Raw genomic sequence first — 54,772 nt, forward strand, 5'->3', positions numbered from 1 at the left:
ACGACGATCTGCTCGCCCGCCTCGATGCGGTAGATCCGCTCGCGGTGGGAGTCGACCAGCGCGGCCTTCATGTAGTCGACGCCGGCGACGGCGCCGCCGTGCTCGCTCACGACCGCCATCTCCGCCCGCGCGCCGTCCAGCAGCTCGCTCACGAGCCCGTCCATTACGACCGAGCCCTCGAAGATGTCCGGGTACTCGAGCAGGTCCGTCTCGTACGCAAGGACCTGCTGCATGCGCAGCGCCCACTGCTGGTCCCACGGGCGGGGCAGGCCGAGCGCCTCGTTCCACGCCGGCAGCTGCACCGCGCGGGCCCTGGCGTTGCGGCCCATGGTGACGGCGAGCGCCTCGAGCACGATCCGCTGGACGTTGTTCTCCGGCTGGGACTCGGTCAGCCCCAGCGAGTTGACCTGCACGCCATAGCGGAACCGCAGCTGCTTGGCGTCCGTCACCCCGTAGCGCTCGCGGCCGAGCTCCTCCCAGAGGATGCCCATCGCGCGCAGCTTCGCGTGCTCCTCGACGAAGCGGACGCCGGCGTTGACGAAGAAGCTGATGCGGCTGAAGACCTTGCCCATCTGGTCCTCCTCGACCCGCTCGCGGACCGCGTCGAGGACGGCGATCGCGTTGGACATCGCGTAGGCGATCTCCTGGACGGGCGTCGCGCCGGCCTCCTGCAGGTGGTAGCTGCAGATGTTGATCGGGTTCCACTTGGGGACCTCGGTGACCGTGTAGGCGACCATGTCCGCGATCAGGCGCATCGACGGGCCGGGCGGGAACGCGTACGTCCCGCGGGCCAGGAACTCCTTGATGATGTCGTTCTGCGTCGTGCCCTGGAGGAGCTGCTGGTCGACGTCGGTCGCCTCGGCCGTGACGATGTACAGCGCCAGCAGCCAGGCCGCCGTCGCGTTGATCGTCATCGACGTGTTCATCTTGTCCAGCGGGATGCCGTCGAGCAGCTGCAGCATGTCGCCCTTGTGCGCGACCGGGACGCCGACCTTGCCGACCTCGCCGCGCGCCAGCTCGTGGTCCGCGTCGTAGCCGGTCTGCGTCGGCAGGTCGAACGCGATCGACAGGCCCGTCTGGCCCTTTGCGAGGTTCGACCGGTAGAGGGCGTTGGACTTCTTCGCCGTGGAGTGCCCGGCGTACGTCCGCATCATCCACGGACGGTCCTTCTCGGGCAGACGGTGGGGCGGGCGAGCCTCGGTGTCGGACATGCGCGGGATTCTACGGGACGACGGGCCCGGGCCACCCGTCGGTAGCGCGCTGCAACCGACGCGCGCCGGGCCGGGCTCGCAGCGCTCAGCCCGGCGGCGCGGCCCGTTACGGGATCGGGCTCGTCGGATCCGTCTCGGACGTCGTGGTCCCGGGCTCGTCGGGCGGTGGGGTGGTGGTCGTCGTCGGCGTCGTGACGGTCTCGGTGACCGTGGGCGGGGACGTCTCCGTGGTGGTCGTGACGGCCGGGGGCGTGGTGGTCGTCGTCGTGGTGGTCGGCGTGGTGGTGGTCGTGACCGTCTTGCCGGGCTCGACGACCGTCGTCGTGTCGGTGGTGGTCGTCACGACCCGCTTCTTCACGTGGGTGGTCCCGCCGCCGAAGTACGTCGTCCCGCCGCCCTTGATCAGCTGGGGCAGCGTGATGACGGCCGCGGCGAGGACGAAGCCCAGCAGTCCGGTGATGACCGCGACGCGCCAGTGCAGGCGGCGGCCGCCGGGCTCGGGGGTGGTGACGACAGGCGCGGTCACCGCGACGATCGCGGGCTCGCCGATGTCCGCGCCGGGAGCGGGCTCGACGGTCGTCGGCTCGTCCGGGCCGCTGGCCGGGCGCGGCCGAGGGTGGCGGCCCGGCAGCACCGGGGGCACGGCGGTCGTCACGACCTCGGTCGGCTTGCGCAGCAGCTCCTTGCCGATCGCGACGAGCACCGGGGTCGTCGCGGCCGACGCCAGCGTTCCGGGCTCCCAGACCTTCGAGCAGATGTACGCGGCCAGGGCCGACGCGATCGCCGTGATGATCAGGGTCGGCAGGTCGACCGCGCTGGCGGGAGCGGGGGCCGGGGGCGCAGCGGGAGGCTGCTGCTGGGTGGGAGCAGGAGATGACATACGGACCGCAGGGGCGCCCCGGGGGACACGGGACGCTCCCCTTGTTCTAGCGCAACCCGGGCGGCGGATGCTCCAGCGGGCTCCCGCCCGCGGCCGCGCATAGAGTCTGCGGGCATGAGCATCCAGGAGATCGATCTGCACCACTGCGGCGTGGAGCGGGCCATCTGCGCCTACGCCGACGCCGAGCAGGGCTGGATCGTGGACCCAGGCCCCGAGGTGACGGCGCAGACCCTCCGCGACGCCCTGCCGGACGGGTTCGCCGCGCGCAAGATCCTGCTCACGCACATCCACTTCGACCACGCCGGCGCGACCGGGCGGCTGCTGGAGTGGTGGCCCGAGGCCGAGGTGTGGGTCCACGAGCGCGGGGCGCCCCACATGATCGACCCGTCCCGCCTGGTGGCGAGCGCCACGCGGATCTACGGGGACGAGTTCGAGCGCCTCTGGGGCAAGGTGCTGCCGCTTCCCGCAGACCGCGTCCGCGTGCTGACCGGCGACGAGCCGCTGGACGGCTGGCAGGTCCGGTACACCCCAGGCCACGCGTCCCACCACGTGAGCTACCTGCACGAGTCGACCGGGACGGCGTTCGTCGGCGACGTGGCCGGCGTGCGCATCCAGGAGGGGCCGGTCTTCCCGCCGACGCCGCCGCCGGACATCGACCTGGGCCTCTGGCACGAGTCGATCGACCTCGTGCAGGCGTGGTCCCCGCAGCAGCTCGCGCTCACGCACTTCGGCCGGTGGGACGACGTGGACGAGCATCTGGGCCGGCTGCGCGAGCAGCTCGACACCTGGGGCGACGCGGCGCGGACGAGCACGCCCGAGGAATACGCGGACAAGGTCCAGGCGTTCATCGACGGTGCGACGACGGATCCCGTCACGCGGTCGGCCTACGGCCAGGCGAACCCGCCGTCGACCCTGTACGCCGGGATGGCGCGCTACTGGGCCAAGAAGGGCGAGCGGGACCACCGCTCGGCCGCCGCCGAGTAGCCGGGGCGTCCGCGCCATCGACATCGCCGGGCGCGCCGACTACGTTGCGCGTTCTGGCAGATCTCGAACAGAGGGCGAGGGTGGGCGATGGGCGTGTTCAGCAAGGACCGGCGGCGGGCCCGGAAGGCGCGGCGCAAGCAGAAGCGCAAGAGCAGGGACAACGACTGCTTCTTCCTCGAGCTCTTCGACGACTCGTGCTACGTGGCGACCGCGGCACACGGCGACCTCGACGCCCCGGAGGTCGTCGCGCTGCGGCGCTACCGCGACGAGCGGCTGCTCACGAATCCGGCTGGCCGGGCGTTCACGGCGGCCTATTACGCGGTCCTCGGACCGGCCGGCGCCGCGGTGCTGAACCGCTTCCCACGGCTCAAGGCCCCCGCCCGGCGAGCACTGGCCCCCGCGGTGCGGTGGGCGCGGCGGACGGTCAGGTAGTAGGTCCGGGCCGATCGGGGTCGATGAGCTCGCGGGCCAGGAGGTCCATCAGCAGGCCGTCGCCCCGGGCCCGGCCTGTCGTCACCCCTCCGCTGCAGGTGGGGCGTCAGGGTCGATGAGCTCGCGCGCCAGGAGGTCCATCAGCAGGCCGTCGCCCCAGTGTCCGTCCTCCCACCGCTCCTGCTCGCGGAGCACCCCCACCGGCTTGAAGCCGACGGCGGCGTAGCTGTTGATCGCCCGGACGTTGTCGACCGCGGGGTCGATGGTGAAGCGGTGGTGGCCGGCGGCGATGCAGTGCCGCAGCACCACCCGCATCGCCTCCTGGCCGTAGCCCGCGCCGTGCAGGCGCTCGCTGAGGGCGATGTCGAACGCGACGGACGGGTAGTCGGGCTCGTCCTCCTCGTGGACGAGCAGCCAGCCGACCACGGTCTCGCCGAGCAGGATGGTGAGCCCGACGTGCAGCTCCTGCCGCACGTCGTCGTGGTCGTTCTCGCGCCACCACCGCTTGACCGCGGGCTCGGCCAGGACGGCGACCAGCGCGTCGACATCCGGCTCGACCGACGGGCGCAGCGTCAGGCGGTCACCGTGGAGGACGAGGTCCGGGGGCAGAAGGGCCATGGCCGCATTCTCACCCGAGCGCGGCGACCAGCGGCGCGCGCGCCGCGGCGGGGCGCACGACGTCGCCGAGGACGACCGCCTCGCAGCCGACCCAGCCCGCCGCCTCGCGCAGCGCCGTCGCCATCGCGTCCACCGCCCCGGGCTCGACGCTGAGCGTCTTGGCGACGAGCGTCGTCCCGTCGCGGCCCGGGTCGACCCGGCCGACCAGCCGCCCGCCCGCGAGCAGCGGCATCGCGAAGTACCCGTGCACGCGCTTCGGCGCGGGGGTGTAGGCCTCGAGGCGATGGGTGAAGCCGAAGACCCGCTCGGTGCGCGGCCGGTCCCAGACCAGCGTGTCGAAGGGGGAGAGGAGGGTCGTGCGATGGCGGCCGCGGGGCGGGCCCGCGGCGAGCAGGTCCGGGTCCGCCCAGGCGGGCCTGCCCCAGCGCTCGACGTGGACCGGGACGAGGCCGGTCTCGTCGATCACGGCGGCGACGTCGACCTGCTTGATGCGGTGGAAGTCCGCCAGGTCGGCCTTCGTCGCCACGCCCAGCGCGCGGCCCGCTATCCGCACGAGCTCGCGGTGGCACTCGTGGTCGGAGAGCGCGTCGCCGCGGTCGACGACCGTCGCCGGCAGGACGCGCTCGGGCAGGTCGTACACGCGCTTCCACGACCGGCGCTCGCTGCAGATCACCGCGCCCGTGTCGAGCAGGTACTCGACCGCGACCTTCACGTCCGACCAGTCCCACCAGACCCCGCCCTTCTTCGCGCCGCCGAGGTCCGTCGACGTCATCGGCCCCTCGGTCCGCAGCCGCTGCAGGACGGTGTCGCACGTCGCCTCGTCGACGGCGTGCCAGCGCCAGCCGCGCTCGCGGAAGTGCCTTCGCCGGAAGGCGAACAGCGGCCACTGCCCGGCGGGGAGGATGCAGGCCGCGTGGGCCCAGTACTCGAACGCCGCAGCAGGCGGGGACGGGTCCCAGTACGCGTGCTCGACGGCGTCCCGGCCGACCGCGCCCAGGCGCGCGTAGGCGACCAGCTCGTGCGACCGGGCCAGCACGCTGATGGTGTCGAGCTGGACCGCGGCGAGGTCCCGCAGCAGTGCAGGCACACCGCCGCGACGATCCGGGGCGCCGAGCACGCCCTGCGCGCGCAGGCTCAGGCGGCGGGCCTCGTCGGCGGACAGCTCGAGCATGCGGTGACAGTACGTCACCGTCCGGCCCGAACCTCCGTTCGGGGCTTCCGATCGTCTGCCCTGGCGGGTATGGTCACGACCGTATGTCCCAAACCATCGAGCTTCCTCGGACGTCAGGTCCGGACGGTGCGCTCGGCGGGTCATGGCGCGTGATCGTCCGCAACGACGACCACAACACGTTCGACCATGTCGCGCTGACGCTTGCACGTCTCATCCCTGGCATCGACATCAATCGCGGCTACAAGGTCGCCGAGCAGATCCACCAGAGCGGTCTGGCGATCGTGTGGTCGGGCCACCAGGAGCTGGCCGAGCACTACTGGGAGCAGCTGCAGGACGCGGGCCTCACGATGGCCCCCCTCGAGAAGGGCTGACACCGCGGCCGGCCCGGCCGCGGGCGCTGGTATGTTCGGCGCGTGTCGGGGACCGCGGCCGGACGCACGAGCACCTTCCTCGACGCGCTCTCGAGCGCGGACCGCGAGACGCTGCGCTCCCGCGGGACCGTTCGCCGCTTCGCGCGCGGCGCCGCCATCGCCCACGCCGGCCAGCTGGGGGACCGCGTCCTCATCATCCTGGACGGCCACGTGCGCATCGCCCGGGTCACGGAGGACGGCCGGGACGTGCTGCTGGCGATCCGCGGTCCCGGCGACCTGGTCGGGGAGCAGTCGGCGCTGGACGGGCTGCCGCGGTCGGCGACGATCACCGCGCTCGGCCCGGTCGAGTCCCTCGCGCTCGGCAACGCGGACTTCCTGACCTTCGTCACGGCGACGCCCGCCGCCTCGCTGTACGTCATGCGCCTGCTCGCGGCCCGGCTGCGCGACGCGGACGCCAAGCGCGTCGGCTACACCGCGCAGGACGTCGTCGGGCGGCTCGCCGCGCGGCTGTGCGAGCTCAGCGAGCGCTTCGGCGAGGAATCCGCCGACGGGGTCCGCATCGACCTGCCGCTCACGCAGGAGGATCTCGCCGGCTGGGTCGGCGCGAGCCGCGAGGCGACGGCGCGCGCGCTGGGCCAGATGCGCGAGCTCGGGTGGGTGTCCACCGCACGCCGCGCCATCGTCTGCCACGACCTGGACGCGCTGCGCCGGCGCAGCACCGCGTGACCGGCTCCGGCCCGGATCCCGGGTGTGACGCAGATCACGCCCGGCGCGTGACCGACGCCGTCGGCGCCGTGGCCGGACTGCCGCAGGATCGGGGCATGCGCTCCACACCCGTCCCGACCACCCCGACCGGCGCCCCCGGAGGCGGCCGCCGCCGCGGGCCGCGCCCGGCGCACAGGACCCGCGTGCCCGTGCCGCCGCCGCGCCGCCGCGGCATCGCGATCCTCGCCGCGACCGCCGGCCTGGCCGTCGCCCTCGTCGCCGGCGCGGCAACCGCGGCGCCGGGCCCCGCCCACGCCGCCCAGGTCAAGGAGTTCGAGGTCATCGGCTCGAGCTTCGGCTCGCCGAAGGGCATCACGACCGGACCGGACGGCAACCTCTGGATCGCCATCGACATCGGCTACGGCATCGGTCGCCTCACGCCCGAGGGCGCGTTCTCCCGCTTCGACGTCGGCTTCGTGCAGAACGCGAGCCCGCAGTACATCGCCGTTGGCCCCGACCGGGCGCTCTGGGCGACCGACGCGTTCCTGCTCGGCGACCCCGCCCGCGAGTCGCTCGGCGTCGTGCACCGGATCACCACCCAGGGCGAGCGCAGCGACTTCCCGCTGCCGACGGCGGCCGGAAGCCACGGCATCACGACGGGCCCGGACGGCGCGCTCTGGTACACCCAGGCCGGCCCCGGCATCGTCGGCCGCCTGGCCACCGACGGCACGGTGCGGGAGTTCGCGATCCCGGGGCCGCCGCAGCGTCCGGGCCGGATCGCCGCCGGCCCCGACGGCGCGCTGTGGTTCACCCAGGACCAGACCGGGACGATCGGCCGGCTCACCCCCGACGGCAGCTACCGGTCGTTCACGCCGCCCACGCGCTCGACCGTCGCCGCCGCCGGCGTGCAGGGCGCGGTCGCCGCCGGCCCGGACGGCGCGATGTGGTTCACGCAGTACTCCGCGAATCGCATCGGCCGGATCGCACCGGACGGCACGGTCACCGAGATCCCGCTGCCGGCGGGCGTCGAGCAGCCGCACGACCTCATCGCCGGCCCCGACGGCGCCCTCTGGATCTCGGTCGGCTTCGGCGGCGACATCCTGCGGCTCACCGTCGACGGCCAGTTCACGCCGTACGACCTGCCGCACGGCGGGGGGAACAACCTGACCGTCGGCCCGGGCGGCATCTGGTACGCGAACTTCGGCGGCTACGTCGGCCGGCTCGACACGCTGGCGCCGCCGGTCGTCGGGAAGACCGTCGGCGCCGAGCCCGTCTCCGGCCGTGTGCTGGTCAGGCGCCGCGGCGCCGCGGCGTTCACCGCGCTGCCGAAGGACGGCAGCGTCGTGCCGGTCGGGACCGAGTTCGACACCACCGCGGGCCGCGTGCGGCTCACGGCGGCGGCCGGGACGGGGACGACGGTCACGAAGACGAGCGAGTTCTACGGCGGCCGCTTCCTCGTGTCGCAGGCTCCCGCCAAGGCGGCGGTCCTCGACCTGCGCCTGAGCGGCCCGTCGGCCTGCACCCGGCTCGGGGCGAACCTCCCGCCGAAGAAGCGCGGCACGGCGAAAGGCCGGGGCCGCCTCGTCTGGGGGGACGGCAAGGGGACGTTCCGCACCACGGGCCGGCGCAGCTCGGCGACCGTGCGCGGGACCCGCTGGCTCACGCAGGACCGCTGCGACGGCTCGACGCTCACCCGGGTCCTGCGCGGGGTCGTCAGCGTCAAGGACGTGGCGAAGGCGAGGCCGATCACGCTGACCGCCGGCCGCTCCTACGTCGCCCGGCCGCGGAAGCAGCGCTGAGCGACGCTGCCGGCCCGTCATCACCGGCCGCCGCGCGCCGTCGCCCTGGCCATCGCCGCGGCGGCGGCCGCGGCGCTGGCCGTCACGGCCGGCGCGACGGGGCTCACGGATGGCGCGGAGCGGGCGTCGGTGGACGCCCGCTTCGACCTGCGCGGCGACCGTACGGCGCCTGCCTCCGTCGCGGTCGTCGGGATCGACGCCGCGACGCTGGCCGGGCTCGGGACATTCCCCTTCCGGCGTGCGTTCCACGCGCGCCTCGTCCGGCGGCTCACGGCGATGGGTGTCCGGAGCGTCGCCTACGACGTCCAGTTCACGGAGGCGAGCGACCGGCCGGCGGACGACGACGCGCTGGTGGCCGCCTTCGCCGACGCGCCCGCCGCGGTCCTGTCCACGACCGAGGTGGACGCCGACGGCCGCACCGGCGTCCTCGGCGGGACCTCGGGCGAGGTCGACGTCCTGCGCGAGATCGGGGCCCGCGCGGGCAACACCGTCCTCGACAGCGATCCCGACGGCGCGGTGCGCAAGCTCGCGCGGCAGGTCGACGGCCTCGCCTCGTTCCCGGTCGCGGTCGTCGAGGCGGCGACCGGTCGGCCGGTCGACCGCACTGTCTTCGACGACGACGGCGAGGCGTACATCGACTTCCCCGGTCCCGCCGGCACGATCCGGGAGGTCTCGTTCGTCGACGTGCTGGACGGCCGGGTGCCGGCCGCGGCGCTGCGCGGGCGGATCGTCGTGGTCGGCGCCACCGCGCCGTCGCTGGGGGACACCCACACCACCTCGGTGTCCCGGCGGGACGACGCCATGTCCGGGCCCGAGCTGCAGGCCGCGGCCGTGGTCACGCTGCTCGGCGGCGCTGCGCTGCGTCCGGCCCCGGGCGCCGTCGGGGTGCTGCTGACGTTGCTGCTGGCCGGGGCGGGCCCGCTGGCGGCGCTGCGCCTCGGTCCGCTGCGGGCGCTGCTCGCGGCGGGCGCGGCCGGAAGTGCTGCGGCGGGCGGGGTGTACCTCGCCTTCCGGAGCGGCCATGTCGTCCCGGCGACGGCACCGGCGCTGGGGCTCGCGCTCGGCACCCTCGCAGGCATCGCCGTGGCGGCGGTCTACACGGCCCTCGAGCGCGAGCGCACCCGCACGCTCTTCACGCGCTTCGTCGCCGAGTCGGTGGTCGACGACGTCCTTGCGCGGTCCGGCGACGAGGGTCGCCTCGGCGGCGTGCAGGTCGACGCCACCGTCCTGTTCTGCGACCTGCGCGGGTCGACCGCGCTGCTGGAGCTCGCCCCCGAGGCCGGCATCGAGATCCTGAACCGCTTCCTCAGCGCCATGGCGGACGCGGTCCTCGCGCACGGCGGCACGCTGGTCGGCTTCCGCGGCGACGGCCTGATGGCGCTGTTCGGGCCGCCGCTGGACCTCCCCGACCACGCCGAGCGGGCGCTGGCGGCGGCGGAGGAGATGGCCGGCGCGCGGTTGACGGCGACGAACGCCTGGCTCGCCGCGCGGGACGACGGGCTCGCGCTGGCGCCGCTGCGCCTGGGCGTGGGGCTCGACTCGGGCGCGGTGATGGCCGGCACGGTCGGCTCGCAGGCCCGGATGGAGTACACGGCGATCGGCGACGCGGCGAACGTGGCCGCGCGCGTGGAGGCGCTGACGAAGACGGAGGACCGCGCGGTGCTGCTGACGGGGCGCACGCGGGAACGGCTGGGGACGACGTCGTCCGCCCGGCTCGAGGCGCTGGGCGAGCGACCGATCCGTGGCCGCTCGGCCCCGGTGCAGCTCTTTGCCCCGGGACCGGCGACCCCCGGTCAGCCTGCGCAGCGGTAGCACGGCACCTTCGTCACGTCCGCCTTCTTGATCGTCTGCGGCGTCGTGTTGCGCAGGGTCACCTTGCCGCGGCTCTCGACCTCGACCCACGGGTGCCCGGCGTCCTGGACGCTCTGCACCACCGCGAGCGAGAAGCTCTCGTCACGCTCGTAGACGTCGTCCTTCAGCGCCTGCACGGTCGCCTTGACCTTGCGGGTCTGGCCGCGCGTGAGGTCGACCTGGGTGACGCGGAACGGGTTGAAGTCGCCCTTGAGCGCCTTCGCGGTCCCGTCCCGCGGGCCGATCCAGTAGTCGCAGACGTCGAAGTCGCAGCGCAGCGTGAGCACCTGCGACTTGAGGCGGTCGTTCTCGAAGACGGTCATGTCCCTGACCGGGAGCGGGAGCAGGTTCGTGAACCCGCCGGCCGCAGGATCGCCGGCAAGGGCGGGGGCGGGCGGGATCGTCAACGCGGACGTGCCGAGGGCGGCGACGGCCAGGAAGGCGGGGACGGCGGTGCGGCGCAGGCGCATGGGGGAGTCCTCTCGAAGGTCCGGCGCCACTCCCGATGAGGGCGCCGTGCGGTAGGAGAAGGCTCCCGCGGGGACGGCCGCGGGTCGCTGCCGTCCGTCACGGCCGGGACGTGACCTGCGTCACGCCCGGCGAAGCTGACGGCGCGGCGGCCGGGTCAGGCCGGGACGTTCGGCGTGTCCGCCGCGAGGTCCTGCTCGACGACCGGGCGCATGTCGCCCTTCGTCACGAGGTCCTGCCAGGCGTAGACGACCGGCACCTGGTAGTAGCCCGAGTTGATCGTCCGGAAGCGGATGGCCTCCGGTCCGTTCCAGTAGGCCTCCCAGTCGGCCTTCTGGTCGAACTCGACGACCTGGAGGATCTTGTAGCGGTCGTCGCGACCGCGGAAGACCGAGTACGCGTTGGCGCCGTAGCGCAGCGACAGGGCCGCGAAGTCGGCGACGGCGGCTTCGAGCTTGTCGCCGCGGAAACCCGTCGCGTACCAGGGGATGTGGACCGAACCAGCCATGTCAGCCGACCTCTGCGTAGATGCCGCCGGGCCCGTCCGCCGTCTTGCCCTGCCCGGGGCCGTCGGCCCCGACCAGGATGGCGATCTTGCCCAGATGCTTGTTGTCGCGCATCAGCTGATGCGCCTCACCGACTCCGTCGAAGCCCAGGGTACGCCACAGCACCGGACGTACGGCGCCGCTTTCGATCAGCTCGTTCGCCTTCGTGCACTCGTAGGCGTTGGCGAAGTGCGAGCCGATGATCTCCTTCTGCTTCATCCACAGGTAGCGGACGTCGAAGTCGAGGTTGTAGCCGGTGGTGCCGGCGCAGATGACGACCTTGCCGAACGGCTTGACGGTGAAGACGCTCGTGGGGAAGGTGGCGGCGCCGACGTGCTCGAAGACGACGTCGGGCTTGGACCCGAGCGCGGCGATGACGCGCTTGTCGAACGCGCGCATGACCTTGAAGCGCGCGGCCTCCTCCTCGTCGGTCTCGCCGCCCTTGCGCATCATGCCGGCGAACTCGCTGCGGTCGATGTAGTCCACGCAGCCCAGCTGCTTGACCAGTTCGCCCTTCTCGGCGGAGTTCACCACGCCGACGCACTCGGCACCGGCGGCCTTGCAGATCTGCACGGCGAACACGCCGAGGCCGCCGGCGGCGCCCCAGATGAGGACCTTCTGGCCGGCCTGCAGGTTGCAGCGCGTCATGAGCATGCGCCAGGCGGTGAAGTAGACGAGGCCGTAGGACGCGGCCTCCTCCCAGGTGAGCGCCTTGGGCTTGGGCAGCAGCTGCTGCGCCTGGACCTTCGTGAACTGCGCGAACGAGCCCCACGTGGTCTCGTAGCCCCAGATCCGCTGCGACGGGGCCGCCATCGGGTCCAGGCCGTGGACCTCGGGATCCTCGTAGGACGCCTGGTTGCAGTGGACGACGACCTCGTCGCCGACCTTCCAGCGGGTCACGCCCTCGCCGACCTTCCAGACGACGCCGGACGCGTCGGAGCCGCCGATGTGGTGGCCGAACTCGGGGTGGTCGCCGTAGCGCCACACGCCGACGGGCTCGCCGAGGGCGGCCCAGACGTTGTTGAAGTTCACGCCGGCGGCCATCACGCGGACGATGACCTCGAAGGCCCCGGGCTCGGGTACCTCGATCTCCTCGAGCTTGAACGCGTCGATGGGCTCGCCCTGGGTCTCCTCGCGGATGACCCAAGCGGCCATCGTGGCCGGAAGCTCCCCGGGCTCGGTCGACACCTGTGCGATCTGGCTGACATCCACGGCCATGTGCGGTTGACCCTCTGTACTCGTGATCTCGACGGGCAGTCCCGGCCCAGGCTGGGCAGGGGGCCGGAAGATTACCCGTCGCGCCGCGGGGGCGGCAGCCTACGTCCGAACGGGCGCGTTCAGCGGCGGCGGGGAGCGTCGCCGGAGACCGAGATGGTCTCCATCGACGTGCGCGTGAACGTCCGCGACTTCTTGCTGAACTTGTAGCGCCGGCGCGTGAGCTTGGACGCGCAGCAGACGTCGTCGCCCGCGGAGTACTTCGGCTCGTCGATCTGGAGCCGGTTGCCGTCGGCCTCGGTGGTGACCGCGCGGTAGAGCGCTTGCGTGCGGAACAGCACGCGCAGGGCGCCCTTGGGGGCACCGTCGGTGGCGAACACGTAGACGGCGGTGACCCCGGCGGCGCCGGCGCTGTGCACGCGGACGATGGCGTCCTGCTTGCCGTCCCCGGTGAGGTCGGCGTACTGCGTGGCGGGGTCGACGATCGCCGCGCCGGATCGCAGCGCGGTCCGGATGTTGCTCACCGTCTTCGTGTCCTTGATCAGCGCGTCGAGGAAGAACTTCTGCCCGGGGTTCTCAGGCCCCGCCGGCGTGGTCGTCGACGTCGTCCCGGTCCCTGTGGTCGTCGTCCCGGTGGTCGTGGTCCCGGTCGTGCCGGTGCCCGTCGACGTGGTGCCGGACGGACCCGCGCCCCCCGACTGCGCGTCGGCGAGGGCCGCCGTGGCGAGCACGGCCGCACCGGCGGCGAGGAGTGTCGGGAGGACCCGCATCCATCGAGTATGCCCACGTTCCGCGCCCGTGCGCCAGTCCTGCAGCGTGCCCTGCGTGCGCGGCCGGACGCCGCGCGCCGCCTGCCTACGGCTGCAGCAGCTCGTTCTGCGCGGTCCGGCGCGCCGGACCGATCTTCAGCCGGGCGGGCTGGATGCCGTCGCCGTCCACGCGGACGACCGCCGCGCCGGGGGTGACGTCGACCTTGAGCTCGGCGTTCGCACCGGGGTTGATCGGGCCCGTCTCCTGCTTGAAGCCGGTGCCGTCGGCGGACGCGAACGTCACGCGCTGAGCCGAGTCCGACTGGTTCGAGATGATCAGGTTGACCGGTCCCGCCCCGAACGACGACGGGGAGACCGAGACGCGGGAGTCCGAGATCGAGGCGGGGACGACGATCAGCGACGGTGGCCGGTTCTCGTTCTTGTACTCGTCGTCGTCGCCACAGCCGCTGACGACGACCGCTGCAGCAGCCACCGCGAGGACCGCGGCACGTCGCATCTTGATGTACAGAAGGTGCTCCATCTCTCGTCCGCGTCGCCGGAAGGCGATACCCACGCGAACCCTAACCGAACGGCTGGTCTCCCCGTCAACGGCGACGAACCGAAAGTCGGCGTTTCACGGTGAGGCAGGAGCGGCGACCGGCCCGAGTTCGGCGAGCGCCTCCTGCAGGTGCTCCCACGCCGGGGGCTCCGCCGCCGCGTAGGCGACAGGTCCCAGCTCCCGCAGCGTGTCCGCGTAGTGCGCCCAGGCCTCGCGCTCGCGCGCGGCGCGTGCCGGGGGACCGGTGTGTTCGTCGGCGGCAAAGGTCGTCACGGTGGCTGCCTCCTTCTCGGTGAGCGAAGCGCACAGCCTAGAACCGGGCGCGGCGGCACCGGCTGCAACGGGCCCTGCAGGCCGTCCGCCCGGACACGTACAAGTGTTCGCATGTCAGCAGCCGCCACACCGGCCGTGCGGGCTCCGTTGGGTGCGTCGTCGCTGCGCACCGCGGAGTTCCTCGTCGTCGACACCGAGACCAACGGCCTGGCGGGTGACCGCTGCGAGCTGACCGAGGTCGGCGCGGTGCTCGTCGGCGGCGGCGAGCTGCACGACCGCTGGGAGGCCCTGGTGCAGGTGAGGGCGCCGCTCTCGCGGTCGATCCAGCGGTTCACCGGCATCACGCAGGCGATGGTCGACGAGGCCCCGGCCGCCGACGTGACGCTCCGCGAGCTGGCCGGACTGCTGCACGGCCGCGTCCTCGTCGCGCACAACGCCTCCTTCGACCGGCGCGTGCTCGAGCAGGCGTTCGGCCGGGCCGGCCTGGCGTGGCCGGCGCCGCCGACGCTCTGCACGGTCGCCCTCGCGCGGCGGCTCGCCCCGCTGGTGCGCCAGCGCAAGCTCGCCCTGCTCGCGGACGCGCTCGGCATCCCGGTCGAGGTGACGCACCGCGCCCTCGCGGACGCCGAGACCTGCGCCCGCATCTTCTGCGCGCTGCTGCCGCGCCTCGCGGCCACTGCGACCACGATCGACGAGGCGCTCGCGGTGCTCGGGCCTGCGCGACCGCGGCGTGGTCCGGCGGCCCGGGGGCGGACCGACGGCGGCGTGACGATGAAGGGCGTGCGGCGGCGCTCGCCCGACCTGCGCCGCTTCCCCGACGCGCCAGGGGCGTACGTCTTCCGCAACGACGCCGGCCAGCCGCTCTACGTGGGCAAGTCGGTCCGGCTGCGCTCGCGGGCCCGGTCGCACTTCGCGCCGTCGTCCCCCGACACCGGCTGGGTGACGCAGGTCGAGGTGGCGGAGTACGTCCAGACGCCCTCGGAGCTCGGCGCGCTGCTGGAGGAGCACCGGCTGATCAAGGCGCTGCGTCCCCCGGGCAACGCCCGCGGCAAGCACGACCGCGACAAGTACGTCTACCTGCGGTGCCGTCTGGACATCGCCTTCCCGGTCCTGGAGGTGTCGGCCGAGCCGGCCGACGGCCTTGCGATCAACGTCGGCCCGCTGCAGGGCGCGCACGCGGCGACCGAGCTCATGGAGCAGCTGAACTCGCTGTTCGGCCTGCGGCATTGCGGCCGGACGCTGAAGCGCCGGCCGTGGGCGTCGGCCTACGGGCAGATGGGCCGCTGCCTGTCGCCGTGCCTGGGCGACCTGGACCCGAACGCCTACCGCGGCCGCCTCGACGAGGCGCTCGGGCTGTTCGCCGCGGCAGGGCCGACCGGCGGCGGGCTGCTTGCGCACGTCGACGGCCTGGTCGCGGCGGCGGCCGCCGAGGAGGCCTACGAGCGGGCGGGCTGGCTGCGGCGCCGGCGGGAGCGGCTGGCGGTGCTGCTCGAACGCCTGGGCCGGTCGGTCGCGGCGACGCACGCGACGCCGCGGGTGGTCCTTGCGCCGTCGCTGCCGGCGGGGTCGGCCGACGCGGTCTGGACCGTCGCCGGGCGGATCGTCCGCTGGGAGGCGATCGGCTCGCTCGCCGAGCTGACGGCGGGGACGGACGCGGTCCTGGCCGCGGCCGGGCACGTGCGGCCCGGGGTCCCGCAGCACCTGACGGCCGACGACGTCGCGCGTGGCCGGATCGTCAGCACCTGGTGCGCGGCGCAGGACCCGCCGGCGCTGGATCTGCACCCGGCGCCGACGCGAGCGGCGCTGCGGCGGCTGGCGGTGCAGGCGGGGCTGGCGGTCTGAGGACGAGCTGGTTCCTGGCGAGTCCGTCGGGTGCCGTGCGTCGGCGGTCGGGGCCTCAGCGGTCGTCGGGGGTCGCTCGATGTGCCACCAGGTACCGATGTGGCGCCTGGCGGCCCATCGAGCACGTGGGCTCGCCGCTCAGAACGGCAGCTCGACGACCACGCCGGTCGTCGCGCCGACCGCCAAGGTGTCGCCGACCTCGGCCTCGCGGCGCACGAACGCCAGCGCGATCGGGCCGTGGACGGGGGAGACGCCGACGCTGGTGACACGGCCGAGCACCCGGCCGGGCTCCTCGCCGTCCGCGACGACCGCATGCAGCTCGGTCCCGGCCGGCGCCGGCGCGGCGAGCCGCAAACCGAGCAGCCGGCGGTTCGGCTTGCCCCGGTAGAACAGCCGCGCGACCGTCTCCTGCCCGACGTAGCAGCCCTTCGTGAACGACACGGCACGCTCGTTGAGGCCGGCCTCCTGGGGGATGACCGTGGCGTCCAGGTCGACGCCGTAGCGGGGGCGGCCGGACTCGATGCGGTGCAGCTCGACCGCGGCCTCGTCGACCGTGACCGCGCCGCGCTCCAGCAGCGACGCGGTGACGGCGTCCAGGTCCTCGGCGAGGCAGACGACGTCGACGCCGGCGTCGGTCGCGACGAGGAGCACCTCGTGGCCGTCGAGGGACGCGGCGGCGGACGCGTGCTCGGTGGCGCCGAGCCCAGCTTCGTCCGCCCCCGCGACGGTGCGCGCGGCCGGGCCGATCAGGCTGAGCAGTGCCCGCTGCAGGGTGCGCTTCTCGAGCTCCGCCTGCCAGCCGATGATCGTGCGGCGCAGCGCGTCGAAGAGTGCCTGCAGGGCGACGCGCTCGCAGACGAGCAGCAGCTCCGCGCCGTCCGGGGACCGCAGGACGCGCAGGTCGCCCAGCATCTTGCCCTTGTTGTCGAGCAGGGCCGCGTAGCACCCGGTCCCCGGCTCGAGCGCCTCGGTGTCGTTGCTCACCTGGCCGGCGAGAAACTCGCGGGCCTGCGGGCCGACGACGGCGAGCTTGCCGAGCTCGGAGCGGTCGAGCAGCGCGCAGCCCGTCCTGAGCACGTCGTACGAGGGATCGACGGGGGTCAGCGGGCCGGCCATCCCGGGCACGGTAGCGCTCGGCGGTCGCCACGCTGCTCGCCCGCAGGATGATCCGCCACGCCAACATGAGCGAACGCTGATTTAGTCATGCCACACTTTCGCTCGTGGATCAGGTGAAACCCAGCGAGCCGGCGGTCGCGCCGGCGGCGCTGGGCCCGAGCGAGCTGCAGCAGCTCCGCGCTCGCGGCCCCGTGCGCGGCATGCTGCCGATGCTCGGCCCGGCGTTCGTGGCGTGCATCGCGTACGTCGACCCGGGCAACTTCGCCACGAACATCGCCGGCGGCGCCGACTACGGGTACCTGCTGGTCTGGGTGATCATCGCCGCGAACCTGATGGCGATGCTGATCCAGAACCTCACGGCGAAGATCGGCATCGCGACGGGGAAGAACCTCGCCGAGCTCTGCCGCGAGCACTTCCCCAAGCGGGTCACCTTCGGGCTGTGGGTCCAGGCCGAGCTGATCGCGATGGCGACCGACCTCGCCGAGTTCATCGGGGCGGCGATCGCGCTGAACCTGCTGTTCGGCGTCCCGCTGTTCGCGTCCGGCCTCATCACGGCGGCCGTCGCCTTCGCGATCCTCGCACTGCAGTCGCGCGGCTACCGGCGGTTCGAGCAGGTGATCTTCGGGTTCCTCGCGGTCATCCTGCTCGGCTTCCTCTACGACACGCTCAAGATCGGGTTCGACGGCGGCGAGGCCGCAAAGGGCTTCATCCCGGGCTTCGAGGGGACCGACAGCGTCCTGCTGGCGACCGGCATCCTGGGCGCGACGGTCATGCCGCACGTGATCTACCTGCACTCGTCGCTCACGCAGAAGCGGATTCCGCTCCGGGACGACGCCGACCGCCGCCTGATGCTGCGGTTCAACCGCATCGACGTGACCATCGCGATGACGGTCGCCGGCCTCGTGAACCTCTCGATGCTGCTGATCGCCGCCTCGCTGTTCCACGACAGCGGCGTGGACGTCGACTCGATCGAGAGCGCCCACGAAGGCTTCAAGGACCTCGTCGGGCCGGGCGCCGCGCTCGCCTTCGCTCTTGCCCTGCTGGCGTCCGGCCTGGCGTCCTCGAGCGTCGGCACGCAGGCCGGCCAGGTCGTGATGGACGGCTTCCTGCAGCGCACGATCCCGCTCGTGCTGCGCCGCGGGATCACCATGGCACCGGCGCTGATCGTCCTGGCGGTCGGGCTGGACCCGTCGCGCTCGCTCGTCATCAGCCAGGTCGTCCTCAGCTTCGGCATCCCGTTCGCGCTCGTCCCGGTCGTCCTCCTGACGCGGCGGCGCGACATCATGGGCCCGCTGGTCAACCGGCCGGTCACGACCGTGGTGGCCGGGATCGTCGCGGCGGTGATCAGCCTGCTGAACGCGTTCCTGCTCTACCAGACCTTCTTCGGGTAGTCGCCCTCTCGTAGACTGCGGGCCATGCCGCTCGCCGAAACGTTCCGGACCGTCGTCGACTCGCTGCCGGACGACTGGACCGACCTCGAGCTCGACCTGCGGATCGACGACGAGCACCGCTACATCGACGCGGCGGTCTACCTCGTGACCTGCAACGCGCAGCCGTACTCCAAGCACGACTGGCACTGGCGCATCCTGTGCGCGCATCGCTTCGGCCATGCGGCGGCGGTCCCGGCGGTGCTGACGGCCTTCACGCTGCTCGACGAGGCGGGGATCGAGGGTGAGGTCGCCGTCCGCGAGGTCCGCTCCGGGCGGGTCGAGGTCACCCAGATGTGGGGCCGGCCCGAGTCGGTCCGCCAGGAGCAGCGCAAGCTCTACTCCCAGTAGGACCGGGCCCGGCGTCCCGGGCGCGGCTCAGCCGCTGTTCTGGGTCGCCTTCTCGGCCCCGACCGCGGCGAACCGCGGGACGAACATGTCGGCGACCTCGGGCGGGCGGTCGACGATGCCGAAGCGTGCCTCCCACGTCGCCCACGCCCGCAGGCTTGGCAGGTCGAGCGTGCCGATCCGGCCGCTGGTGGCCTGGAACAGAGGCTGGACGGCGTCGAGCTCCGCGGCGACGAGTCCCCGGTCGGTCCCCGGGACGGCGTCCACGAGCGCTGCCACGGCCGTCTCCGGGTCGATGAGCGCCTCGCGGTAGCCGCGCTGCAGCGCGGTGACCGTCGCCTGCACGAGCGCCGGGTCGTCCTGGATCGTGGTGCGCGGGGTGACCAGGACCAGCTCGGGGTAGGGCGGGGCGCCGAACTGGTCGACCTTGAAGACCTTCAGGCCCGGCCGCTCACGCTGGAGCGCGATGCCCTCGGCGTTCCAGAACGCGGTCGCCCCGGCCACCTTGCCGCCGAGGATCGCGGGGACCGCGTCGAAGCCGATGGTGGTGCGGCGGACCTTGGCCGGGTCGCCGCCGTCGCCGCGGACGAGCGAGTCGAGGACCGCGTCGTCGCTCGGCAGCCCGGTGACGCCGACCCGCTTGCCCTCGAGGTCCTTCGGGGACGCGACGTCGGCCTGGGCGATGACGGCCGCCAGGGGCCGCTGGACGATCGCCATGACGCCGACGAGGTCGCGGCCCTTGGCCCGTGCGATCGCGAGGTCGTGGATGTCGAGGATCGCGAAGCGGGCCTGCCCCGTGAGGAGGCTCTTCACTGCGTCGGTGCCGCTGGCGGGGAGCTGGATCGAGAGGGTCACGCCCTCGGCGCCGGTGTAGTCGCGGGCGACGGACTGGTAGATGCCGACGTGGACGGCGTTCGGCTGGAAGTCCAGCAGCAGGGTGGCGGCCTGGTCGGGGCGGGTGCTGTTGCCGGACGTCCCGCAGGCGGTGAGCAGGAGGGCGGCGCCGGCGGCCACGGTGGCGACCAGGCGGCGGACGGTGGGGCGGGACGCGGGTCGCAAGGCGCCGGACTCTATTCGGCGGCTCCGCCGGGCCGGTGCAGTGCCGGCCGGCGCCCGGCGCAGGGGAGAGCCCGGGCGCGCGCCATACACTGGCCCACATGCGCCGCCGCGTCACGTTCTCGCGCAACGTCACCCTTTCGCTCAGCCGGACCTGTCAGTGCTACTGCAAGTACTGCGCGTTCAAGACGCACCAGGCCCACCTGCATACGCCGGACGAGGTCCTCGCGCTGCTGGACAACGCGGCCAGGCGGCAGGTGAAGGAGCTGCTGGTCCTGACGGGCGAGCGGCCGGAGGTCAACGCGGGGGTGCGGGCGAAGCTTGCGGAGTACGGGCACCGGGACTTCACCGCGTACGTGGTGTGGGCGTGCGAGCGGGCGCTGGAGCGGGGTCTGCTGCCGCACACGAACCTCGGTGTCCTGTCCAAGGAGGACCTCGGCCGGCTGCGCGAGGTGACGGCGTCGCAAGGCCTGATGCTGGAGTCGATGCGGGACGACCTGGTCGCGCATCAGGGGTCGCCGACGAAGGATCCGGCGCGGCGTCTTGAGACGATCCGGTGGGCGGGCGAGCTGAAGATCCCGTTCACGTCGGGGATCCTGGTGGGGATCGGCGAGACGCCGGAGGACCGCGTGGCGGCGCTGGCGGCGCTGGCGGAGGTCCACGCCGAGCACGGTCATCTGCAGGAGGTCATCCTGCAGAACTTCGTCCCGCACGACTCCTACTACGGGCAGGAGCCCGGGGAGATCGCCGACGCGGCGGCGAAGAAGTACTGGGCGACGGGGATCGGCGAGCAGCCGCACAACAAGCTCCCGGACTGGGCGACGCCGGTGTCGATCCGGGAGATGGAGGACCTGATCGCCCACGCGCAGGAGCTGCTGCCCGGGGTGGGGATCCAGATCCCGCCGAACCTCGCCGACTGGTGGCCGCAGCTGGTCGACGCCGGCGCCACCGACCTCGGGGGCCTGTCCTCCAACGGGGACCACATCAGCCCCGAGCACCCGTTCCCTGGGCCGCACCAGGTCCGCAAGGTGCTCGCCCCGAAGGGCTACGCGCTGACCGAGCGGCTGTGCGTGTACCCGCAGTACATCAACCCGGAATGGGTCGACCAGGCCGTCCTGAACACGGTCGCGGCGAAGTTCTGGTCGTTCATCCCGCGGTCGGGGTCCGGCCGCACCGAGCCGCCGCGGCCGCTGCGCCCGGACCTGGCGGCAGGGGCGATCGAGAAGGGCCGCGACGGGATCGCCCTGTCCCCGGATGAGCTGACCGCGCTGTTCGCCGAGACCCGGCCGGAGGTCATCGACGACCTCAGGGTCGCCGCCGACGAGCTGCGCAGCGAACTTGCGGGGGACACGGTCACGTTCGTCGTCAACCGCAACATCAACGTGTCGAACGTCTGCATCGTCGGGTGCGCGTTCTGCGGGTTCGGGCAGGGCAAGCGGTCCCCCGACGCGTACGAGCACGAGCGGCCGGAGTTCGAGCAGCGGGTGCGGGACGCGATCGCGTTCGGCGCCACCGAGATCTGCATGCAGTCCGGCATCCACCCCGACTGGGACCTGAAGAACTACCTGCACTGGCTGCGCGTGATCAAGGAGACCGCCGCCGCCGAGGGCTCGGACCTCCACGTGCACGCGTACTCGCCGATGGAGATCGCGCACATGCAGGACATCTCCGGCCTGCCGCTGCCCGAGCTCTTCGCGCAGCTCCGCGACGCCGGACTTGACTCCACGCCCGGCACCGCCGCCGAGGTCCTGCACGACGGGGTCCGCGGCCGGATCTCCCCGAACAAGCTGCCGGCCGCCCGGTGGGTGGAGATCATCGAGGCCTCCCACAACGCCGGCCTGCGGTCCACGTCGACCGTGATGTTCGGGCACATCGAGGAGCCGTGGGAGCTCGCCGAGCACATGCGCGTCATCCGCACGCTGCAGGAGCGGACCGGCGGCATCACCGAGTTCGTCCCGCTGTCCTTCATCCCGTTCCACACGCTCCTCGGCCGCACCCACGGCGTCGAGGAGATCTCGATGGCCGAGAACCTCAAGCACACCGCCGTCTTCCGCCTCGCGCTCGGCCGCAGCGTCACCAACCTGCAGGCCTCCTGGGTGAAGATGGGCCTCGACGGCGCCACCGAGGCGCTGCGCTGGGGCGTGAACGACCTCGGCGGCACCCTGATGGAGGAGTCGATCAGCCGCATGGCCGGCTCCGCCCACGGCGTCAAGCTCGACCCGCCGCAGCTGATCGCCGCCGCCCACGCCGCCGGCCGTCCCGCCGCCGAACGCACCACCCTCTACGACATCCGCGACCGCCACCCGCTCGGCGTCCGGGCCTGAGGGCGCGGGCGAGCGCCGGATCGGGCCGCCGGTGCAGGCGTTTTCCGTAGGCTGCACGGATGAGTAATCAGGAACAGGGCGAGGCGATCACCGCCGCGGGTCTCGTCGCACTGAAGGCGGAGCTCGCCGAGCTCGAGGGCCCTGCGCGTCAGGTCATCGCTGCGCGGATCTCCGTCGCGCGCGAGATGGGCGACCTGAAGGAGAACGCCGAGTACCACATCGCCAAGGAGGACCAGGGCCATCTGGAGACGAAGATCCTGCGCCTGCAGTCCCGTCTGCGGGCAGCGGTGATCGTCGAGGTCGACGAGGCCAGCGACGTCGTCGGCTTCGGCGCGACCGTGACGGTCACCGACGTGCAGTCCGGCAAGACGAACACGTGGACGATCGTCGGCCCGACCGAGGCCGACGCCAAGACCGGCAAGCTCTCCTCGGAGTCGCCGGTCGCGGTCGCGCTGGTCGGCGCGAAGGTGGGCGACACGGTCAAGGTCCAGACGCCGCGCGGTGAGCGCGAGATGACGGTCGACGCCCTCGGCGCCTGACCCGGCAGCGCCCCGTCCCGTCTGACGACCGATTCTAGTCGCTCTGACGACCAAAACTGGACGTCAGACGCTCGCGGCGAGGGGGGAGGGCGAGGGCGCGGGTCAGAGGAAGAGGTCCTCGGACGGCGGGCGCAGCAGCGGCTGCACCCCCGGGCCGTCCGCGGCCGTGACCCAGCGGCCCAGGCCCTCCACGAGCACGACGGGATCCCGCGAGTCCTTCGTCCGGGCCAGGTCGGCGGCGGCCGCGGCCTGGTCGGCGACCGCGATCCAGGTCGCCTGCAGCGGGCGGCCGACCGAGTCCGTCAGGCCGCGCCAGTCCTCCAGCGGCGCCAGCCCTGCCACCCCGATCGCCACGTCCACCTGGCCGTTGCGCCACGCCCGCCCGAACGAGTCGGTGATGACGACGGCCGGCGTCCCCGGCAGCCCGGCACGGAGGCGGCGCGCGGAGTGGTCCGGGTCGACGGGCAGGACGATGAGCTCGTCGTCGCCGGCGGCGTTGGACGCGTCGACGCCCGCGTTCGCGCACACGAAGCCGTGGTGCGTGCGGCAGATCAGGACGTGGTCGGTGACCCGCACGAGCTCGGCCGTCTGGTCCAGGATCACCTGGACCTGACGCGGGTCGCGGCCCTGGCGCGCGGCGATCGCCCGGGCGCGGTCACCGGGCCGTACGCCGGACAGCGCGACGACGGCGCCCTCCGCCTTGCTGACGACCTTGTGCGCCACGACCACGACGTCCTGCCCGGACGGGGTCACCCGCGCCGCGATCAGCGCAGCGAGGTCGGCACCCGCGGTGACCTCGGGGAGCCCGGCGACGGCGGTGGCGGTGATGGCCATCGGAATCAGGCCGCCGGACGGCGACGTGCCCTCAGCGGCGCGCGAGGCGGTTCAGCATGCCGCGCGTGTGCGCGGCGTTGCCATGACCGCCGCCGAGCGCCTCGCGCAGGGCCGCGAGGTCGTGGATCGTGTCGACGTCCAGCACCAGCGACGGCAGCTCCTCGGTCCGGCACACGGCACCGGCGGCACGGGCGGCGTCGACGTGGCGCGCGTAGGACCCGGGGCCGAACGACGGCACGATGATGTCGGGCGGCGTCAGGACCAGGCCGTTCGTCCCCTCGCCGTGGCGGTCGGGGATGACGACGACCTCCGGCGTCGGCGCCGGCGCGCGCGTCAGCAGGGCGTCGACCTCCTTGGGGTCCAGGGCAGGGCAGTCGCCGGGGACCAGGAGCACGCGACGGGCGCCGCGCTCCAGCGCCTCGGCGATCCCGAGCAGGGCGGCCTCGGAGTGGCCGGCGTCGTCCGGGTCCATGACCGTGCTGGCGTCGTAGCCGTGGGCGATCGCCTCCATCGCTGCTTCACCCGTGACCACGAGCGTCTGGTCGATCTTCTCGGCCCGGCGCAGGGCGATCAGGACGTCCGTCACCATCGCCTCGACGAGGGCGCGCCGCGTCCCGGTGCCGAGGTCGTCGGCCAGGCGTGTCTTCCCGCCGGCGAAGTGCTTCACCGGCAGGATGGCGAAGGTCGTCATCGGGCCTGCGCCAGCCCTTCCGCGAACGTGAGGGTGCTGCGGGCCACGCGGGCCCGTGCGTCGGGGTCACCCATCATCGTGTCGGTCACGATGACAGGCAGACCGGCGCCAGGGGCTTCCTCGTCCGCGACGAGGCCGTCGAGCAGCCCGTCGTAGGCGGTGGCGATGCCGGCCGCGGTCAGCGGGAGGCCGGCGGACTCCATGAACGCCTCGGACGGGCCCTTGACGATCGTGCCGCCGACGATGGGGGACACGGCGACCACCGGCGCGGAGGTCGCCCGCAGCGCGTCCGCGATCCCCGGCACCGCGAGAATCGGGCCGATCGAGATGATCGGGTTCGAGGGGCCGACGATGACCGCTGTCGCCCCGGCGATCGCGTCGAGGACCTCCGGCGTGGCGCGGGCGGCGTCGATGCCGTCGAACGCGACCTCCTCGATCGGGCCCTGTGCGCCGTCGCGGATCATGAAGTCCTGGAACGGCCGCCAGGTGCCGGCGGCGCGGACCCGCGTGCGGACCGGCCCGTCGCACATCGGCAGGACCGTCGCCGACACACCGAGGGCCTCGACCAGCGCCGCGTGCGCGGTGGTGAGCCGCTCGCCGGCCGCCAGGCGGCGGGCCCGGTCGATGCAGATCGCGAGGTCGCGGTCGCCGAGGTTGAACCAGACGTCCACCCCGATCGCCCGCAGTCCGTCCATCACGGCGAACGTGTCGCCGTCGATGCCCCAGCCGCGGTCGTTGATCTGGTCCGCGAGCCAGAACGTGCAGAGGTCCGGGTCCGGGGAGACGTAGCCGCCGTGGATCTCGATGTCGTCGCCGGTGTTGGCGATGACGGTGAGCTCACCGGGACCGACGACGTCCAGGACACCGCGGGCCAGCTTCGCGCCGCCGGTGCCCCCGGCCAGGACGACGACCGTCAATGGGTCAGACCGGAGATCTTGATCCCGGCGTGCGTCTTGTGGCGGATGTTGATGCCGATCAGCAGCGGCGTGAGGGACTCGGTCAGGCGGGCCATCTCGAGCTTGCCGCAGTCGACCGAGCGCAGGCCGGGGATCTGCTCGATGAGGGCGGCGAAGCGCTCCTTGTCGGCCTTGGCGTCGCCGCAGGTCAGGACGTCCTCGTCGAGCTGGTGGTCGAGGTCCTTCAGCTTGGAGGCGCTGACCGTGTGCAGCGAGCTGATGACGCGCACGCCGGCGGGGACCATCTCCTGCGCCTGCTGCGCGGCGGACCCCTGCCAGACGCCGAGCATCCGGGTCGCCTTGCCGCTGACGGCGGCGGCGAGCGGGACGGTCGCGTCGACGACGAGCTGGCCCTCCTTCAGGACGGTCTTCAGGTTCGTGAGCGTCTCGGACTGGGAGCGGAACGGGACGCTCAGGATCACGAGCTCGTTCGCGGCGGCGGCCTCCTCGTTGGCCAGGCCGGTGAACGTGCCGGACGGGACAGCGGCTGCGGCCTGCTCGGCGGCCTCGGCGGCGCGGCCGGCGTCGCGGGAGCCGATCACGACGGGGATGCCGGCCTGTCCGAGGCGGACGGCGAGGCCGAAGCCGAGCGCGCCGGAGGCGCCGATGATCGAGACGGGTTCCTGGGACACGCAGGCGATCCTATAGTTCCCCGAACATGAGCCCTGATCTGCCTGCGTCCGTTCAAATCCGCGAGGTCGGTCCCCGCGACGGCTTCCAGAACGAGCCCGAGACGATCGCCACCGCGGACAAGATCGACCTCATCAACCAGCTCGTCAGGACCGGCCTGAACCGCATCGAGCTGACGTCGTTCGTCCGCGCGGACGTTCTGCCGCAGCTGTCCGACGCGCCAGAGGTGCTGGCCGGTGTCGACGTCCCGGAGGGGGTCAGCCGCAGCGTCCTGGTCCCGAACGAGCGGGGCCTGGAGAACGCCTTCAAGTCGCGCGAGCACTTCGAGGAGATCGGCGTCTTCCTCAGCGCGTCGGAGACGCACAACAAGAAGAACGTGAACCGCACGTGCGAGGAGTCGATGGCCGCCATCCAGAAGATGGTCCCGCGTGCGCTGGCTGACGGCATCGAGGTCGAGGCCGTCATCGCGACGTCGTTCGGCTGCCCGTACGAGGGGCACATCGACCCCGAGCGGGTCTTCGGCTTCGTCCGTCAGCTCATCGACGCCGGCGCGCAGGAGGTCGGCTTCGGCGACACGACCGGCATGGCGAACCCCGTCCAGGTCGGGCGCTTCTTCACCGAGGCGATCGCGCGCTTCGGCGACGAGGTGCTGCTGACGGCGCACTTCCACAACACGCGCGGTCAGGGCCTCGCCAACGCGGTGGCCGCGCTGCAGGCGGGGTGCACGTCGTTCGAGTCGAGCTTCGGCGAGCTCGGCGGCTGTCCGGTCCCGGCGGGCGCCACCGGCAACATCGCGACCGAGGACCTGCTCAGCCTGCTGCACGAGATGGGTGTGGAGACCGGCGTCGACCTGCCGAAGGTCCTGGACGCCTCCCGCTCGGTCGCGAAGATCCTCGGCCGGTCGCTGGGGTCGCACACGCTGGTCGCCGGTCCGGTCGACTGGCAGTAGGCAGCCGCCGGCGGGACCGGTCGGGTAGCGTCGGGTGGCGATGCTCGAGCTGCTCAGGCCCAAGCCGTTCCGGGGCGACCAGGTGGCGGCGGGGACGGTCGTCCTCGTCCTGCTCGTCGCCCTGCTGGAGTCGCGCTTCGGCGACGCCTGGGCGGTCGGGGTGCACCTCGCGTACACGACCGCGGCGGCGGCGCTCGTGCTCGGCATGTCGGTGGCGGCGCCGCGCGAGCCGGACGGCCCGCCCGCGTGGCACTCGACGCTCTACGTCGCGGGGTTCCTGCTCGCCGGGCTGGCGCTGCTGAACCTCGGCGACCTGCTGGGCGCCGACGGCGGGGCTGGCCTCTTCTCGTGGGTCGGCGCACTGCTGACCGCGCTGGCGACGTGGATGTCCCGTGGGCGCGACGCGGCGAGCGGGACGCTGCTGGCGGCGGTCGCCGGGGTGGGGACCACGGTCGCCTTCGTGAGCTTCGCCTTCGACCCGGACGGCGGCGGCGCCTACCGCTGGCTCCTGCTTGCGGACGCCGTCGTGCTCGCGCTGATGGCGCTCTGGCAGCGGATCCGCGGGCCGGCGCACGGGGTGCAGCTGCTGAACGCGGCGGGGCTGGCGCTGCTCGCGATCGCGGCCATCTTCGCTCTCGAGGCGTTCGACGGGCTGCTGGGCTTGGTGTTCGACGTGACTCCGGAGACCGGGACGCTCTACGGCGACGAGCGTGATGAGAGTCCCGGCGGCGTCGGCTGGGGCTGGACCATGCTCATGCTCGCCGGCGGGATCGGGATCCTGTCCGCGGGCGCCGCGGACAACGAGCGCGGCAACGTCCTCGTCGGCATCGCGGTCCTGCTGGCCTTCACCATCATGGCCGCCGACGGCAACCTCGTCGGCTGGCCGATCATCTTCGCCGTCGCCGCCGTCGCGTTCCTCGTCATCGGGCTGCGGCCGAGCACGCCGGTCCCGGACGAGCCGCCTGCGGGGGCCGGTGGGGATCCGTCGGACGGCGCCCGGCTCCCGTTCCCCCGCCCACGCTGAGCGACCGCGCCCGGAGTCGGTGTTCAGCCGCCGCTGTCCGGCCGCGCGGCGTAGTCGACGAACCAGTCGAGCGACGACGGGTCGGCCAGGCTGTCCCGTGACGCGGCCTTGTCGGCCGGCTGGCCCATCAGGATGCGCTTCACCGGCACCTCGAGCACCTTGCCGCTGAGCGTGCGCGGGATCTGCGCGACGACCTCGACGACGTCGGGGACGTGTCGCGGGGAGCAGTCCTCGCGCACCCGGCGGGCGATCCGGCGGACCAGGTCGTCGTCCAGCTCCGTGCCCTCCCGCAGCACGACGAACAGCGGCATGACCCCCTCGGTCCCGGCCTTCGGCACGTCGACGATGAGGGCGTCCAGGATCTCGTCGATCGCCAGCACGGCGGCGTAGATCTCGGCGGTCCCCATCCGGATGCCGCCGCGGTTGATCGTCGAGTCGCTGCGGCCGTGGATGACCGCCGTCCCCCGGTCGGAGAACTCGATCCAGTCGCCGTGGCGCCAGATCCCGGGGTACATCGCGAAGTAGCTGTCGTGGTAGCGGCTGCCGTCCTCGTCGCCCCAGAAGAACACCGGCATCGACGGCATCGGCTGCGTGAGCACGAGCTCGCCGACGGCCCCCGCCGGCAGCTCGCTGCCGTCCTCGTCCCACGCCTGCACGTCGCAGCCCAGCGAGCGGCTCTGCAGCTCGCCGAGGTAGACGGGCTCGGTGGGGACGCCGCCCACGAAGGCGGTGCAGACGTCCGTGCCGCCGGACGTCGAGAACAGCCACGTGTCCGCGCCGACGTGCTCGTAGACCCAGCGGAAGCCCTCGGGCGAGAGCGGTGAGCCCGTGGCGCCGATCGCGGTCAGGCGGCTCAGGTCGCGCCCGTCGGCCGGCTCGGTCCCCGCCTTGATGCAGGAGGCGATGAACGCCGCCCCGGTGCCGAAGGTGGTCACGCCGGCGCGCTCGGCCAGGTCCCACAGGACGCCGAGGTCCGGGTGGCCCGGGTTGCCGTCGTAGAGGACGATCGATGCGGGCGTCAGCAGCACGCCGACGAGGAAGTTCCACATCATCCAGCCCGTCGTCGTGAACCACAGCACGCGGTCGTCGGCGTGGGCGTCGAGGTGCAGGTTCAGCTTCTTCAGCTGCTCGAGCAGGATGCCGCCCTGCGACTGGACGATCGGCTTCGGCAGGCCGGTCGTGCCCGAGCTGTAGAGGACCCACAGCGGGTGGTCGAAGGCGACGGGCGTGAACGTCAGCTCGGCGTCCGCGGGACCCGTGAAGTCGTCCCACAGGACGGCGTCGCGAAGCCCCGACAGGTCGGGCTCGTCGTTCAGGTACGGGAGGACGACGGTCGTGCGGACCGTCGGCAGCTCGGCCTGGAGGCCGGCGATGACCGTGGTCCGGTCGAAGTCCTTGCCGCCGTAGCGGTACCCGTCCACGCACAGCAGGACGGTGGGCTCGATCTGGGCGAAGCGGTCCACCACGGTCCGCGCGCCGAAGTCCGGCGAGCACGAGGACCACGTGGCGCCGAGGGAGGCGCAGGCCAGGAACGCGGCGATCGTCTCCGGGATGTTCGGCATGTAGGCGACGACGCGGTCGCCCTCGCCGACACCGGCGGTCCGCAGCCCGGCCGCGACGGCCGCGGTCCGGGTACGCAGCTCGCCCCAGGACCAGGACCCGAGCTCGCGCAGCTCGGACGCGTGCTGGATCGCCAGCGCCGCGTCGTCGCGACCGCGGAACAGGTGCTCGGCGTAGTTGACCCGGGCGCCGGGGAACCACTGCGCGCCCGGCATGCTCGCGTCCGCGAGCACCGCCGTGTGCGGCGTCGGGGACCGTACGTCGTAGTACTCCCAGATCGAGGCCCAGAACTCCTCGAGCCGTTCGACGGACCAGCGCCAGAGCGCGTCGTAGCCGTCGGTGGCGACGCCCTTCTCGCGCTCGAGCCACGCGGCGTAGGCGGTGATGTTCGCGCGCTCGATCCGCTCGGCTGACGGGCTCCAGAGGCGGACGGCGGCGCTCGGCTCGGTCATGCGGGGGACTCTGTCACGCCGCGCGCCGGCAGGCCTGCCGGCTCAGTCGTCGTCGTACCAGGGGCCGAACGGGCCGCGGGTGTCCTCGTCCTCGTCCTCGCGCGGGCGGGCGGGCGGCGGCGCGGACGGAGGGGCGAAGCCGCCCAGGTCCGGCGGGCCGGCCGGCGAGGGCGGAGGGCTCGGCTTCTGGAACGACGGCGGCGGGGACGGGGACTTGTCCAGGGACGGCCCCGGGGACTTGTCGAACGACGGCGGCGGCGGTGACGGCGAACGCGACGGCGGCGGTGGCGGCGGCGGGACGTTGTTCGGGGCCGGGGGCAGCGGGGCGCCGGACCGCGGGTACGTCGGCGGCGCCGACCAGGCCGGGTGCGCCGGCGGGGCGTCGCCGGTCGCCGCGCCGAGGCTGTGCGGCAGCGTCGCGGCGGGCACGACGAAGGTCTTGCCGAGCTTGTCGTGAAGCGCCTGCTTCTCGGCGTCGAACAGCGGCACGAGCACGTCCACGAAGGTGTAGAAGGGGATGATCCCGAGCACGGACTTGCCCAGCCCGTCACGCAGGAGGCCGCGGGGCACGGTCATCTCCCCACCCTCGGAGTGGACGACGCGGATGCCCAGTGCCTGCTTGCCGACGGTCTGGCCGTTCGCGTCGCCCTTGCGGGCCATCAGGAGCGGGCTGTAGGTCACCGAGGCGAGGAAGACCACCACGTAGATCGCGATCGTCGCGTCGTCGGTGCTGGCGCCGGCACCGGACATCGTGATCCCCACGGCCAGGGCGATCGCCGTCAGGATCAGTGCGTCGATCAGCATCGCGCCCGCGCGCGGCCACCAGCCGGCCTTCTCGTTCACGCCGCGGACCTTTGCAGGTGCGGCGGGCGGATGCGTCGCTCTCGGGGGCCGGGCGGGCCCCGGACGGCGCTGCGCGCGCTGCTCAGGGAGTGACGGTCAGCGTCGCGCGCATGCCCGCGGTCTCGTGGACGACCGGCGTCGTGAGCGTGCAGTACAGGCGGTAGTCGCCCGCGCCGAGCGTGACGGACCTGGAGGCCGTCCGGCCGGGATCGGTCTGCGGGATGACGATCGCGTCGCCAGTGCCGTCGGTCCGGACGACGAGGGCGTTGTGGGGGTCCTCGCCGGTGTTCACCAGCTGCAGCCGGACGGGGCCGGCGACAACGCTGGTCCGCGACAGCAGCATCCGGTAGGTCGGGGTCTCGTCCACCTGGATGCCGAGCGACGGGGTGACGGGGGGGTCGGGCAGCGTCGGCGTCGTGGTGCCGGTGGGGGGCGTCGGCGGTGTCGTGCCCGTCGTGCCCGTCGTGGTCGCCGGGACGGTCGGCGTCGCCGGCACCGTCGTGGTCGCCGGCGGCGCCGGCGCGGCGGGCGGTGTGGTCGTCGTGACCGGCATCATCGGCGCCGTCGAGGTCGCCGCGGGGACGATGGCCGGGGCCGAGCTGCCGGGGGCGGTCAGTCCCATTCTGGCGGCGAGGCTGCCGACGCCGAAGGCCCGGCCACCCACAAAGCCCTCGCCGGCGGGCCGGACGCGGCGCCCCTTGGCTTTCCGGGCCTTGGTCGCGGCGCGCGCCCCCGCGGTCGCGGTCTCCGCTGCGGCCCGTGCCCGCGGGGTGGCCGCCGGCTTCACCGGCGTCGCGGCGGCGGCGGCGGCGCGCGCCTGCGCCCGGGCGTCGGGCCGGGCGACGGCGGGCACCGGGGCGAGGAGCGCGGCCACGGCGACGGTCGTAAGCGCGGGGAGGAGGTGGCGGGAGGTCATGGGGGCTGACCGATCGATCGGCAGGGCGGGGCGTTTCCACGAGGCCGCGCGGACGGAGGTCGTCAGCACTCGATCACCGGTGGACCGGTGGCGGTCAGGCCCGGCCCGTGATCTCCGCGTCGAGGCCGGCGACGATCGCGAGCGCCAGCTCGAGGACGGCGGCGACCGCCCGCGGGTCGACGGCGTCCGGCGTGTCGGAGTCGCGGCCGGCGTGCGGGACGACGCCGCGCTCGAGGGCGCCGACGGCGATCGCGGGCCAGCCGGCCGCCCGTGCGACCCGGCCGCCGGTGGTCCGGCGGGACTGGTGCGGCCGCGCCCCGAGGTGCCGCTCGCGGGTCGCCGCGCGCGCGGCGATCGCCGTGAGCTGCGGGTGGTAGGCCAGCGGGACGACGGAGCCCTCGCGGGTCCACCAGACCGGCCGACCGTGTCCGCACGCAGCGATGTGCAGCACGGCGACGTCCCGCGCCTGCATGCCCTCGCGGCGCTGCGCGGCGATCCAGCGCTGCAGGCCGGCCGCGTCCGCCTCACCGGCGCCGGCGAGGACGAGGTCGACCGCGAGCGCGCGCGGCGGCCGCCGGTCGAGCGCCGCGACCAGCCCAAGCGCGACGGCTGCAGCCGCGGCGTTGGCGCCCGCTCCGTGTCGTCCTGCGCGGGTCAGCCCCGCGTCCGCGAGCAGGCCGGTGAGCGCGAGCAGGGCGACGGTCGGCAGCAGCTGCGCGACGTCCAGCCACGCGGCCTCGGCCCCGCGCTCGCGGGCGACGCATCCGGCCGCGAGGCCGGCCACGCCCAGCAGGAGCGCCCCGTGACGGCCGGGGAGGTGCCCGCCGAGCCCGGCCCGCAGCCTTGCGACCGCGCGTGCCGTCGCCCCGCCGCTGTCCAGGATGCCGCCGCGCGGCGTGTCGAGCGCGGCGGTCACGATCAGGCGGACCGGGGCGTCCGGACGCCCGCCGGTGGAGATGACGTTCTGCGTCGCGCGCGCGTAGGTCAGGCGACGCACGAGCGGTGCGCGGCCGGAGAGGTCCCCGATCAGCAGCACCAGCGCCGCGAGGGCGGCGATCGCACCGGTCCGCGGATGGTCGACCGCGACGACGCTCGCGACGACGGCGACCAGGCCGAGCAGCGCCGCCACCAGCGGTCCGGCGGGCCGGACCCACACCGTCTGGGTGCGGACGCCGCGCCGGCCGATCGCCCGCAGCTCACGCGCGGCGTCCCGCGCCGCGATGCGCTCGCCGTCCGTGCACGCTCCGCGGCCGGTGACGGCGGCCTGGCGGCGCAGCAGCGCGAGCGGATCGATGGAGGCGGCCAAGACGCCGCACGGTACCCGCCGGGTGGGGGCGGCGCCGCCGGGCGCCGGCCCGTTCATAGACTCAGCCGCATGGATCCCACCGACGTCGCCTTCGCGGGCGCGGCAGAGCAGACGCGGATGCTCGCCGCCGGCGCCATCACGGCCCCGGCGCTGCTGGAGCTCCACCTGGAGCGCATCGCCCGCCTGGACCCGACGCTGAACGCGTTCCGCGTGGTGCTCGCCGACGAGGCACGCGCAGCCGCGGACGCCGCGCAGGTGAAGCTGGACGCCGGGGAGCGCCTGCCGTTCCTGGGCGTGCCGGTGGCGATCAAGGACGACGTCGACGTCGCGGGCCAGGTCACCGCATGGGGCACGAGCGCCCACGGCCCCGCGAAGGACGCCGACGCCGAGGTGGTCCGCCGGCTGCGCGACGCCGGCGCGGTGATCATCGGCAAGACGAGCGTGCCGGAGATGACGATCTGGCCGTTCACCGAGACGCTGACCTTCGGCGCCACGCGCAACCCGTGGGATCCGTCGCGGACGCCGGGCGGGTCGAGCGGCGGGACGGGGGCCGCGGTCGCCGCCGGGCTGGCGGCGATCGCCCTCGGCTCGGACGGCGGCGGCTCGATCCGCATTCCGGCGTCCTGGTGCGGCCTGTTCGGCATCAAGCCGCAGCGCGACCGCGTGCCGATGGCCCCGCACGACGACGCCTGGCAGGGGCTGAGCGTCAACGGGCCGCTGAGCCGCACGGTCGAGGACGCGGCCCTGTTCCTGGACGCGACGAGCGACGCCCTGCCCGTCCCCGAGGGCGGCTTCGTGGCGGCAGCGCGCCGCGACCCCGGGCGGCTGCGGATCGCGCTCAGCACGAAGGTGCCGCCGGGGCTCGTCGCCCGTGTGGGCAAGGCGCAGCGCGCCGCCCTCGACGAGGCCGGGGTGCTGCTCCGCGAGCTGGGCCACGAGGTCGTCGCCCGCGACCCCGACTACCCGCTCACCGGCAGCGGCGCGCACTTCATGCCGCGCTACTTCCGCGGCATAAGCGACGACGTGCGGACCATGCCGCACCCCGAGCGCCTGGAGGCCCGCACCCGCGGCATGGCCCGGATCGGCGGCCTCGTGTCCGACCGCCGCATCGCCGCCGTCCGCGCCGGGGAGGCGGCGTTCAGCGCCCGGGTGATGTCGATCTTCGACGACGTCGACGTCGTCATCACGCCCGGGACCGCGAGCGGCCCGTCGCGGGTCGGCGCCTACCAGCGGCGCAGCGCCCTCGCGACGCTGCTGGCGGTCGCGAGCCGTGTCCCGTTCCAGGCGGTCTTCAACGTCACGGGCCAGCCGGCGGCGGTCGTCCCGTGGGCGCTCGACGACGACGGCCTTCCGCTGTCGATCCAGCTGGTCGGCCGCCCGGCCGACGAGGCGACGCTGCTCGCCCTGAGCACGCAGCTCGAGACCGCGCGGCCCTGGGCAGCCCGCCGGCCGGTGGTCGCATGAGCCGCCCGCTGGTCATCGGCCCGCCGCCCGCCGACGCCGAGGCGCTGCTCGGGACCGCCGAGCGGGCCGCGCGCGCCGCCGGCGCCATGCTGCTCGAGCGCTTCGCCGGCGGGGCCGACGCGATCGGGCAGGTCTACTCGAAGTCCACGTCGACCGACCTCGTCTCCGAGGCCGACATGGCCGCCGAGCGGGCGATCCGCGCGATCCTCGCCGAGGAGCGTCCGGACGACGCGGTCATGGGGGAGGAGGGCGACGACACGCCCGGGACCAGCGGCCGGCGCTGGATCGTGGACCCGCTCGACGGGACGATCAACTACCTCTACGGCCTGTCGGCGTGGTGCGTCAGCGTGGCCTGCGAGGGGCTGGCGGGCGTCGTGTTCGACCCGCTGTCCGGCGAGCTGTTCGCCTCACCGGTCACCGCGGGGGCACCGGCCACGTGCAACGGGGCGCCGATCGCGGGCCGCGGGGTGAGCGAGCTCGGGCAGTCGCTGCTGGGTACGGGCTTCGGCTACGACCGCGAGATCCGGGCCGCGCAGGCGCCGATCGTCGCCGGGCTGCTCCCCGAGGTGCGGGACGTGCGCCGCATCGGCAGCGCGGCCCTCGACCTCGCCTGGTGTGCGTCGGGTCGCCTCGACGCGTACTACGAGTTCGGCGTGAAGCCATGGGACATCGCGGCGGGCGTCCTGCTCTGCGCGGCGTCGGGCCTGGAGGTGCACGAGCTCGCGGGTGGGCCGGTCCTGCCGTCCGGGATTCTCGTCGCGCCGCCGGCGATCGCGGGCGAGCTCGTTGCCCGCGTGGAGCCACCGGATTCAGCAGCACCCGACGTGCGATCCGAACCCACAAGCCCCTGAAAGGGAGCTAGCTGCATCGACGACTAAATGTCACCACTTCTGATGATGTAAGCGGTCACCGACGGATCTAATGTCCCACGCTTGAACGCTCGTCCAGCAGGGATCCGTCGTCGTGCCTTCGCCTGTGTCCCGGTCGTCGTGGGCGCTGTCGCGGCAGCACCGTCGTTCGCCAGTACCGCGGACTGCTCGGGCCTCCGCTGCCGGTCAGCCGCCGGCAGCGCCTTCCCTTCCACCGACAACGCCGACGGCGAGACCGTGGGCGTCTTCCGCGGCCGGGTGACCTCATGATGACCGCCACGAAGATCCGCCGACCTCTTGCCGGCCTCCTGACGGCGACCGCTGCCGCCATCTGCGCGATCGGTCACGTCCAGGCTGCGTCAGCTGCGACGGTCACCCGGACGTCGACGCTCCCCATCGCCTCGAAGGCCGGTCCACAGCGGCTGGACTTCAGCCCCGACGGACGCCTGGTCGCCTCCGTCAACCAGGCCGACAGCACGGTGACGGTACTTGGCGTCAGTACCGGTGGAGCGCTCTCGAAGGTGAGCGGCGGCACGCGCGCGGCCGGGACGGACGCCCTTCCCAGCGGCATCGACTTCAGCCCCAGCGGCGGCCTGCTGGCAGTCGCACTGCAGCGTGAGGCCAAGGTGCTCACCTACCGGGTCGCCGCCAACGGCACGCTCAGCAGTCCCGTCGCCACGCCCTCAGGCTCGTTCGGGCCGGCCGTGGTGGCCTTCAGCCCCGGTGGCGGCCTGCTCGCGGTGGGGACGAACGCCCGCTATGTGCGGATGTTCCGGGTGGCGTCGGACGGCAAGCTCACGGCCATCACCGGCGGGACGACGACGCGCCTGGACGACCAGATCAGCCACTTTCCGGAGGCGTTGACCTTCACCCCGGACGGCCGGTTCCTGCAGGTCATCGTCGACAATTGCTTCTGCGTCCGCACGTTCGCGGTCGGCTCCGGCGGCGCGCTCACGCCCGCGGTCAGCCCGAAGCTGACCGCCGGCGCGATGGCCTACAACCCAGCCGGGACGCTCATCGCGGTGGCCGACACCTTCCGCTCGCGGTTCACGATCTTCGCCGCCGGTGCCGCGGGGGCCTTCGGCGCGCCGCTCGGGACCGGGACGTCGCTCGGCGCGGGGCAGACGGCGTTCAGCCCGGGCGGCCGATACGTGGCCTCGACCTCGGTTTCGGGACGGCTCATCGTCCGTGACGTGGCCCGCGACGGCACAGTGACGTCGGGAGCAGTGATCCAGCCGCAGCTCGGGCGCACACGCGGCGCCGGGCTCGCGTTCAGCCCGGACGGGCAGACGCTCGCGGTGGGCAACTTCAAGCCGCTACCGGACGATCAGGCCCAGGCCAGCGCGATCGTCACGTTCCGCGTCGGTCCGCGCGACACCGTCGTCCCGCCCGGTGAGGTCGGCATCCGCTACGGCGTCGCGGAGTTCCGCGCCGGGCAGGTGGCGACCGGGGTCGCCTGCACCACCGCCGCCAAGTGCACGTGGAGCATGAACCTCCCGCCGGGGCTCTCGCTGGCGGACACGCCGGCCGGCGGCGCCACCATCAGGATCATCGGCACGCCGAGGCAGGCCGGCACCTACAAGGTCACCGGCCGGCTCCTCCAGGGCACCACCGTCCGCAAGACCTTCAGCTTCACGATCGTGATCGTCGGGTCGGCGGCCGGAGGGACGGGCGGCAAGGGCGGGGCCGGCGGCCTCGTGATCGGCTCTGGCGGCTCCGGAGGCGGCGGGGGGGTCGGGACGGGCGAAGGCGGCAGCGGCGGGTCGTCCGGGACCGGGGTCCCGGTGCCGCCCGACCCGCCCCCTGCACCCACGGTCACCCTCACCACCCCTGCGAACGGCGCACGGTACGCCCTCGGCGCGGACGTGCGCGCCGCGTTCGCCTGCGCGGTGCCCGGCGGCGGCGGGCTGCTGAAGCCCGGAGCCGAGGGCTGCGCGGGAACCGTCCCCGCCGGCGCGGCGATCGACACGGCGACCGCAGGCACGAAGACGTTCACGGTGACCGCGTCCACCACTCTTGCTACAGCCGCCACCGTCACGCACAGCTACGTCGTGGTCCCTCCGCCGACCGTGACGATTACCACCCCACTGGTCGGCGCTCGCTACACCCGCGGCGAAGTCGTCACCGCTGACTACGACTGCTTCGCAGCGGCCTCCGGCCGGCTGGCGACCAACGGCGGCTGCGTCGGGACGGTGGCCGACGGAGCCCGCGTGGACACGAGCACCGTCGGCAGCCACACGCTGCGCGTCACGGCGACCGACGACCTCGGGCAGACGACGACGCTCAACCGGACCTACACCGTGGTCGGCGCGCCATCGGCCACGCTCACCACCCCGCCGAGCGGCGCGATCTACCCGCTCGGGGCAACGGTCACCGCCGACTACGACTGCTTCGCCGGAACCGCCGGCACGCTCATCAGCTGCACCGGGACGGTCCCCGACGGAGCGGCGGTAAACACCGCGACCCCCGGCACCCGGTCGTTCACGGTCACGGCCACAGATGACCTCGGACAGACCGCCAGAGTGACCCGCAGCTACACGGTCGTCGGCCCGCCGACGGTGAGCATCGCTCAGCCGGACGTGGATGACAGTCCTTACAGCCAGACATTCGGCACCGACCCTCCGACTCCGGTCCAGTTCAGCTGCACTACGGGCGTGGTGCAGGTCACCTGCGCGGCGTCTGCGACGAAGACCCGGCTCGACGAGATAACCGGCATCCCCATGACAGGGTTCCCCCCGCAGACCGTGATGCTCGGAGACGATCTCGCCGCCGATGAGGGCAGGTTCCTCCTCACCGTGACCGCGGTGGACTCGTTCGGGCAGGCAGCGACCCCGGTCAGCGTCGACTACACGGTGGTCGGAACCGCGTAGGTCCGCCCAGACCGGGCACCGCATCGCAGCCGCCAACACCGGCCGGCGGCAGTCGCGGCGTGGCCCAGGACCACGATGCGGACGGTCGCCCTGCGCCGCTGCGACACGGCTTCTGCGGTCTCTCGTCGGTTCTTCGCAGCGTGTCTCGCAGTACCCGGAGTGGGATTCGAACCCACAAGCCCGTAAAGGCAGCGGCTTTTGAGGCCGCCGTGTATACCGTTCCACCATCCGGGCGCGACCGCTGCGGCGCGGTGCGACCGCGAAGTCTGACGGGATCGCGGCCTGCGTGCGACCTCGTCGTCAGCGGCCGTCCGCGAGCAGCTCGTCGAGCGTCCGGCCGCTCTTGACCGACTCGGGCCGCTCGGCGGCGATGTCCGACCCCGGTCGCGCCGCGTCGTCCCGGCGCTTGATCAGCAGCCACTGCGGCTTGGCGGCGGGCCGTGCTGTGCGCTGCAGCGCGAACCCGCCCTGCAGCTTCTCGCCGTGGAGGACGAAGACGGCGTGGCCGCGCTGCAGCGCCTCCGGCCACGGGACGCGGCCGCCCTGCTCGTAGACGCCGCGGTCCCAGACGATGACGGCGCCGTCGCCCAGCGGGCCCTCGACGTCGTTGTGCGCCAGTCCGTGGTCTTCGACCTCGATCGCCATCCGCTTGGTCGCCGGGTCCAGCGACGGTCCCTTCGGCACCGCCCACGAGCGCATCACCCCGTCCACTTCCAGGCGCAGGTCGAAGTGCCGCGCGGTCGCGGCGTGCTCCTGGACCACGAAGACCCCCGCGGGGACACCCCGGATCGCGAACTGCTCGTGGCCCTCGACCTTGTGGGGTGCGGCGTCCACCGCCCGGACCCGGGCTGCCGCGGGGCCGTCGTCCAGGAACGCGACGAGCGAGTCGACCGCGTCCGGCAGGCCCTCGGCGTGGACCTCGACCGTGCCGTCGTCCGCGTTGCGGACCCAGCCGAGGACGCCGAGCGCGAGGGCGCGCTCGACCGTCGCCTGCCGGAAGCCGACGCCGGTGACGACGCCGCTGACCGTCGCCCGCACGCCACGGACGTCGCTCATGCGCCGGCGGGACGTCGCAGCGGGCGCTCGATCCTGCTCAGGAGGGCATGACGCGGGTCGTGCCGTCCGCGAGGCGCTCGACCTCGATGTTCCAGGCCTGCTGGAACCCGCGCATGGCGAACGCGATGAGGAGGACCTGCACCGGGATGATGACCGCGGTCAGCAGCCCGAGCATGTCCGCGCCCATCGCCGGGTCGGTGTAGCCCGTCGCGTCCCGGTCGAACCAGCCGGGGGCGGACACCGCGGCGAAGATGCCGAGGATCATCGCGAGCGCAGCCGAGACGGGAAGGACGCCCCGGTTCCACTGCGCGACGTAGAAGGCCATCGCGAGGTAGATGGCCGCGAACGCGAGGCTGACGAACTGGGCGCCCGCGGTCGCGTCCCAGCCGCCGACGGTGACGATCACCACGAGCGCCGCGGAGGCGAGGAGCAGCAGGATGACGACGGCCTTCGTCGACTTGCTGCTCGCCTTATCGCGGTTGGGGTGTTCGATGACGACGTCTCGCTCGGCAGCCATGGCTCCGCGACCTTACCTTCAGCAGCAGCGGCGTGCAGCACATATCCTGTGCGTCGGTTCCGGCGGGCGTGGCGGAATTGGTAGACGCGCGAGGTTTAGGTCCTCGTGAGCTTTTGCTCGTGGGGGTTCAAGTCCCTCCGCCCGCACCTCGGCAGTTTCGTCATGCAACGCGACGCCACTAGGGTCGTGCCCATGCGCCTCTACCACCGCCCCGGCTCCCGCTCGACCCGGGTGCTCTGGACGCTCGAGGAGATCGGAGCGCCGTACGAGCTCACGATCATCAGCCGCGAGGACAAGGCGTCGGAGGCCCACCGGCGTCGCCATCCGCTCGGCCGCGTGCCGGTGCTCGAACTGGACGACGGGCAGCACGTGTTCGAGTCCGCGGCGATCTGCCTGCACCTCGGCGACCTGTATCCGGAGTCCGGCCTCGTCCCGCCGGTCGGCACCGCCGAGCGTGCGCTGACGTATCAGTGGTCGCTCTTCGCGATGGCCGAGGTGGAGGGGAGCCTGCTGACGCTGCGGCGGGCCCGGCGCACCGGGGACGACGACAGCGAGCCAACGGCGAAGTTCGGGCAGATCGCGGGCGTCCTGCGTGAGGCGCTCGGCGACGGCCGGCCGTGGCTCGTGGGGGACGCCTTCACGGTCGCCGACGTCCTGTGCGGGAGCCTGATCGGCACGGCCTTCCGCCGCGACCTGCTGGACGAGGACGGACCACTGCGCGACTACGCCGAGCGCGCGCAGGTCCGGCCCGCGAACGTCCGCGCCGAGGCGATCAGGGAGTAGCGGGCGGGGCGGCCGGCCGGCGCACGGTCGCCACCCGGGTCGCGCCGAGGGCGGGGTGCGCGAGCTCGACGGTGCGGTAGCGCCCGCGCGACGCCGCCGGCAGCCGCGCCGCCGCTTCTGCGGTGGCGAGCAGCATGCCCGGCTGGGCGGACTTCGTCGCGATGTGCGCGACGTTGATCGGCAGCCCGAAGAGGTCACCGGCGCGCTGGACGACGGGGCCCCACGCCAGGCCGCCGCGAGCGCGCAGCGGCAGCTCGCGCTCGAGCCGATCGATGACGTCCAGAGCGGTCTCGGCCAGCTCGCCGACGTCCCGGCCGGTGATGAAGAGCCCGTCGCCGACGTACTTCAGGACGTGCGTGTGCCGGTGGGCCGTCGCCGCCTGACCTGCCTCGAAGAGCGCGTCGACCAGGCGCTCGAGCTCGGCCGGGGTGTTCACCTTCAGGTACTCGGTCGACCCCACGAGGTCGACCATCGCGATCGCCATCGTGTCCGGGTCGGTGTCGGGCTCGTCCATCCCCGCCAGCTCGTCCGCCACCGCGTCGAGCAACAGCACGCGGTGGACGACGTCGAAGCCCCGCGAGGAGATCGGCAGCAGCCGCTTGATGGTGTCGGCCAGGACGCGCGGCCGGTCCTCCACCGGGGTCCGCTCCATCACGGCGCGGGCGACGCCGGCCTCCGCGGCGGCGATGCGACCGATGGCCCGGACGTAGGCCTGGAACACCGTCGGGAACGACGCGCGGTCGATGTCGGCCATCCCCGGTGCGGTCAGGAACTCCTTGATGTCCGGCGACAGCTGCTGCAGGTCCGAGGCCTCGACCGCGATCAGCTCGAACAGCGCGATGACACCGGGGGCGAGCTCGTAGTCGCCGGCCTCGCCTGCGCGGCGGCGGCTGCGACGCGTGCGGAAGAAGCGCGTCGCGGTCAGCCGGGTGTCGGCGGCCGCGTCGGGCGCGGTCGGGCCGAGCTCGGCCCAGAGCACGTCGAGGAGCGCTGACCGCTCGGGCGGCTGGGCGGGGTCGTCCGGCATGTCTGGAGCCACTAGATCAAGTGGGGCCGCGCAGCGCCATGTGGCGGGGTCACAGTCGTCCGACGAGGCGGGGGAACTGGGATTCGAACCCAGATTCACGGTTTTGGAGACCGCGCGAATAACCGTTAACTCATTCCCCCAGAAGGAGCCAGAGCATACCCATTCGTTGGCTGCGCCGTCCGGCCGCGATGCAAACATGTGTTCGTGTCTCCGAGGCTCGCTGACTCTCAGGCGTACGCTCACCTCTTCGGGCTCTACCTCGGCGACGGCCACCTCAACACCGCGGCCCGCGGACCTCAACTGGCGTTTCACTTCGATGCGATCTACCCGCAGCTGATCGCTGAGGCTGACGCATCGATCAAGGCGGTCGCCGGCCGATCCCCGCAGTACTACACGCGAGAAGGCTGGCGGGTCACGATCCTGAAACTCGCTTGGAAGGGCTGGCCTGCGCTCTTCCCCCAGCACGGCCCCGGCCGCAAGCACGAGCGGCCGATCGTCCTGGAGCCGTGGCAGCAGCGCATCGTCGACCGCCACCCCGAGGCGTTCCTCCTCGGTCTCGTCCAGTCCGACGGCTGCCGCACCATCAACCGCTTCACCACCGCCCTGCCGTCCGGCCGTGTCGCGGAGTACGCGTACCCGCGCTACTTCTTCTCCAACGAGTCGGCCGACATCCGTGGGCTCTTCTGCCAGACGTGCGAGCGGCTCGGCGTGCGCTGGACCCAGAGCAACCGGCGCAACATCTCCGTCGCCCACCGCGACTCGGTCGCGATCCTCGATGCGTTCATCGGGCCGAAGCGGTGAGCACTCGCAGCGCGCTCGGTTAGTGTCGCGACATGGCGATCACGATCCCGACGACCTCCGAGACCGCCGCGGAGATCGTGCGCGACGTGTGCGGTGGCGCGCTCGCCGACATCGACACGCTCGCCGGGACGATCACGCGCCGGGTCAACAAGGAGCTGCCGGAGCTCGGTGGCGACGCGGAGACCGTCGCCGTCACCTTCACGAGCACCCATCAGAACCTCGAGGTGCTGCTCGCGCGCCTGCGGGAGGGCCGGGCGACGGACGACGTCCAGCCGCCGGCCGCAGCCGCCGCCTACACGCGCGAGTACGCGCGCCGCGGGGTGGGCCTGCCGCTCCTGCTGCGCAAGTACCGCATCGGGCAGGAGGAGTTCCAGCGCGAGATCACCGACCGGCTGCTCGTCAGCACCGCGTCCGCCGAGCTGCGGCTCGAGGCCCTGGTCGAGATCCAGCGCCACACCCACGTCTACATCGACCGCATCAGCGACGCGATCGCGCGCATCTACGCGGAGGAGCGGGCACGCTGGGTGCGCAGCTCCGAGGCGATGCGGTCGGACATCGTGCACGCCCTGCTCGCGGGCGAGCCGGTCGACATCGCGGACGCCGAGTCGCGCCTCGGCCATGCCCTCGACCGCCCGCAGCTGGCGTTCGTGGTCTGGAGCGACGCGGGGGAGTCGGCCGCCCTCCGCGCCGCGCTCGAGCATGCGGCCCACGAGCTGACGCAGCGGGCGGCCACCACCGACGTCCTGGCGATCCCGCTCGGCCGGCGCCTGCTCGCCGGCTGGATCGGCGGCGAGGCGGCCGGCGTGGCGCCGGCGATCCTCCAGTCGCGCGCGCTGCAGGTGGCGGCGGGGTCAGGCGTGCGTGCCGCCATCGGCACCGCCGGCCACGGCCCGGGTGGCTTCCGCTCGAGCCACGCCGAAGCGCTGCACGCCCGGCGGGTCGCGACGCTGATGGAGCGCCGCCCCGGGACCGTCACCTCCTACGAGGGCGTGGCGCTCGCGGCGCTCATGACGCAGGACCTCGACCACGCGCGGGCGTTCGTCGCGCGCGAGCTGGGCGGGCTGGCAGGGACGGACGACACCACCGTCCGCCTCGCCGCCACGCTGCGGGTCTTCCTCGAGGAGGGCAAGAGCCCGGTCCGCACCGCGCGCCGCCTCGGCATCCACCAGAACACCGTGGTCTACCGCGTCAAGCAGGCGGCCGAGCTGCTGGGGCGCGACCCGGACGTCCGCTCCGTCGAGACGCAGGTCGCGCTGGCGCTCACGCGCGTGGTCGGCGCGCCGGTCTGAACCTGCCGCAGGGTGCGGCTAGGCGGACGCTCCGCAGTACTCGGCGCTCGTGATCGTCGAGCGGCACTTCGTCTGCGGCTTCCAGCGCTTGCGCAGCTCCGTGAGGAACCCGTTCGTCGCCTTGTTCTGCGCGATGGCGGTCAGGTTCGCCTTGATCTTCGGCGTGGCCTGGGCCAGCGTCTGCTCGGGCTGCGCGGTGACCTTGCTGACCTTGAACACCATGAAGCCGGTGCCCGCCTTGACCGGCCCGGTGAGGCGGCCCTCGACGGCGGAGAAGATCGGCCGCTCGACCTCCGGGTCGGTGCTGCCCGGCGTGAGGTCCTGGATCGCGCCGCCGCTTCCGGAGAGCGTGGAGTTGCTCGAGTACTTCTGGTTGACCTCCGCGAACGTCGACCCGTTGGCCAGCGCCTGACGGGCCGCGTTGGCCTTGGCCTGGGTCTCGGCGATGATCACGTCGACGGTCCGCTGCGAGGGCTTGGCCCAGAGCTGCGCGTCCTCGGTGTAGGCCTTGCTGATCGCGGCGGCGGTCGGGGCGGGCAGCGCCTTGACGATCTTCTCCTGCAGCTTGCCGGCGAGCAGCGAGACGCGCTGCTGGAAGTTCAGGTCGGTCAGGTTGGTACCCAGCTGCTTCAGCAGCGCGGCGCGGCTGAGCTTCGTGCTCGTCGCAGCCTGGGTGAGGTAGTCGTTCGTGGCCTTCGAGGCCTCCGCGGGGGTCACCACGACCTTCTGGCGCTCGGCCTCCTTCTCGATCCATGCCGACCCGGCGAGGAGCTCGAACGCGGCGGTCCGCGCCTGCGCGGTGGTCGGCTTGGCGGCGCCGGTGTTCGCCGACGTGTAGACCGAGACCCAGTGCGCGAGTGATGCGTTGGTGATCGGCTTGCCCGCGACGGCCGCGACGGCGCTGTCCGGGATCGCCTTACCGCTCTTCTCGTCGCCGCCCAGGACCAGGAGCGCGACGATCACGCCCACGATCACGACGCCGATTCCGCCCGCCGCGGCCGGACGCTGCTTCAACCACCAGAAGACGCGATCCGCGCCGTCGATCAACCCGTTCATACCTCGAGGCTAGACGGCTCGGCGAAGAAATGCCGAAGTCCCACGGTCCTCACGTCGGCAGCGGACCGCCGCCCACGCCCACCAGCGCACCCGCTCCACCGGCGAGCAGGAGCGTCAGGACCACCCCCCTGCCGGCGAGCAGCAGGACGACCGCCGCCCCCGCCAGGACCGGCAACTGCCACGTCTCCTGGAGGGCCGCGACGAGGGGCACGACCGCCCCGAGGATCGCGCCGATCGCGGCCGGACCGGCCCCGTCCAAGAAGGCGCGCACGCGCTGGTCGGCGCGCAGGCGGTCGAACCGCCCTGCGCCGAGCACGATGAACGAGAACGACGGCGTGAAGGCGACGACCGCGGCCACCAGCGCGCCGACGAGGCCGTGCGCCGCGTAGCCCACGGCGGCGACGGTGTGGGTCACCGGTCCGGGCGTCACCTGGCCCAGTGCGACGGCGCTCGAGAACTGCGTCTCGGTCATCCAGTGGTGGTGGCCGACCGCGTCGGCCTGCATCAGCGGGATGACGACGAACCCCCCGCCGTACGACAGCGCGCCGACCTTGAAGGCGACCCACGCCACCGCGAGCAGGCCGCCAGACGCGGTGACGGCGGCGATGACGGCGGGGAGCAGCGGCCACCCGTGGACGGCGGCTCCGGTGGAGGACGAACGGGACACCACCGGCGCCGGGCCCGGCGGGTCGCCCGGGCGCGAGCCGGCTCGGAACGCGAGCTCGACGGCGCCGCACGCCAGCAGGAAGACGACGGTCCACGGGCCGGCCGCGGCGGCCGCGACCGCGCCGGCGCCGAGGTAGCCCAGCCAGCGTGCGCGCGCCGGGCCGCGGACCCGCATCCAGCCGGGCCGCAGCAGCGTCCACGCCGCCTGCACCGCCACGGCGGCGACGGCCGCGCCGGCGCCCGCCCCCGCACCGCGGATCCAGTCCGGCGGCGCGCCCGCCAGGAACACCACGGCCAGCAGCAGGATGGCGGCCAGGCCGGGCAGGATGAACCCGGCGCCGCCGACAAGCGCGCCGCGGATGCCGGCGACCCACCAGGCGCAGAACAGCGCCATCTGCGTCGAACCGGGGCCGGGGAGCAGGTTCGTCGTCGCGACCGCGTCCTCGAACTCCTGGGCGGTCATCCAGCCGCGCCGGGCGACGCACAGCTCCCGCAGCAGGACGATGTGCGCGGGCGGTCCGCCGAAGCCGACGCAGCCGATGCGCGTCCATTCACGGGCGACGGTGGTCAGGTCGACAGGCGCGGGCGGCGTGGCGGTCGCGGGCGACACGGGCTCGGTGGCGGGCTCCGCGGCCATCGGTTGCGACCGTACCGGCGGCCCCGCGCGATGGCGTGAACGCCGTGTCAACGTGAGGTCAGAGCTCAGCGGCCACCGCGGCGATCGTCGCCGGGGAGTCGGCGACGACCTGGCGCCGTTCGAGCGTCAGGTCGATGAACGCCTGCGCCGCGGGCGAGTGCCGGCGGCCGCGCCGCCAGCAGAGGTGGACCCGGTGGACCAGGGCGCGGTCGGCGATCTGGGCGGTGCGCACCTGCGGCCCCCGTGCCTCGGCGTCCGACCGCGGGACGACGGCGACCCCGAGACCCGCGGCGACGAGCGAGCGGATGCGCGTGATGTCGCTGGTCTGGAAGCCGACCTGCGGGACGAAGCCGTACGCCTGGGCGAGGCTCTCGACCTGCCGGCGGATGGTCGCGCTGCCGGCGAACATCACGAACGACTCGTCGCGCAGCGACGCGAGCGAGATCGCCGGACGGTGGGCCAGGCGGTGGTTCGGCGCCATGATCAGCACGAGGTCCTCCGAGGCGACCTCGTGGCTCTCCATGTTCGCCCCCTCGGTCACGGCCGTGACGAACGCGAGCTCGAGCTCGTCGGCCAGGACCGCGGCGTTCAGGCTGATCGACAGCGACTCCTGCACCGTGAGCTCGACCGCCGGGTACCGGCCGTGGAACTCGGCGAGCAGCGTCGCGAGGTTGACCGGTCCCATCGCCTGCGCGGCGCCGACGCTCAGGCTGCCGCGCCGCACGCCGGCGAGGTCGTCGAGCTCGGCCAGGGCGACGGCCTCCTCGGTGAGCATCCTGCGCGCGTGCGCGAGCAGGACCTCGCCCGCCTCGGTGAGCGCGACCCGGCGGGTGGTGCGGTCGACGAGCGGGACGCCGACCTCGCGCTCGAGCTTGGCGATCTGCTGGGACAGGGCCGGCTGCGCGATGTGGAGGCGCTGGGCCGCGCGCGTGAAGTGCCGCTCCTCCGCCAGGACGACCAGCGATCGCATCTGGCGGAGTTCCATTGTTTCAGCTTATAAGTCTCATCCATAACGTGTCTTGGACTTTTCAATGGCGGCGATGGAGACTGAATGAGCAATCCCTCTCCTCTCGTGGCGCTTCGCCAGGTTCGCCTCATACCCCGCGGATCTGGCGGAGCGCCACACCTCTTTCACCATGCACATGTCCCCCTGCCTGCGTGGCACCTCCTGTCCTTCCGCTCCCGCCCTGCGCGGGGGCCTACACCGGGTCTAGATCAACATGGCGGCCTTCGAACTCGCACGCAGGACCGGCGCCGCACCGAGGACGAGGTCGCGCCGCGCGCGCCGGACCTACGACCGCGAGCAGATCCTGGACGCGATCCGGCGCTGGGACGCTGAGCAGGGGCACCCGCCGACCTGGCTGGACTGGGACCCGGCCTGCGCCCGCCGCAAGGGCCACGCCGAGCAGGCCGAGCGCTTCGAGGCGGGGACGTGGCCGACGACGGCGATGGTCCGCCGCCAGTTCCCGACGCTGGGCTCCGCGATCGAGGCCGCCGGCCTCGTCCCGCCGAAGCCGCGGGGGACGAAGGCGAACCTGGTCGACGGCGAGCAGGTCCTGCTCGCGATCCGTGAGTGGACCCGGCGCTACGGCGACCCGCCGGCCCAGACCGACCTGGATCCCTACCGCGCGCGGCGCACGGGCCAGCCCTGGCGGGCCGACCGTTACCTCGCCGGCGACTGGCCGAGCCTGCCCACCGTGCGGCACCACTACGGAACGCTCACCTCTGCGGTCCGCGCCGCCGGCCTCGAGCCGCGGCCCCAGACCGAGGCCGTCACCGATCGCGTGCAGCGTCGCCGGCGCAATCGGCTGGCGCTCGTCGATCAGCTGTCCCACGCGGACGCGTCCCCTGGCCCGAAGGCCCTCGCCGACGCCGTCCGGGGCGTTGCGGCCGCCCGCGCGTCGGGTGACCAGGACGACCTGGAGAACGCGCTGCTGCTGCTGGCGGGCGCCGCGCTCGGGTGGGCCGACGGCGTTGGGCACGCCCGCGCCTGACCGCCTGGCGGCCGGTCCCGGGCGTCAGGGGAGCGGGCGGTGGCCCCGCTCCCACTCGTGCTCGAGCGTTTCGTAGAGCGAGCCGACCGCCACGCCCTGCATCAGCTCGGCGAGCACCGGTGCCGGCAGCGGCCCGCGGTGCAGGTCGCCGGTGGACGGGTCCAGGTCGTTGCCGAACTCGAGCACGCCGTCGGCGTGCACCCGCAGCGCCCAGCCGGTGGCGTGGCGGACGACGACGGTCCCCGGTCCATCCGCCAGCTCGTCCAGCAGCGAGGCGACCACGGGCAGCGGCGGATCGTTCGTCCGTCGCCCGTCGCGATGCACCACCGTGAACGCCATCACCCGCACCTCTGCACGACCGAAAGTCTGCCATAGGCCCGGCCCACCGAGCGAGCGGATCGTCGTCGCCGCACCGCGATCGCCGGCCGGGTCGCGGCCCGTCACCGGGAGTCCCTTAGGCTGGGACGGGTGACCGACGAGGCCCAGGCTCCCGGGTGGGACAGCATCGAGGCGGCCTTCGGCGCGGTCTACGGCGAAGCGGGCCGCGAGCATCGCGCGCCGCAGCTCGCGCAGCAGCCTCCCGCGGCCGGCGGCGTGCTGAACGGGATCAGCGCCTACCGCGCACGGGACTATTGGCATTTCGTGACCTTCGGGCTCACCGACCTCTTCGTCCGGACGAGCGGCGACCACCGCGACCCGAGTGGCTTCGGGCACGAGCTGACGCTGATCACTCCCCGCGGCGACGGCCCGCCGCAGTGGGCCTTCGACCTGCTGCTCGGGACCGCGCGTGTCTGCGTCACCCACTCGCGGCCGTTCCACGCCGGGGCACGGCTGGCGCCCGGCGCGCCGGTCGACGGTGCGTCCTCCAAGCTCCTGGCGCTGGGCCTGCGCGAGGACCCGGTCGTCACGCCGTCGGACTTCCCGTTCGGGCGCTACGTGCTCCTGCAGGCCGTCGGGGTGACGGACATGGAGTACCGGCTGATGCAGCGCGCGGGCACGCTGACCGTGCTCGACGCGCTGGCCCGGCGGGACCCGCTGCTGCGCACCGACCCCGAGCGGGGCTGAGGGCGCGAGGTGGCGCGCGAGCGTGCGGCTGTCGTCGTCGTCGGTGCGGGCGCGGCGGGCCTCGCCACCGCGCGGGAGCTCGCCCGGGCGGGCCGCCGGCCGCTCGTGCTGGAGCGGTTCGCGCTGGGGCACGACCGCGGGTCGAGCCACGGCAGCTCCCGCATCGTCCGGTTGGCGCACGACCGGGAGGACGACGTGCGCGAGGCGCTCGAGGCGTACGCCCTCTGGGACCGGCTCGAGCGCGACACCGGGACGCGGCTGCGCCTGACGGTCGGCGGGCTCGACTTCGGCGGCTTCGTCGAACCGACAGCGCGGGCACTCGGCGCCTGCGGCGTGCGGTACGAGCGGCTCTCGCCGGCCGACGTCGAGCGGCGCTTCCCTGCGGTCCGTGCACACGGGCAGGATGCGCTGCTGCAGCCGGACGGCGCCGTCGGGCTCGCGGACATCACGCTGAAGGCGCTGGCGCGCGACGCGGTCGCCCACGGCGCGACGATCCGCGAGCACACACCGGTCACCGGCCTCGAGACGGGCGCTGCCGAGGGCCCGGTCACGCTGCGGACGCCGGGCGGCGACGTCCAGGCGCAGAGCGTCGTCCTGGCGACCGGCCCGTGGATCGGCGAGCTCACCCGCATGTCGGGCACGCCGCTCCCGGTTCGCGCGACCCTGCAGACCCCAGTCCACCTCGCCCTGGCGGCCGCGCCGCTGGGCACGGTGCCGACCGTGATCGAGGAGGACGCGGCGGGCCAGGTGTTCTATGCACTTCCGCAGCCCGAGGGCGGGGCGGTCAAGGGCGGGCTGCACCTGCCGGGTCCGGATGCGGACCTCGAGGGCGGCCGCGACGCCGAGGACGCGACCGCCGGCCCGTTCCGCGCGTGGGCCGCCGGGCGGCTGCGCGGCGTCGGACGCGAGCTGCAGGCGTACGGCTGCATCTACACCTGGCTCCCCGGCGACCGGTTCCACCTGACGCGCACCGGCCGCGTCGTGACGGTCTCCTGCTGCAGCGGGCGCGGCTTCAAGTTCACCCCGCTGATCGGAGCGCGCGCGGCGGGGCTCGCGGAGGAGGCGCTCCGCTGAAGACGACGGGCGGTCGCCGAAGGCCGGACGGCGGTCAGCCCGCGAGCGCCGCGGCCAGCACGTCCCGCGCCACCGGCGCTGCCGACGCACCGCCCGCCCCGGCGCCGATCAGCATCACCGCAACCGCCACCCGCGGCTTGTCCGCCGGCGCGAAGGCGACGAACCACGCGTTGGTGTTCTTGGGGTCGGGCGCGCGGCCGGCGGTCGCGCGGAGCTCCGCCGTTCCGGTCTTCCCGGCGACGGCGACGCCTGGGAGCGCTGCGGCGCGGCCCGTCCCCGACCGCACGACGGCGAGCATCATGGCCCGGACCTGGCGGGCCACCTTCGCCGAGACCACCCGGGCGCTGTGCGGAGGGTCCGACGCTCCCAGGTGGGGCCGGAAGCGGACGCCGCCGTTCGCGATGGTGGCGCCGACGGTCGCCATCTCCAGCGGGGTCGCGAGGTCGCGGTTCTGGCCGATCGCGGCCGCGCCGACGGCGAGGTCGTCCTGCATGGCGGTCGTGCCGCCCGTCGTGCTCGGCTTGATCGCGGGGATGCGCGGGGCCTCCTCGAAGCCGAACGCGCGCGCGGCGGCGACCAGGCGCCGCGCCCCGAGCTTCGCCCCGAGCGGCGCGAACACCGAGTTGCAGGACTCGGCGAAGGCCTCCTCGAGTGTCCCGCCGCAGGATTCGTCCGACGCGTTGCGGAGCTTGGTCCCGGAGAGCGTCGCGGCGGTCCGCACGGGATACGTCGAGCGGGGGGAGGCGAGGCCCGCCTTCAGCGCGGCCGCGGTGGTGATGATCTTGAACGTCGACCCGGGCGGCTGCGGGGCCGACACGGCGAGGCCGGCGAGCGCCAGCACCGCGCCGTCGCGCGGCCGGACGACCGCGATCCCGCCGAGGCGGTCGCCCAGTGCGGCAGCGGCCTTCTGCTGCAGGCCGGGGCGGATCGTCGTACGCAGCACCGTGCCGCGGACCGCCGGCACGCGGCCGATGACGCGCGTGCCGAACAGCAGGCGCTCCGAGGCGTGCCCGGCGACCCGGCTGGCGTACAGCCGCTGCAGCCCGGTCGCCGGCGGGCCCACCTTGCCGACGATGGACGCCCCGAGCGCGTCCGCGTCGAGGGCGGCGCCGCCCGCGGCCAGGATCGCCGCGCGCTTGGGCTTCGTGCCCCGTCGCAGGCGGACGGGCTCGCCCTTCCGGAGGCCCGGGAGACGCTGCGAGGCGTCCCAGCGGACGCCGGCGGTGTCGCCCGAACCGGTGACCGGGAGGCTCACGGTGCCGCGCAGCGTTCCGAACCGCCGCGTACGGACGGCGACTGACGCCGTCGACGCGCCGTCTTCCGGAGCGTTGACGGTCAGCACGCGCACGCGGGTGACGCCGGCGGCGCGATAGGCCGCGCGGTACGCCTCGACGAAGCCGGAGCGTGGATGTGCCCGCTTCGAGGCCGGGTCGAGCGCGGGCCACATCGCAGCCGGGTCCTGGCGTGCCCATGCCGTGGTGAAGCGGCGGACGGCGGCCTCCCGTGAGCGGTCGGCGTCGCCCGAGCCGGTCAGCGCCAACGCGCCGGCCACCGCACCGCCCAGCAGCACGAAAGCCAGCAGGACTGCGCCGAGGGGCAGGGGCGACCGGTGTCGGCCGCGCCGCGGTCCACCCTTCGATCCACTCCCTGGAAGCAGGGACGATCCGGCCGGCGGGAGGAAGCCATGGGAACGGCGGGATCGGGTCCGGCGGCGGGGCACACCCGGGTTCTACTGCACGATGACGTTCGGTCTGGTTCCGACTATGATGAAAGCGTCTGTGGTTGATGGGAGGGTGGTCAGCCATACCTGCGGGGGCGCAGGATGCAAGGCGACTGGACAGATGGACGATGGACCAAAGGTAGGTCGAATGCCGATAGTTCCACCGTGAGACCAATCAGGGGAGAGGGGTCGAGTCGTGATCCACGCTGAAGCCGACGTTGCCGCCGCAATCGGGTGGCGGGGTGCGCGTGCCTTGTCGCCCGACGGGCGACGGGTCGGCGACGTCTCCGGCCTGATCCTGGATCGCCAGTCCGGCAAGCCGCTCTGGCTGCTCGTCCACACGCGCGCCAAGGGGTACCGCGCGACGCCGCTCGTCGACACCATCGGCCGCAAGGACCGGGTCCACGTCCCGTGGGCGGCCGGCGTGGTCCTCGGCAGCCCGCCCGTCCCCGCCGACGGGGCGCTGTCGGTCAGCAACGAGCAGGCGCTGTGCGCCTACTACCGCGTGCCCCTCACCCGCGGGGCGAAGCTCTCCGCCTGGGAGCGCCGCCGGACGACCGGCCTCGGCGCGGTCGCGCCGGACGGCGAGATCACGTGGGAGCCCGGGCCCCGCTACGACACACACATCCTCTCCGGCCGTCCCGGGGTCGAGCCCCCGGCGGCACGGACCCCCCGGCTCCGGGTGCTCGTGGCCGATCCGCACATCGCCGCGGTCCAGGCGCTGCGCGAGGCGATCGAGGCCCAGCCCGGGCTGCAGGTCACCCAGGTGCTGCGCGACGGCCCGCCGGCCATCGCGGCCGTCCGCCACGACACCCCCGATGTCCTGGTCCTGTCGCTGCAGATGCAGCTCCTGGGCGGGCTCGAGGTCCGCGATCGCGTGCACGCCGCGAACCACGACATCGTCACCGTCCTGCTCGACTACGCGAGCGCCGGGACGCTGCAGCGGCTCGATGAGCGCACCATGCTCGTGTCGGCGGTCGCCGGTCCCGAGGCCGCGCTGGACGCGATCGGGCAGCTCACCGCCGGACGCGTGGAGCTGGGTCCAGCGGCGCCGGCTCCGCCGCCGGACGCGGCGCTGCTGGTGCCTGCGGGTGGTCCGCTGCCCGCCGCGATGCAGGCCCGGCACACCGGCCTGCCGCCGATCGTGCTGCCGCCCGTGCACGAGTCGGCCTTCGGGCCGCCCGCCCTGCGCCCGCGTGCGCAGTGGGCGGCACGTCCGGACGGCGAGCCGCAGCGCGACAACTGACGGCTCCCGGCGCGTCGGTGGGCGCGCCGGCCGCCGAGCACCCGCTTCTGTCGCGGGGGTGCGCCGCGCCTTCAGGCGGCGATGGGGTGGGCAGCGACCACGACGACCAGCACGTCGGTCTCGCCACGGAGCTGCCGCACGTCGATCGACGTCGCGAGCCGCCTGATCGCGCCGCCGCCCGGCCCGCCGGCGTCGCCGGCGAGCAGTCGCTGCGCACTGCCACGCTGCAGCGGGCCGACGCGCAGCTCGAGCCGCTGCGCGTGCACCGCCACGGCCAGCTGGAGCTCGCCGTCGGGGGTCAGGTCGCCGCAGCGGTCGGCCAGCGCCTCAGCGACCAGGCAGGCCTCCTCGACCCGGTCCAGGGACAGCGCCGTCTCGGCGCCGAGCGCGGTGACGAACCGGCCGGCGAGCGACCGCGCGAGGTCGCCGCAGGTGACGGTGAGCCGCGACCGCTCCAGCGACTCGGGTGCCGCCAGCGAGAGCACGGTCGCCTCGGTCATGCGTCGTCCCGGGGGAAGGTCATGCGGACCTCGTGGAGGCCGTCGGGGGAGCGCCCGATCTCGAGGCTGCTCGTGAGCGCGCCGATAAGCGGCATCGCCAGCCCGAGGTCCGGCGAGCCCGCGGACGCGTCGAGTCCCGGCTCGCGGCTGCGGACGACGAGCAGCAGCTGCCCGTCGACGTCGCTGCCCTGGACCTCCACCATGCTCGCGCCGGTGCCATGGTCACCGTGGGTGATCACGCTGGAGCACGCCTCGGTCACCGCGATCCGCACGTCGTCGAGCAGCTCCGGCGAGACCGCCCACACGTCCGTGATGCCGCCGAGGACGTGCCGCACGACCGTCAGCGACTCGGGCCGGGCCGGGAGCGACAGCGCGAAGGTCGTGGTCGTGGTCATTGGTCGCGGTGGCGTGCCATGGGTGGTCCGGTGGCTCGCGGCGCTGCGCGACGCCGCGCCCGTCGACCGGGCCGCAGCGTGGCAGATCGCGGTTCGCGGAGCCGTCGACGTGGCGCCGTGCGTCGTGCCGTCCCGCGGCGGTGCGGACGGAGGGTGCGCTCAGCCGGTGGCTTCGGCGAGCGGTCGGTCGCCCGCCTCGGAGGGCCGGCGCTCGAGCTCTTGGCGCAGGTCGTCCAGAGCGACCCGGAGCAGGCGGGAGACGTGCATCTGCGAGATGCCGAGCTCCTGCGCGATCTCGAGCTGCGTCATGTCCCGGCCGAAGCGGAGCGCGATGATCTGCCGCTCGCGGTCGCGTAGGACGCGCATGCCGTGCAGGACGGCCAGGCGGGCCTCCGCGCGCTGGAAGCCGGGATCCTCGGCGCCGAGGCGGTCGTGGCCTGAGAAGTCGTCCTCGCCGGACTCGATGGGCGCGTCGAGGGAGCCGAGGGAATAGGCGCGGGCGCCCTCCATGGCCTCGAGGACCTGCTCGACGGTGAGCTCGGCCATGTCGGCGATCTCCGACACGGTGGGAACGCGCTGCAGCTTGGTGGTGAGGCGGTCGGTGACGGAGGTCACCTTCGCGGAGTTCTCCTGGATCGAGCGCGGCACGCGCATCGCCCAGCCGTTGTCGCGGAAATACCGCCGGATCTCGCCGAGGATGTTCGGGATAGCGAATGTGGACAGCGTGACGCCGCGGTCGAGGTCGAAGCGGTCCACGGCCTTGAGCAGACCGATGGAGCCGGCCTGGACCAGCTCCTCGTAGGCGATACCGCGGTTCTGGTAACGGCGCGCGACGTAGTGCACGAGGTCGATCGACCGCTCTACGACTTCTTGGCGGGCGCTGTGGTCGCCGTCACGGTGGTAGCGCTCAAGGAGCTCCCGCTCACGGTCGCGGTGGTTGGGGTGCGAAGTGGCGCTGCTCATCGATGTGGGCCTTTCGGGATCGATCTCGAATACCGACCTGCCCGCTGCGTGTGCGCGTAAACACCGGTTGGCCGTACGGACGAGGGCTGGCACGCCGGCGCTTTCGCACCCCCGGTGGCGGGGACAGGCCGACGCG

General features: G+C 73.6%; 54 protein-coding genes and 3 tRNA genes (1 of these 57 only partly in view). 24 read left to right on the top strand and 33 right to left on the bottom strand.

The genetic code is table 11. The features are described 5' to 3' along the window. Positions 1-1,211: the 5' portion of a protein meaA gene (locus DSM112329_RS08875; protein WP_354701459.1), read on the bottom strand. Its footprint begins 808 nt before the window's first position; 1,211 of the gene's 2,019 nt are visible here — the first part of the coding sequence; the start codon lies at positions 1,209-1,211; the stop codon falls past the left edge of the window. 106 nt (positions 1,212-1,317) lie between these two features. After that, positions 1,318-2,091: a hypothetical protein gene (locus DSM112329_RS08880; protein WP_354701460.1), complete on the bottom strand. Its 774-nt coding sequence runs from the start codon at positions 2,089-2,091 to the stop codon at positions 1,318-1,320. 114 nt (positions 2,092-2,205) lie between these two features. On the opposite strand from DSM112329_RS08880, the gene DSM112329_RS08885 reads away from it, so the two are divergent. Continuing rightward, entirely contained in the window at positions 2,206-3,075 is an 870-nt protein-coding gene (locus tag DSM112329_RS08885; RefSeq protein ID WP_354701461.1) for an MBL fold metallo-hydrolase, read from the top strand. An 87-nt stretch (positions 3,076-3,162) separates the two neighbouring features. Then, the gene (locus DSM112329_RS08890; protein ID WP_354701462.1) at positions 3,163-3,507 is read left to right on the top strand and encodes a CFI-box-CTERM domain-containing protein; all 345 of its coding nucleotides are present in this window, start codon (positions 3,163-3,165) and stop codon (positions 3,505-3,507) included. Positions 3,508-3,588: 81 nt separating this feature from the next. Here DSM112329_RS08890 and DSM112329_RS08895 read toward each other — a convergent pair whose 3' ends face one another. Further along, positions 3,589-4,125, bottom strand: coding sequence for a GNAT family protein (locus DSM112329_RS08895; protein WP_354701463.1), 537 nt, complete (start codon positions 4,123-4,125; stop codon positions 3,589-3,591). 10 nt (positions 4,126-4,135) lie between these two features. Continuing rightward, on the bottom strand, positions 4,136-5,296 hold the full coding sequence (locus DSM112329_RS08900) for a crosslink repair DNA glycosylase YcaQ family protein (RefSeq protein WP_354701464.1): 1,161 nt from the start codon (positions 5,294-5,296) through the stop codon (positions 4,136-4,138). Between the two features lie 83 nt (positions 5,297-5,379). On the opposite strand from DSM112329_RS08900, the gene DSM112329_RS08905 reads away from it, so the two are divergent. From DSM112329_RS08905 to DSM112329_RS08920, 4 genes are all read left to right on the top strand, one after another. Continuing rightward, entirely contained in the window at positions 5,380-5,667 is a 288-nt protein-coding gene (locus DSM112329_RS08905; RefSeq protein WP_354701465.1) for an ATP-dependent Clp protease adaptor ClpS, read from the top strand. 42 nt (positions 5,668-5,709) lie between these two features. Then, on the top strand, positions 5,710-6,393 hold the full coding sequence (locus DSM112329_RS08910) for a Crp/Fnr family transcriptional regulator (RefSeq protein ID WP_354701466.1): 684 nt from the start codon (positions 5,710-5,712) through the stop codon (positions 6,391-6,393). 95 nt (positions 6,394-6,488) lie between these two features. Beyond that, positions 6,489-8,171: a hypothetical protein gene (locus tag DSM112329_RS08915; RefSeq protein ID WP_354701467.1), complete on the top strand. Its 1,683-nt coding sequence runs from the start codon at positions 6,489-6,491 to the stop codon at positions 8,169-8,171. Between the two features lie 75 nt (positions 8,172-8,246). Continuing rightward, positions 8,247-9,983, top strand: coding sequence for an adenylate/guanylate cyclase domain-containing protein (locus DSM112329_RS08920; protein WP_354702458.1), 1,737 nt, complete (start codon positions 8,247-8,249; stop codon positions 9,981-9,983). Here the strand turns inward: DSM112329_RS08920 and DSM112329_RS08925 are convergent. The 6 genes from DSM112329_RS08925 to DSM112329_RS08950 form a co-directional block, all read right to left on the bottom strand. Next, complete coding sequence (locus DSM112329_RS08925) at positions 9,965-10,492, bottom strand: hypothetical protein (RefSeq protein ID WP_354701468.1); 528 nt, start codon at positions 10,490-10,492, stop codon at positions 9,965-9,967. The genes DSM112329_RS08920 and DSM112329_RS08925 overlap by 19 nt on opposite strands. 155 nt (positions 10,493-10,647) lie before the next feature. After that, positions 10,648-10,998, bottom strand: coding sequence for a hypothetical protein (locus DSM112329_RS08930; protein ID WP_354701469.1), 351 nt, complete (start codon positions 10,996-10,998; stop codon positions 10,648-10,650). A gap of 1 nt (position 10,999) precedes the next feature. Continuing rightward, on the bottom strand, positions 11,000-12,253 hold the full coding sequence (ccrA, locus tag DSM112329_RS08935; protein WP_354701470.1) for a crotonyl-CoA carboxylase/reductase: 1,254 nt from the start codon (positions 12,251-12,253) through the stop codon (positions 11,000-11,002). A gap of 119 nt (positions 12,254-12,372) precedes the next feature. After that, positions 12,373-13,020 (bottom strand): hypothetical protein, encoded by a 648-nt coding sequence (locus tag DSM112329_RS08940; protein WP_354701471.1) that lies wholly within the window; start codon positions 13,018-13,020, stop codon positions 12,373-12,375. 85 nt (positions 13,021-13,105) lie between these two features. Beyond that, on the bottom strand, positions 13,106-13,540 hold the full coding sequence (locus DSM112329_RS08945) for a hypothetical protein (protein ID WP_354701472.1): 435 nt from the start codon (positions 13,538-13,540) through the stop codon (positions 13,106-13,108). A gap of 93 nt (positions 13,541-13,633) precedes the next feature. Next, positions 13,634-13,831 (bottom strand): hypothetical protein, encoded by a 198-nt coding sequence (locus tag DSM112329_RS08950; protein WP_354701473.1) that lies wholly within the window; start codon positions 13,829-13,831, stop codon positions 13,634-13,636. A 111-nt stretch (positions 13,832-13,942) separates the two neighbouring features. Between DSM112329_RS08950 and DSM112329_RS08955 the strand changes: the two genes are divergently transcribed. Beyond that, on the top strand, positions 13,943-15,673 hold the full coding sequence (locus DSM112329_RS08955) for an exonuclease domain-containing protein (RefSeq protein WP_354701474.1): 1,731 nt from the start codon (positions 13,943-13,945) through the stop codon (positions 15,671-15,673). A gap of 138 nt (positions 15,674-15,811) precedes the next feature. Here the strand turns inward: DSM112329_RS08955 and DSM112329_RS08960 are convergent, their stop codons facing one another. Further along, positions 15,812-16,789, bottom strand: a complete 978-nt coding sequence (locus tag DSM112329_RS08960; protein ID WP_354701475.1) for a glycine cleavage T C-terminal barrel domain-containing protein — start codon at positions 16,787-16,789, stop codon at positions 15,812-15,814. A 200-nt stretch (positions 16,790-16,989) separates the two neighbouring features. On the opposite strand from DSM112329_RS08960, the gene DSM112329_RS08965 reads away from it, so the two are divergent. Together DSM112329_RS08965 and DSM112329_RS08970 are read left to right on the top strand one after the other, a co-directional pair. Next, entirely contained in the window at positions 16,990-18,180 is a 1,191-nt protein-coding gene (locus tag DSM112329_RS08965; RefSeq protein ID WP_354702459.1) for an Nramp family divalent metal transporter, read from the top strand. Between the two features lie 24 nt (positions 18,181-18,204). Further along, on the top strand, positions 18,205-18,567 hold the full coding sequence (locus DSM112329_RS08970; protein WP_354701476.1) for a hypothetical protein: 363 nt from the start codon (positions 18,205-18,207) through the stop codon (positions 18,565-18,567). 27 nt (positions 18,568-18,594) lie between these two features. Here DSM112329_RS08970 and DSM112329_RS08975 read toward each other — a convergent pair whose 3' ends face one another. Further along, a complete protein-coding gene (locus DSM112329_RS08975; protein ID WP_354701477.1) occupies positions 18,595-19,623 on the bottom strand; it encodes an ABC transporter substrate-binding protein in 1,029 nt (342 codons plus the stop codon). A gap of 98 nt (positions 19,624-19,721) precedes the next feature. Here DSM112329_RS08975 and cofH point away from each other — a divergent pair, with 98 nt between their 5' ends. Further along, the gene (gene cofH, locus DSM112329_RS08980) at positions 19,722-21,944 is read left to right on the top strand and encodes a 5-amino-6-(D-ribitylamino)uracil--L-tyrosine 4-hydroxyphenyl transferase CofH (protein WP_354701478.1); all 2,223 of its coding nucleotides are present in this window, start codon (positions 19,722-19,724) and stop codon (positions 21,942-21,944) included. A gap of 59 nt (positions 21,945-22,003) precedes the next feature. Next, positions 22,004-22,483: a transcription elongation factor GreA gene (gene greA / locus DSM112329_RS08985; RefSeq protein WP_354701479.1), complete on the top strand. Its 480-nt coding sequence runs from the start codon at positions 22,004-22,006 to the stop codon at positions 22,481-22,483. Between the two features lie 102 nt (positions 22,484-22,585). Here greA and cofE read toward each other — a convergent pair whose 3' ends face one another. Genes cofE through npdG form a run of 4 tightly spaced genes read right to left on the bottom strand, consistent with a single transcriptional unit; the run spans position 22,586 to position 25,596 of the window. Next, positions 22,586-23,317: a coenzyme F420-0:L-glutamate ligase gene (gene cofE / locus DSM112329_RS08990; protein WP_354701480.1), complete on the bottom strand. Its 732-nt coding sequence runs from the start codon at positions 23,315-23,317 to the stop codon at positions 22,586-22,588. A 31-nt stretch (positions 23,318-23,348) separates the two neighbouring features. Further along, positions 23,349-24,008, bottom strand: a complete 660-nt coding sequence (cofC, locus tag DSM112329_RS08995; RefSeq protein WP_354701481.1) for a 2-phospho-L-lactate guanylyltransferase — start codon at positions 24,006-24,008, stop codon at positions 23,349-23,351. Further along, entirely contained in the window at positions 24,005-24,925 is a 921-nt protein-coding gene (gene cofD, locus DSM112329_RS09000; protein WP_354701482.1) for a 2-phospho-L-lactate transferase, read from the bottom strand. The genes cofC and cofD overlap by 4 nt, the downstream gene beginning before the upstream one ends. Further along, positions 24,922-25,596 carry an NADPH-dependent F420 reductase gene (gene npdG, locus DSM112329_RS09005; RefSeq protein WP_354701483.1) on the bottom strand — a complete coding sequence of 225 codons (675 nt, stop codon included), beginning with the start codon at positions 25,594-25,596 and terminating at the stop codon, positions 24,922-24,924. The genes cofD and npdG overlap by 4 nt, the downstream gene beginning before the upstream one ends. Positions 25,597-25,622: 26 nt before the next feature. Between npdG and DSM112329_RS09010 the strand changes: the two genes are divergently transcribed. Further along, positions 25,623-26,543, top strand: coding sequence for a hydroxymethylglutaryl-CoA lyase (locus DSM112329_RS09010; protein ID WP_354701484.1), 921 nt, complete (start codon positions 25,623-25,625; stop codon positions 26,541-26,543). A 40-nt stretch (positions 26,544-26,583) separates the two neighbouring features. Beyond that, entirely contained in the window at positions 26,584-27,567 is a 984-nt protein-coding gene (locus tag DSM112329_RS09015) for a hypothetical protein (RefSeq protein WP_354701485.1), read from the top strand. Between the two features lie 23 nt (positions 27,568-27,590). Here the strand turns inward: DSM112329_RS09015 and DSM112329_RS09020 are convergent, their stop codons facing one another. From DSM112329_RS09020 to DSM112329_RS09035, 4 genes are all read right to left on the bottom strand, one after another. Further along, positions 27,591-29,579, bottom strand: a complete 1,989-nt coding sequence (locus tag DSM112329_RS09020; RefSeq protein WP_354701486.1) for an acetoacetate--CoA ligase — start codon at positions 29,577-29,579, stop codon at positions 27,591-27,593. A gap of 42 nt (positions 29,580-29,621) precedes the next feature. Then, a complete protein-coding gene (locus tag DSM112329_RS09025) occupies positions 29,622-30,422 on the bottom strand; it encodes an RDD family protein (protein WP_354701487.1) in 801 nt (266 codons plus the stop codon). An 82-nt stretch (positions 30,423-30,504) separates the two neighbouring features. Beyond that, complete coding sequence (locus tag DSM112329_RS09030; RefSeq protein WP_354701488.1) at positions 30,505-31,338, bottom strand: hypothetical protein; 834 nt, start codon at positions 31,336-31,338, stop codon at positions 30,505-30,507. 94 nt (positions 31,339-31,432) lie between these two features. Next, the gene (locus tag DSM112329_RS09035; RefSeq protein ID WP_354701489.1) at positions 31,433-32,644 is read right to left on the bottom strand and encodes a hypothetical protein; all 1,212 of its coding nucleotides are present in this window, start codon (positions 32,642-32,644) and stop codon (positions 31,433-31,435) included. A 69-nt stretch (positions 32,645-32,713) separates the two neighbouring features. On the opposite strand from DSM112329_RS09035, the gene DSM112329_RS09040 reads away from it, so the two are divergent. The 3 genes from DSM112329_RS09040 to DSM112329_RS09050 all read left to right on the top strand — a co-directional run bounded on the left by DSM112329_RS09040 (position 32,714) and on the right by DSM112329_RS09050 (position 37,847). Beyond that, positions 32,714-34,108, top strand: coding sequence for an amidase (locus DSM112329_RS09040; protein ID WP_354701490.1), 1,395 nt, complete (start codon positions 32,714-32,716; stop codon positions 34,106-34,108). Continuing rightward, complete coding sequence (locus tag DSM112329_RS09045) at positions 34,105-34,959, top strand: inositol monophosphatase family protein (RefSeq protein WP_354701491.1); 855 nt, start codon at positions 34,105-34,107, stop codon at positions 34,957-34,959. The genes DSM112329_RS09040 and DSM112329_RS09045 overlap by 4 nt, the downstream gene beginning before the upstream one ends. 284 nt (positions 34,960-35,243) lie before the next feature. Then, positions 35,244-37,847, top strand: a complete 2,604-nt coding sequence (locus tag DSM112329_RS09050; RefSeq protein ID WP_354701492.1) for a WD40 repeat domain-containing protein — start codon at positions 35,244-35,246, stop codon at positions 37,845-37,847. A 151-nt stretch (positions 37,848-37,998) separates the two neighbouring features. Here the strand turns inward: DSM112329_RS09050 and DSM112329_RS09055 are convergent. From DSM112329_RS09055 to DSM112329_RS09065, 3 genes are all read right to left on the bottom strand, one after another. Further along, positions 37,999-38,081 (bottom strand) — tRNA-Leu (locus DSM112329_RS09055). A gap of 66 nt (positions 38,082-38,147) precedes the next feature. Then, entirely contained in the window at positions 38,148-38,903 is a 756-nt protein-coding gene (locus DSM112329_RS09060) for a DNA polymerase ligase N-terminal domain-containing protein (protein WP_354701493.1), read from the bottom strand. A 37-nt stretch (positions 38,904-38,940) separates the two neighbouring features. After that, the gene (locus DSM112329_RS09065) at positions 38,941-39,420 is read right to left on the bottom strand and encodes a hypothetical protein (RefSeq protein WP_354701494.1); all 480 of its coding nucleotides are present in this window, start codon (positions 39,418-39,420) and stop codon (positions 38,941-38,943) included. Positions 39,421-39,482: 62 nt separating this feature from the next. On the opposite strand from DSM112329_RS09065, the gene DSM112329_RS09070 reads away from it, so the two are divergent. Together DSM112329_RS09070 and DSM112329_RS09075 are read left to right on the top strand one after the other, a co-directional pair. After that, positions 39,483-39,566 (top strand) — tRNA-Leu (locus DSM112329_RS09070). 46 nt (positions 39,567-39,612) lie between these two features. Beyond that, on the top strand, positions 39,613-40,203 hold the full coding sequence (locus tag DSM112329_RS09075) for a glutathione S-transferase family protein (RefSeq protein WP_354701495.1): 591 nt from the start codon (positions 39,613-39,615) through the stop codon (positions 40,201-40,203). Here DSM112329_RS09075 and DSM112329_RS09080 read toward each other — a convergent pair. Both DSM112329_RS09080 and DSM112329_RS09085 read right to left on the bottom strand, forming a co-directional pair. Next, complete coding sequence (locus DSM112329_RS09080) at positions 40,193-41,230, bottom strand: hypothetical protein (RefSeq protein ID WP_354701496.1); 1,038 nt, start codon at positions 41,228-41,230, stop codon at positions 40,193-40,195. The two genes, DSM112329_RS09075 and DSM112329_RS09080, sit on opposite strands and share 11 nt — an antisense overlap. A 68-nt stretch (positions 41,231-41,298) precedes the next feature. Continuing rightward, a tRNA-Trp gene (locus DSM112329_RS09085) sits at positions 41,299-41,370 on the bottom strand. A gap of 64 nt (positions 41,371-41,434) precedes the next feature. Between DSM112329_RS09085 and DSM112329_RS09090 the strand changes: the two genes are divergently transcribed. Then, the gene (locus tag DSM112329_RS09090; protein ID WP_354701497.1) at positions 41,435-42,031 is read left to right on the top strand and encodes a hypothetical protein; all 597 of its coding nucleotides are present in this window, start codon (positions 41,435-41,437) and stop codon (positions 42,029-42,031) included. Positions 42,032-42,063: 32 nt separating this feature from the next. Then, complete coding sequence (locus DSM112329_RS09095) at positions 42,064-43,320, top strand: helix-turn-helix domain-containing protein (RefSeq protein ID WP_354701498.1); 1,257 nt, start codon at positions 42,064-42,066, stop codon at positions 43,318-43,320. A gap of 18 nt (positions 43,321-43,338) precedes the next feature. On the opposite strand, the gene DSM112329_RS09100 is transcribed toward DSM112329_RS09095, so the two are convergent. From DSM112329_RS09100 to DSM112329_RS09110, 3 genes are read right to left on the bottom strand one after another with little or no spacing between them, the layout of a single operon-like run. Further along, positions 43,339-44,376, bottom strand: a complete 1,038-nt coding sequence (locus tag DSM112329_RS09100; protein ID WP_354701499.1) for a peptidyl-prolyl cis-trans isomerase — start codon at positions 44,374-44,376, stop codon at positions 43,339-43,341. Between the two features lie 49 nt (positions 44,377-44,425). After that, the gene (gene chrA / locus DSM112329_RS09105; RefSeq protein WP_354701500.1) at positions 44,426-45,679 is read right to left on the bottom strand and encodes a chromate efflux transporter; all 1,254 of its coding nucleotides are present in this window, start codon (positions 45,677-45,679) and stop codon (positions 44,426-44,428) included. A gap of 58 nt (positions 45,680-45,737) precedes the next feature. Next, positions 45,738-46,664 (bottom strand): LysR substrate-binding domain-containing protein, encoded by a 927-nt coding sequence (locus DSM112329_RS09110; protein WP_354701501.1) that lies wholly within the window; start codon positions 46,662-46,664, stop codon positions 45,738-45,740. A 235-nt stretch (positions 46,665-46,899) separates the two neighbouring features. Between DSM112329_RS09110 and DSM112329_RS09115 the strand changes: the two genes are divergently transcribed. Further along, positions 46,900-47,673, top strand: a complete 774-nt coding sequence (locus DSM112329_RS09115) for a hypothetical protein (RefSeq protein WP_354701502.1) — start codon at positions 46,900-46,902, stop codon at positions 47,671-47,673. A gap of 24 nt (positions 47,674-47,697) precedes the next feature. On the opposite strand, the gene DSM112329_RS09120 is transcribed toward DSM112329_RS09115, so the two are convergent. Next, the gene (locus DSM112329_RS09120; protein WP_354701503.1) at positions 47,698-48,012 is read right to left on the bottom strand and encodes a hypothetical protein; all 315 of its coding nucleotides are present in this window, start codon (positions 48,010-48,012) and stop codon (positions 47,698-47,700) included. A 129-nt stretch (positions 48,013-48,141) separates the two neighbouring features. Here DSM112329_RS09120 and DSM112329_RS09125 point away from each other — a divergent pair, with 129 nt between their 5' ends. Beyond that, the gene (locus DSM112329_RS09125) at positions 48,142-48,738 is read left to right on the top strand and encodes a suppressor of fused domain protein (RefSeq protein WP_354701504.1); all 597 of its coding nucleotides are present in this window, start codon (positions 48,142-48,144) and stop codon (positions 48,736-48,738) included. Between the two features lie 9 nt (positions 48,739-48,747). Beyond that, the gene (locus DSM112329_RS09130; protein WP_354701505.1) at positions 48,748-49,812 is read left to right on the top strand and encodes an FAD-dependent oxidoreductase; all 1,065 of its coding nucleotides are present in this window, start codon (positions 48,748-48,750) and stop codon (positions 49,810-49,812) included. A 34-nt stretch (positions 49,813-49,846) separates the two neighbouring features. On the opposite strand, the gene DSM112329_RS09135 is transcribed toward DSM112329_RS09130, so the two are convergent. After that, complete coding sequence (locus tag DSM112329_RS09135; protein ID WP_354701506.1) at positions 49,847-51,382, bottom strand: penicillin-binding transpeptidase domain-containing protein; 1,536 nt, start codon at positions 51,380-51,382, stop codon at positions 49,847-49,849. A 346-nt stretch (positions 51,383-51,728) separates the two neighbouring features. Between DSM112329_RS09135 and DSM112329_RS09140 the strand changes: the two genes are divergently transcribed. Further along, the gene (locus DSM112329_RS09140) at positions 51,729-52,778 is read left to right on the top strand and encodes a response regulator (RefSeq protein WP_354701507.1); all 1,050 of its coding nucleotides are present in this window, start codon (positions 51,729-51,731) and stop codon (positions 52,776-52,778) included. 71 nt (positions 52,779-52,849) lie between these two features. Here DSM112329_RS09140 and DSM112329_RS09145 read toward each other — a convergent pair whose 3' ends face one another. From DSM112329_RS09145 to DSM112329_RS09155, 3 genes are all read right to left on the bottom strand, one after another. Beyond that, a complete protein-coding gene (locus DSM112329_RS09145; RefSeq protein ID WP_354701508.1) occupies positions 52,850-53,278 on the bottom strand; it encodes a hypothetical protein in 429 nt (142 codons plus the stop codon). Further along, positions 53,275-53,673, bottom strand: a complete 399-nt coding sequence (locus tag DSM112329_RS09150) for an ATP-binding protein (protein ID WP_354701509.1) — start codon at positions 53,671-53,673, stop codon at positions 53,275-53,277. Before DSM112329_RS09150 ends, DSM112329_RS09145 begins: the two co-directional genes overlap by 4 nt. 159 nt (positions 53,674-53,832) lie before the next feature. Continuing rightward, on the bottom strand, positions 53,833-54,636 hold the full coding sequence (locus DSM112329_RS09155; RefSeq protein WP_354701510.1) for a SigB/SigF/SigG family RNA polymerase sigma factor: 804 nt from the start codon (positions 54,634-54,636) through the stop codon (positions 53,833-53,835). Positions 54,637-54,772 lie beyond the last annotated feature (136 nt).

Source organism: Paraconexibacter sp. AEG42_29, assembly GCF_040581415.1.
Taxonomy (GTDB): Bacteria; Actinomycetota; Thermoleophilia; order Solirubrobacterales; family Solirubrobacteraceae; genus Paraconexibacter.

Bases quoted from the DNA above. Each gene is read 5' to 3' on its own strand.
- DSM112329_RS08880 (WP_354701460.1), bottom strand. From the start codon at position 2,091: ATGTCATCTCCTGCTCCCACCCAGCAGCAGCCTCCCGCTGCGCCCCCG.
- DSM112329_RS08885 (WP_354701461.1), top strand. From the start codon at position 2,206: ATGAGCATCCAGGAGATCGATCTGCACCACTGCGGCGTGGAGCGGGCC.
- DSM112329_RS08890 (WP_354701462.1), top strand. From the start codon at position 3,163: ATGGGCGTGTTCAGCAAGGACCGGCGGCGGGCCCGGAAGGCGCGGCGC.
- DSM112329_RS08895 (WP_354701463.1), bottom strand. From the start codon at position 4,125: ATGGCCCTTCTGCCCCCGGACCTCGTCCTCCACGGTGACCGCCTGACG.
- DSM112329_RS08900 (WP_354701464.1), bottom strand. From the start codon at position 5,296: ATGCTCGAGCTGTCCGCCGACGAGGCCCGCCGCCTGAGCCTGCGCGCG.
- DSM112329_RS08905 (WP_354701465.1), top strand. From the start codon at position 5,380: ATGTCCCAAACCATCGAGCTTCCTCGGACGTCAGGTCCGGACGGTGCG.
- DSM112329_RS08915 (WP_354701467.1), top strand. From the start codon at position 6,489: ATGCGCTCCACACCCGTCCCGACCACCCCGACCGGCGCCCCCGGAGGC.
- DSM112329_RS08925 (WP_354701468.1), bottom strand. From the start codon at position 10,492: ATGCGCCTGCGCCGCACCGCCGTCCCCGCCTTCCTGGCCGTCGCCGCC.
- DSM112329_RS08930 (WP_354701469.1), bottom strand. From the start codon at position 10,998: ATGGCTGGTTCGGTCCACATCCCCTGGTACGCGACGGGTTTCCGCGGC.
- ccrA (WP_354701470.1), bottom strand. From the start codon at position 12,253: ATGGCCGTGGATGTCAGCCAGATCGCACAGGTGTCGACCGAGCCCGGG.
- DSM112329_RS08940 (WP_354701471.1), bottom strand. From the start codon at position 13,020: ATGCGGGTCCTCCCGACACTCCTCGCCGCCGGTGCGGCCGTGCTCGCC.
- DSM112329_RS08945 (WP_354701472.1), bottom strand. From the start codon at position 13,540: ATGGAGCACCTTCTGTACATCAAGATGCGACGTGCCGCGGTCCTCGCG.
- DSM112329_RS08955 (WP_354701474.1), top strand. From the start codon at position 13,943: ATGTCAGCAGCCGCCACACCGGCCGTGCGGGCTCCGTTGGGTGCGTCG.
- DSM112329_RS08960 (WP_354701475.1), bottom strand. From the start codon at position 16,789: ATGGCCGGCCCGCTGACCCCCGTCGATCCCTCGTACGACGTGCTCAGG.
- DSM112329_RS08965 (WP_354702459.1), top strand. From the start codon at position 16,990: ATGCTGCCGATGCTCGGCCCGGCGTTCGTGGCGTGCATCGCGTACGTC.
- DSM112329_RS08970 (WP_354701476.1), top strand. From the start codon at position 18,205: ATGCCGCTCGCCGAAACGTTCCGGACCGTCGTCGACTCGCTGCCGGAC.
- cofH (WP_354701478.1), top strand. From the start codon at position 19,722: ATGCGCCGCCGCGTCACGTTCTCGCGCAACGTCACCCTTTCGCTCAGC.
- greA (WP_354701479.1), top strand. From the start codon at position 22,004: ATGAGTAATCAGGAACAGGGCGAGGCGATCACCGCCGCGGGTCTCGTC.
- cofE (WP_354701480.1), bottom strand. From the start codon at position 23,317: ATGGCCATCACCGCCACCGCCGTCGCCGGGCTCCCCGAGGTCACCGCG.
- cofC (WP_354701481.1), bottom strand. From the start codon at position 24,008: ATGACGACCTTCGCCATCCTGCCGGTGAAGCACTTCGCCGGCGGGAAG.
- DSM112329_RS09010 (WP_354701484.1), top strand. From the start codon at position 25,623: ATGAGCCCTGATCTGCCTGCGTCCGTTCAAATCCGCGAGGTCGGTCCC.
- DSM112329_RS09015 (WP_354701485.1), top strand. From the start codon at position 26,584: ATGCTCGAGCTGCTCAGGCCCAAGCCGTTCCGGGGCGACCAGGTGGCG.
- DSM112329_RS09020 (WP_354701486.1), bottom strand. From the start codon at position 29,579: ATGACCGAGCCGAGCGCCGCCGTCCGCCTCTGGAGCCCGTCAGCCGAG.
- DSM112329_RS09030 (WP_354701488.1), bottom strand. From the start codon at position 31,338: ATGACCTCCCGCCACCTCCTCCCCGCGCTTACGACCGTCGCCGTGGCC.
- DSM112329_RS09040 (WP_354701490.1), top strand. From the start codon at position 32,714: ATGGATCCCACCGACGTCGCCTTCGCGGGCGCGGCAGAGCAGACGCGG.
- DSM112329_RS09045 (WP_354701491.1), top strand. From the start codon at position 34,105: ATGAGCCGCCCGCTGGTCATCGGCCCGCCGCCCGCCGACGCCGAGGCG.
- DSM112329_RS09050 (WP_354701492.1), top strand. From the start codon at position 35,244: ATGATGACCGCCACGAAGATCCGCCGACCTCTTGCCGGCCTCCTGACG.
- DSM112329_RS09060 (WP_354701493.1), bottom strand. From the start codon at position 38,903: ATGAGCGACGTCCGTGGCGTGCGGGCGACGGTCAGCGGCGTCGTCACC.
- DSM112329_RS09065 (WP_354701494.1), bottom strand. From the start codon at position 39,420: ATGGCTGCCGAGCGAGACGTCGTCATCGAACACCCCAACCGCGATAAG.
- DSM112329_RS09075 (WP_354701495.1), top strand. From the start codon at position 39,613: ATGCGCCTCTACCACCGCCCCGGCTCCCGCTCGACCCGGGTGCTCTGG.
- DSM112329_RS09080 (WP_354701496.1), bottom strand. From the start codon at position 41,230: ATGCCGGACGACCCCGCCCAGCCGCCCGAGCGGTCAGCGCTCCTCGAC.
- DSM112329_RS09095 (WP_354701498.1), top strand. From the start codon at position 42,064: ATGGCGATCACGATCCCGACGACCTCCGAGACCGCCGCGGAGATCGTG.
- DSM112329_RS09100 (WP_354701499.1), bottom strand. From the start codon at position 44,376: ATGAACGGGTTGATCGACGGCGCGGATCGCGTCTTCTGGTGGTTGAAG.
- chrA (WP_354701500.1), bottom strand. From the start codon at position 45,679: ATGGCCGCGGAGCCCGCCACCGAGCCCGTGTCGCCCGCGACCGCCACG.
- DSM112329_RS09110 (WP_354701501.1), bottom strand. From the start codon at position 46,664: ATGGAACTCCGCCAGATGCGATCGCTGGTCGTCCTGGCGGAGGAGCGG.
- DSM112329_RS09115 (WP_354701502.1), top strand. From the start codon at position 46,900: ATGGCGGCCTTCGAACTCGCACGCAGGACCGGCGCCGCACCGAGGACG.
- DSM112329_RS09120 (WP_354701503.1), bottom strand. From the start codon at position 48,012: ATGGCGTTCACGGTGGTGCATCGCGACGGGCGACGGACGAACGATCCG.
- DSM112329_RS09145 (WP_354701508.1), bottom strand. From the start codon at position 53,278: ATGACCGAGGCGACCGTGCTCTCGCTGGCGGCACCCGAGTCGCTGGAG.
- DSM112329_RS09150 (WP_354701509.1), bottom strand. From the start codon at position 53,673: ATGACCACGACCACGACCTTCGCGCTGTCGCTCCCGGCCCGGCCCGAG.
- DSM112329_RS09155 (WP_354701510.1), bottom strand. From the start codon at position 54,636: ATGAGCAGCGCCACTTCGCACCCCAACCACCGCGACCGTGAGCGGGAG.